The 45,045-nt window shown below is 62.7% G+C and carries 51 protein-coding genes (1 of these 51 running past the window's edge); 37 read left to right on the top strand and 14 right to left on the bottom strand.

Annotated features, from left to right (window positions below):
- Positions 1-649: 649 nt before the first annotated feature.
- From ACYVJ8_RS09270 to ACYVJ8_RS09255, 4 genes are all read left to right on the top strand, one after another.
- Positions 650-1,645 (top strand): hypothetical protein, encoded by a 996-nt coding sequence (locus ACYVJ8_RS09270; protein ID WP_460711609.1) that lies wholly within the window; start codon positions 650-652, stop codon positions 1,643-1,645.
- Positions 1,646-2,539: 894 nt separating this feature from the next.
- Positions 2,540-3,058 carry a hypothetical protein gene (locus ACYVJ8_RS09265; protein ID WP_460711607.1) on the top strand — a complete coding sequence of 173 codons (519 nt, stop codon included), beginning with the start codon at positions 2,540-2,542 and terminating at the stop codon, positions 3,056-3,058.
- Between the two features lie 3 nt (positions 3,059-3,061).
- The gene (locus tag ACYVJ8_RS09260; protein WP_460711605.1) at positions 3,062-3,700 is read left to right on the top strand and encodes a M48 family metalloprotease; all 639 of its coding nucleotides are present in this window, start codon (positions 3,062-3,064) and stop codon (positions 3,698-3,700) included.
- 220 nt (positions 3,701-3,920) lie between these two features.
- A complete protein-coding gene (locus ACYVJ8_RS09255; protein ID WP_460711603.1) occupies positions 3,921-4,109 on the top strand; it encodes a hypothetical protein in 189 nt (62 codons plus the stop codon).
- A gap of 24 nt (positions 4,110-4,133) precedes the next feature.
- On the opposite strand, the gene ACYVJ8_RS09250 is transcribed toward ACYVJ8_RS09255, so the two are convergent.
- A complete protein-coding gene (locus ACYVJ8_RS09250; protein WP_460711601.1) occupies positions 4,134-6,563 on the bottom strand; it encodes a hypothetical protein in 2,430 nt (809 codons plus the stop codon).
- A 109-nt stretch (positions 6,564-6,672) separates the two neighbouring features.
- Here ACYVJ8_RS09250 and ACYVJ8_RS09245 point away from each other — a divergent pair, with 109 nt between their 5' ends.
- The 9 genes from ACYVJ8_RS09245 to ACYVJ8_RS09205 all read left to right on the top strand — a co-directional run bounded on the left by ACYVJ8_RS09245 (position 6,673) and on the right by ACYVJ8_RS09205 (position 13,555).
- Entirely contained in the window at positions 6,673-7,590 is a 918-nt protein-coding gene (locus tag ACYVJ8_RS09245) for an NHL repeat-containing protein (protein WP_460711599.1), read from the top strand.
- Positions 7,591-7,944: 354 nt separating this feature from the next.
- A complete protein-coding gene (locus ACYVJ8_RS09240; RefSeq protein ID WP_460711597.1) occupies positions 7,945-8,250 on the top strand; it encodes a putative quinol monooxygenase in 306 nt (101 codons plus the stop codon).
- 146 nt (positions 8,251-8,396) lie between these two features.
- The gene (locus ACYVJ8_RS09235; RefSeq protein ID WP_460711595.1) at positions 8,397-8,714 is read left to right on the top strand and encodes a BufA1 family periplasmic bufferin-type metallophore; all 318 of its coding nucleotides are present in this window, start codon (positions 8,397-8,399) and stop codon (positions 8,712-8,714) included.
- A gap of 60 nt (positions 8,715-8,774) precedes the next feature.
- Positions 8,775-9,665, top strand: coding sequence for an MNIO family bufferin maturase (bufB, locus tag ACYVJ8_RS09230; protein WP_460711593.1), 891 nt, complete (start codon positions 8,775-8,777; stop codon positions 9,663-9,665).
- A gap of 39 nt (positions 9,666-9,704) precedes the next feature.
- Entirely contained in the window at positions 9,705-10,523 is an 819-nt protein-coding gene (locus ACYVJ8_RS09225; protein WP_460711591.1) for an HvfC/BufC N-terminal domain-containing protein, read from the top strand.
- Positions 10,523-11,026 (top strand): DoxX family protein, encoded by a 504-nt coding sequence (locus ACYVJ8_RS09220; protein WP_460711589.1) that lies wholly within the window; start codon positions 10,523-10,525, stop codon positions 11,024-11,026. Before ACYVJ8_RS09225 ends, ACYVJ8_RS09220 begins: the two co-directional genes overlap by 1 nt.
- The gene (locus ACYVJ8_RS09215; RefSeq protein ID WP_460711587.1) at positions 11,026-11,679 is read left to right on the top strand and encodes a sigma-70 family RNA polymerase sigma factor; all 654 of its coding nucleotides are present in this window, start codon (positions 11,026-11,028) and stop codon (positions 11,677-11,679) included. The genes ACYVJ8_RS09220 and ACYVJ8_RS09215 overlap by 1 nt, the downstream gene beginning before the upstream one ends.
- Positions 11,676-12,347 carry an NrsF family protein gene (locus tag ACYVJ8_RS09210; RefSeq protein WP_460711585.1) on the top strand — a complete coding sequence of 224 codons (672 nt, stop codon included), beginning with the start codon at positions 11,676-11,678 and terminating at the stop codon, positions 12,345-12,347. Before ACYVJ8_RS09215 ends, ACYVJ8_RS09210 begins: the two co-directional genes overlap by 4 nt.
- Positions 12,348-12,685: 338 nt before the next feature.
- Entirely contained in the window at positions 12,686-13,555 is an 870-nt protein-coding gene (locus tag ACYVJ8_RS09205) for a WD40 repeat domain-containing protein (protein WP_460711583.1), read from the top strand.
- A 116-nt stretch (positions 13,556-13,671) separates the two neighbouring features.
- Here ACYVJ8_RS09205 and ACYVJ8_RS09200 read toward each other — a convergent pair whose 3' ends face one another.
- Both ACYVJ8_RS09200 and ACYVJ8_RS09195 read right to left on the bottom strand, forming a co-directional pair.
- Positions 13,672-13,998: a nucleotide pyrophosphohydrolase gene (locus tag ACYVJ8_RS09200; RefSeq protein WP_460711581.1), complete on the bottom strand. Its 327-nt coding sequence runs from the start codon at positions 13,996-13,998 to the stop codon at positions 13,672-13,674.
- A 61-nt stretch (positions 13,999-14,059) separates the two neighbouring features.
- The gene (locus ACYVJ8_RS09195; protein ID WP_460711579.1) at positions 14,060-14,599 is read right to left on the bottom strand and encodes a hypothetical protein; all 540 of its coding nucleotides are present in this window, start codon (positions 14,597-14,599) and stop codon (positions 14,060-14,062) included.
- Between the two features lie 180 nt (positions 14,600-14,779).
- Here ACYVJ8_RS09195 and ACYVJ8_RS09190 point away from each other — a divergent pair, with 180 nt between their 5' ends.
- Positions 14,780-16,864, top strand: coding sequence for an alkaline phosphatase D family protein (locus ACYVJ8_RS09190; RefSeq protein WP_460711577.1), 2,085 nt, complete (start codon positions 14,780-14,782; stop codon positions 16,862-16,864).
- A 45-nt stretch (positions 16,865-16,909) separates the two neighbouring features.
- The gene (locus tag ACYVJ8_RS09185) at positions 16,910-17,338 is read left to right on the top strand and encodes a hypothetical protein (protein WP_460711575.1); all 429 of its coding nucleotides are present in this window, start codon (positions 16,910-16,912) and stop codon (positions 17,336-17,338) included.
- 16 nt (positions 17,339-17,354) lie between these two features.
- Here the strand turns inward: ACYVJ8_RS09185 and ACYVJ8_RS09180 are convergent, their stop codons facing one another.
- Positions 17,355-17,852 carry a YgjP-like metallopeptidase domain-containing protein gene (locus ACYVJ8_RS09180; RefSeq protein ID WP_460711573.1) on the bottom strand — a complete coding sequence of 166 codons (498 nt, stop codon included), beginning with the start codon at positions 17,850-17,852 and terminating at the stop codon, positions 17,355-17,357.
- A 72-nt stretch (positions 17,853-17,924) separates the two neighbouring features.
- Here ACYVJ8_RS09180 and ACYVJ8_RS09175 point away from each other — a divergent pair, with 72 nt between their 5' ends.
- Positions 17,925-18,479: a DUF2058 domain-containing protein gene (locus ACYVJ8_RS09175; RefSeq protein ID WP_460711571.1), complete on the top strand. Its 555-nt coding sequence runs from the start codon at positions 17,925-17,927 to the stop codon at positions 18,477-18,479.
- Positions 18,480-18,559: 80 nt separating this feature from the next.
- On the opposite strand, the gene ACYVJ8_RS09170 is transcribed toward ACYVJ8_RS09175, so the two are convergent.
- Positions 18,560-18,745 carry a hypothetical protein gene (locus ACYVJ8_RS09170; RefSeq protein WP_460711569.1) on the bottom strand — a complete coding sequence of 62 codons (186 nt, stop codon included), beginning with the start codon at positions 18,743-18,745 and terminating at the stop codon, positions 18,560-18,562.
- A 276-nt stretch (positions 18,746-19,021) separates the two neighbouring features.
- Between ACYVJ8_RS09170 and ACYVJ8_RS09165 the strand changes: the two genes are divergently transcribed.
- From ACYVJ8_RS09165 to ACYVJ8_RS09150, 4 genes are all read left to right on the top strand, one after another.
- Positions 19,022-19,255 carry a hypothetical protein gene (locus tag ACYVJ8_RS09165; protein ID WP_460711567.1) on the top strand — a complete coding sequence of 78 codons (234 nt, stop codon included), beginning with the start codon at positions 19,022-19,024 and terminating at the stop codon, positions 19,253-19,255.
- A 238-nt stretch (positions 19,256-19,493) separates the two neighbouring features.
- On the top strand, positions 19,494-20,474 hold the full coding sequence (locus ACYVJ8_RS09160; protein ID WP_460711565.1) for an RDD family protein: 981 nt from the start codon (positions 19,494-19,496) through the stop codon (positions 20,472-20,474).
- A gap of 30 nt (positions 20,475-20,504) precedes the next feature.
- Positions 20,505-20,870 carry a hypothetical protein gene (locus ACYVJ8_RS09155; RefSeq protein WP_460711563.1) on the top strand — a complete coding sequence of 122 codons (366 nt, stop codon included), beginning with the start codon at positions 20,505-20,507 and terminating at the stop codon, positions 20,868-20,870.
- Between the two features lie 213 nt (positions 20,871-21,083).
- Positions 21,084-22,298 carry an RCC1 domain-containing protein gene (locus tag ACYVJ8_RS09150; RefSeq protein WP_460711561.1) on the top strand — a complete coding sequence of 405 codons (1,215 nt, stop codon included), beginning with the start codon at positions 21,084-21,086 and terminating at the stop codon, positions 22,296-22,298.
- Between the two features lie 72 nt (positions 22,299-22,370).
- Here the strand turns inward: ACYVJ8_RS09150 and ACYVJ8_RS09145 are convergent, their stop codons facing one another.
- Positions 22,371-23,786: a tetratricopeptide repeat protein gene (locus ACYVJ8_RS09145; RefSeq protein WP_460711559.1), complete on the bottom strand. Its 1,416-nt coding sequence runs from the start codon at positions 23,784-23,786 to the stop codon at positions 22,371-22,373.
- A 450-nt stretch (positions 23,787-24,236) separates the two neighbouring features.
- Here ACYVJ8_RS09145 and ACYVJ8_RS09140 point away from each other — a divergent pair, with 450 nt between their 5' ends.
- Positions 24,237-24,707: a hypothetical protein gene (locus tag ACYVJ8_RS09140; RefSeq protein ID WP_460711557.1), complete on the top strand. Its 471-nt coding sequence runs from the start codon at positions 24,237-24,239 to the stop codon at positions 24,705-24,707.
- A gap of 100 nt (positions 24,708-24,807) precedes the next feature.
- On the opposite strand, the gene ACYVJ8_RS09135 is transcribed toward ACYVJ8_RS09140, so the two are convergent.
- Positions 24,808-25,164 (bottom strand): helix-turn-helix domain-containing protein, encoded by a 357-nt coding sequence (locus tag ACYVJ8_RS09135; RefSeq protein ID WP_460711555.1) that lies wholly within the window; start codon positions 25,162-25,164, stop codon positions 24,808-24,810.
- Between the two features lie 114 nt (positions 25,165-25,278).
- On the opposite strand from ACYVJ8_RS09135, the gene ACYVJ8_RS09130 reads away from it, so the two are divergent.
- The 9 genes from ACYVJ8_RS09130 (at position 25,279) to ACYVJ8_RS09090 (ending at position 30,541) form a co-directional block, all read left to right on the top strand.
- On the top strand, positions 25,279-25,539 hold the full coding sequence (locus tag ACYVJ8_RS09130; RefSeq protein WP_460711553.1) for a hypothetical protein: 261 nt from the start codon (positions 25,279-25,281) through the stop codon (positions 25,537-25,539).
- Between the two features lie 228 nt (positions 25,540-25,767).
- Positions 25,768-26,205 (top strand): hypothetical protein, encoded by a 438-nt coding sequence (locus tag ACYVJ8_RS09125; protein ID WP_460711551.1) that lies wholly within the window; start codon positions 25,768-25,770, stop codon positions 26,203-26,205.
- A gap of 370 nt (positions 26,206-26,575) precedes the next feature.
- Positions 26,576-27,121, top strand: coding sequence for a hypothetical protein (locus tag ACYVJ8_RS09120; protein ID WP_460711549.1), 546 nt, complete (start codon positions 26,576-26,578; stop codon positions 27,119-27,121).
- Positions 27,122-27,193: 72 nt separating this feature from the next.
- Entirely contained in the window at positions 27,194-27,592 is a 399-nt protein-coding gene (locus tag ACYVJ8_RS09115) for a hypothetical protein (RefSeq protein WP_460711547.1), read from the top strand.
- A 31-nt stretch (positions 27,593-27,623) separates the two neighbouring features.
- Complete coding sequence (locus tag ACYVJ8_RS09110) at positions 27,624-28,007, top strand: YbjQ family protein (RefSeq protein ID WP_460711545.1); 384 nt, start codon at positions 27,624-27,626, stop codon at positions 28,005-28,007.
- An 83-nt stretch (positions 28,008-28,090) separates the two neighbouring features.
- Entirely contained in the window at positions 28,091-28,528 is a 438-nt protein-coding gene (locus ACYVJ8_RS09105; protein ID WP_460711543.1) for a GFA family protein, read from the top strand.
- A 683-nt stretch (positions 28,529-29,211) separates the two neighbouring features.
- A complete protein-coding gene (locus tag ACYVJ8_RS09100) occupies positions 29,212-29,616 on the top strand; it encodes an MmcQ/YjbR family DNA-binding protein (RefSeq protein ID WP_460711542.1) in 405 nt (134 codons plus the stop codon).
- A 46-nt stretch (positions 29,617-29,662) separates the two neighbouring features.
- The gene (locus ACYVJ8_RS09095; RefSeq protein WP_460711540.1) at positions 29,663-29,947 is read left to right on the top strand and encodes a hypothetical protein; all 285 of its coding nucleotides are present in this window, start codon (positions 29,663-29,665) and stop codon (positions 29,945-29,947) included.
- 78 nt (positions 29,948-30,025) lie between these two features.
- Entirely contained in the window at positions 30,026-30,541 is a 516-nt protein-coding gene (locus ACYVJ8_RS09090) for a hypothetical protein (RefSeq protein ID WP_460711538.1), read from the top strand.
- Positions 30,542-30,554: 13 nt separating this feature from the next.
- Here ACYVJ8_RS09090 and ACYVJ8_RS09085 read toward each other — a convergent pair whose 3' ends face one another.
- Entirely contained in the window at positions 30,555-31,247 is a 693-nt protein-coding gene (locus ACYVJ8_RS09085; RefSeq protein ID WP_460711536.1) for a VIT1/CCC1 transporter family protein, read from the bottom strand.
- A 298-nt stretch (positions 31,248-31,545) separates the two neighbouring features.
- Between ACYVJ8_RS09085 and ACYVJ8_RS09080 the strand changes: the two genes are divergently transcribed.
- Positions 31,546-32,931: a S8 family peptidase gene (locus ACYVJ8_RS09080; protein ID WP_460711534.1), complete on the top strand. Its 1,386-nt coding sequence runs from the start codon at positions 31,546-31,548 to the stop codon at positions 32,929-32,931.
- 91 nt (positions 32,932-33,022) lie between these two features.
- On the opposite strand, the gene ACYVJ8_RS09075 is transcribed toward ACYVJ8_RS09080, so the two are convergent.
- Both ACYVJ8_RS09075 and ACYVJ8_RS09070 read right to left on the bottom strand, forming a co-directional pair.
- Positions 33,023-33,502: a VOC family protein gene (locus tag ACYVJ8_RS09075; RefSeq protein WP_460711532.1), complete on the bottom strand. Its 480-nt coding sequence runs from the start codon at positions 33,500-33,502 to the stop codon at positions 33,023-33,025.
- Between the two features lie 76 nt (positions 33,503-33,578).
- Positions 33,579-35,546: a patatin-like phospholipase family protein gene (locus tag ACYVJ8_RS09070; protein WP_460711530.1), complete on the bottom strand. Its 1,968-nt coding sequence runs from the start codon at positions 35,544-35,546 to the stop codon at positions 33,579-33,581.
- Positions 35,547-35,737: 191 nt separating this feature from the next.
- Between ACYVJ8_RS09070 and ACYVJ8_RS09065 the strand changes: the two genes are divergently transcribed.
- Positions 35,738-36,580 carry a GDSL-type esterase/lipase family protein gene (locus ACYVJ8_RS09065; protein WP_460711528.1) on the top strand — a complete coding sequence of 281 codons (843 nt, stop codon included), beginning with the start codon at positions 35,738-35,740 and terminating at the stop codon, positions 36,578-36,580.
- Between the two features lie 23 nt (positions 36,581-36,603).
- On the opposite strand, the gene ACYVJ8_RS09060 is transcribed toward ACYVJ8_RS09065, so the two are convergent.
- The 4 genes from ACYVJ8_RS09060 to ACYVJ8_RS09045 form a co-directional block, all read right to left on the bottom strand.
- Positions 36,604-37,296 (bottom strand): alpha/beta fold hydrolase, encoded by a 693-nt coding sequence (locus ACYVJ8_RS09060; RefSeq protein WP_460711526.1) that lies wholly within the window; start codon positions 37,294-37,296, stop codon positions 36,604-36,606.
- A gap of 9 nt (positions 37,297-37,305) precedes the next feature.
- The gene (locus ACYVJ8_RS09055; RefSeq protein WP_460711524.1) at positions 37,306-38,466 is read right to left on the bottom strand and encodes a serine hydrolase domain-containing protein; all 1,161 of its coding nucleotides are present in this window, start codon (positions 38,464-38,466) and stop codon (positions 37,306-37,308) included.
- 94 nt (positions 38,467-38,560) lie between these two features.
- Positions 38,561-38,824 carry a hypothetical protein gene (locus ACYVJ8_RS09050; protein ID WP_460711522.1) on the bottom strand — a complete coding sequence of 88 codons (264 nt, stop codon included), beginning with the start codon at positions 38,822-38,824 and terminating at the stop codon, positions 38,561-38,563.
- A 213-nt stretch (positions 38,825-39,037) separates the two neighbouring features.
- Positions 39,038-39,652 carry a TetR/AcrR family transcriptional regulator gene (locus ACYVJ8_RS09045; protein WP_460711520.1) on the bottom strand — a complete coding sequence of 205 codons (615 nt, stop codon included), beginning with the start codon at positions 39,650-39,652 and terminating at the stop codon, positions 39,038-39,040.
- A 93-nt stretch (positions 39,653-39,745) separates the two neighbouring features.
- Here ACYVJ8_RS09045 and ACYVJ8_RS09040 point away from each other — a divergent pair, with 93 nt between their 5' ends.
- The 5 genes from ACYVJ8_RS09040 to ACYVJ8_RS09020 all read left to right on the top strand — a co-directional run.
- Positions 39,746-40,900, top strand: coding sequence for an MBL fold metallo-hydrolase (locus ACYVJ8_RS09040; protein ID WP_460711518.1), 1,155 nt, complete (start codon positions 39,746-39,748; stop codon positions 40,898-40,900).
- A complete protein-coding gene (locus ACYVJ8_RS09035) occupies positions 40,897-41,151 on the top strand; it encodes a hypothetical protein (protein ID WP_460711516.1) in 255 nt (84 codons plus the stop codon). Before ACYVJ8_RS09040 ends, ACYVJ8_RS09035 begins: the two co-directional genes overlap by 4 nt.
- Before the next feature lie 138 nt (positions 41,152-41,289).
- Positions 41,290-43,809 (top strand): hypothetical protein, encoded by a 2,520-nt coding sequence (locus ACYVJ8_RS09030; RefSeq protein WP_460711514.1) that lies wholly within the window; start codon positions 41,290-41,292, stop codon positions 43,807-43,809.
- A gap of 328 nt (positions 43,810-44,137) precedes the next feature.
- Positions 44,138-44,773: a hypothetical protein gene (locus ACYVJ8_RS09025; RefSeq protein ID WP_460711512.1), complete on the top strand. Its 636-nt coding sequence runs from the start codon at positions 44,138-44,140 to the stop codon at positions 44,771-44,773.
- Between the two features lie 10 nt (positions 44,774-44,783).
- A protein-coding gene (locus ACYVJ8_RS09020) for a helix-turn-helix transcriptional regulator (protein WP_460711510.1) crosses the window boundary here: on the top strand, positions 44,784-45,045 show its start. Its footprint extends 407 nt past the window's final position; the window shows 262 of its 669 coding nt (coding positions 1-262); it begins with the start codon at positions 44,784-44,786; its stop codon lies beyond the right edge, outside the window.

The following is a 45,045-nucleotide window of genomic DNA, read 5'->3' as shown; positions in this document are numbered from 1 at the left end:
CGACCCGCTCGCAGAAGCCATCCTGGGCTTCGGCCTGCTCACGAAGCGGCAGCAGCGCATCGTGGTGCGCGTGATCCAGCAACTGTTGTTTGCGCCGGGGCAGCAGAAGGGGCGGCGCTAAAGACTTCGCCCCAGTGTCGGATCAGTTCGACTAGACGTCCCTGGCCGCGTGGTATCGCGACCGTATGGCAACAGCTCCCCCGGTTGGGTAGTGCTGGCCGGCACAATTTGCCCACAACGTTGGGAGGAATGGGCAATCGCTGTCAGGGAGGACCGGGCCATGCGCATCCCAACGCATCGCGACCAATCGCCAGCGCATATGCGCATCGCGTACTCGCTGCACATCATTTCGTAGCGCGAGAATCCGGTTGAGACGGACCCTTGAGGGAATCGTTAGCAACCCAACGCATTGCTCAGAGACTTCGACCAAGTCGGCTACGGGGCCGGGTCTTTGCGGCTAGCGCAAGGAGGTGGCGGCCACGTGTCTACCTCAGCGGGAATCTAAAACGCGCCAGAACTGCCTGCACGCGGGCAATCAACGGCCACTGCATACGCCCTTGTCCTGCGGCCTCCGCAAAATGGGCAACGGTCCTGACTGCATGTGTGCCAGGCGCTGGCCCCCTATCGAAGAATCTCAAGGATTTCAGCCATGAAAGGCCAAGCCAGTTTCGTCCTTGGACTATGTCTCTTGTCTGTCGCCCCGATAGCAAACGCCCAAAATCTTCAGTGTCCAGACATTACGAAGACGCTGAAGCAGTTTTCGATAAATACAGGATCCTCGAGTTATCTCAACTCGGTATTTGACGAACACTGCGAACAGAATGGCTCATCAAAGAGCACATCAGGCGCCCTCGGGATCGATGCGGTAATAAAGACGATTCCGATAGAATTTACCGGTAGCTTCTCGACAAACAAGGAAGCAATAAACAATTTCTGCAAAAAATACGCGTCAAATACTTCACTTGATACGAGGACATACTCATATCTTGAGCGAATTTCCTCAAAAGCACTCGAAACCGTTTCAGAGTGCCTGAGGCTGCAAAGCCTGGGGGTGACTGTTACGCATGACATGCTGAGCCTGGAGAAGATGAACTTCTTCCTAAAGGCTGCGGTTGATCGTCAGATCGACGTATCCGGAGTGGATACAACTTCGAATGTCGCATGTAGGGGGCAGGTCGATGCGGCGCCAACCACACTAACGAACTCAACGCATATCGTCGTTAGCAAGAGTCAGTCCTTTGTGTGCACGAGGTCCCCGGATGCGGGGACAGCGCAAAACGTACACAAGTTCTCGGAAGGAGTCGTAACTGTTCAAACAAGCTTGGGCAACTACAGCGTGTTATGGCCGAGCGAGGAAGTTCTCCTGGATGGACTGGCTAGCAGCATTGACAAGCGCCTGGATCTGCTTCAAGCGAAGCTTTCCGACGCTAACGCGCGCATGGATGCTTCCTTCAACAATATTCAGTTCAAAAAGATCTGCGCGGCGCGCGACGCGAACAATGGGAAACCTTGGGAACTACCCCTCGCGTGCCCCAATGGATGGGTCAAGACGGATCTTCTTGTGAACAACTGGTGGCCGGGAGGGCCATACGGCCAAGGCGACACCTGTCGGGTTTGCTATCAAGTGGGAGCGTCTAGTCCATAGACATCTCCAGGGTCAATGGTGATGTTGGCGACGCGCCGCTCCGCTCGCAGAAGCCATCCTGGGCTTCGACCTGCTCACGAAGCGGCAGCAGCGCATCGTGGTGCGCGTGATCCAGCAGCTGTTGTTTGCGCCGGGGCAGCAGAAGGGGCGGCGCTAAAGACTTCGCCCCAGTGTCGGATCAGTTCGACTAGACGTCCCTGACCGCGTGGTATCGCGACCGTGCTGCACAGAGGATCATCCGTTCCCTTAGACACAACACCCTGTTCGCGCAGAGGTGCTCGACAAGGTGCATTGGCCTCAACATGCTGGCGTCCGCCTTGGGCCAGTTGTCTGGCGACCCTAGCGCCAGTGACAGGGGAGAAGGGCCGCCTAGTGCGGCCTCTTCTTTTTGGGAATGAAAAGCTATGGGCTTCAGTAAGATCGGCCTAGTGTTCTTTCTTGTGTTTTTCGGCTCGTCGTTAGCGCAGAAAGTGTTTGAAGGCATCAAGCTTTCGCCAGGAGTTCTCTCCGCGACGCTATTGACGGGAGCGATTGCCACCTTGGTATTCGTGATCGTCCTTCGCTTCATCGGGAAATAAAAGAAGGCGGCCACGGCTGGTGTTCACACCGGAACGGCAGAGGCAGCGATCGCTGATCGGGCACGTGCCTACCGCGCACCCTGCCAACCTCTCTAGGGCAGGGAGCGCCCCCTAACGGAGCGAAGCTAGGCGCCGAATTCATATCTCAGGGTAAGGCCCCCACATGGGGGTGCTTCTGCCTAGCAGCCGTCGGAAGTGGAAAGCGACGCCAAAGTGCCTGACCTCAGCTGCCGACGAACGGTAGGCCGCACCACTCCCACCCTCGCGTTCCCATGTTTGCCCGCTACTCCGCAAGCACGGGTCACGGAGGATCGTCATGCAAGACAAGATTGGGCTCGTAGCCAAAGGCTACTGCCGGGTTCCGCAAGAACGGTGCCAGGCGCGTCGAACGAAGTCCCCCAGACTCAATCTCTACCCGCTGGCACTACTTGGCTCATGCCTCGTAGCTTCAACCACCGCTGCCGCACAAAACATGACATGCGGAAACGCAGTGATGCAGCTTCAAGCGTACATCGCTCAGGTCAACCAGTATGCCGCGATGGAGCAACAACAAGGCATTCCGATGCGGTGCGGTTGGAATCAGCAGTGCTCCCAGTGGTGGTACGCCCAGCTGAATAACTGGTACTGGCAGCAGTCGCAGCTGGTCAACAATTGGTACAACCAGATCAGCATGACATGCGGCAACGGCCAGGAAATGCAGACCCAAAGAGGCGAAGAGATGGATGATGACGTTGTCGACGAGATAGAGGTCGATGACGAGGACAAGACGGTGGCCATCAAGATTCCATCGACCCCAAAGGGATACAACAGGAGAAGGAGCTACAGGGGGCAATAAGCCATGACGATAAGTGTCGGACGTCGCTGCCTATGTGGCGCTATCGCAGCGCTCCCCGTATTGCATTGCGTCGGTGCGGCCGGCGCAGTGATTCCGTTCTGCCAGTTCTCGAAAGAGAAGGGATGGAGCAATTCACGACCCAGGGAGTACATAACAAGGCGAGCGCGCAAGAAGGATCCGTCCGGGATCCCCGAAGTCATAGACAAGGTGCTTCGTTCCCTGGACATCTCGCCAGCCATTGATGTCTACATCTTGAAGGACGAGAACAACGCTTTCGCCACGGTGGCGTCAGGCAGAAAAATCGTGGCATTCGACGTGGACTTCCTGCAATGGGTCAACGCCCAGGCGGGGACGGAATGGGCGGCGATACAGATCGTCTCGCATGAGATCGGTCACCATATCGCCGGGTTCTCGAATGAATCGCACAGGTCTGAGCTCAACGCCGACTACTGGAGCGGCCAAGCGTTGCAGCGGCTAGGGTCTTCGAGAGAATCCGCTACCCAAGCCATCATGTCAGTTGGAACCACCACTGACACGCAGTCTCACCCCAACAAATTCAAGAGGGCCGGCATCATCGAACGCGGTTGGGACGACGCCGAGGGAGGGACAATCGATTATTCGTTCTGTCTCGCCTGTAAGTGAATATATGTGTGTGCGTCCGGCGCGACAAACCGATTGTGGGCGTACTTCTCCACGGTATCGCTGGCGCTTTTCAGCTATCGATTGGCAGCGACAGGCTGTCCAAGTCCTTCATCGAGACTGCAGTGGTGCTGGCGACATACCTGTCCGGCCGGGGGCGGCGATTGCGAGGCGTCGCTCGGCCGCATAGGATGCGTTCACCGATGCCACCAGGGGAACGCAATTGGCCAACAAGTTCCGCGCGATCGCTTTGAACACCCTCGATGTCGACCGTACTTTGGTCTACCACCCGAAGATCCGCACCGACAAGCCGACGGCCGAGAAGGATCTGCTCGAACTCAAGACCAAGTATCCGGACCGGAAGACCTTCATGGTCATCCAGCCGGGCGACCCGCTGTGGAAGGACGACTAGCAGTGCGCCGCGGATGGCGCGGCGTCACAGCTTGATGCTTGGTGCATAGCGGTCCCAGGCGCGTTTCACTTCGTTGCGAAGGTTCGTCACGAGCTTGCCGCCTTCATCCCAGAGCTTGTCGAGGAATTTCGTGATTTCGCGTTCGGCGTAGCCGGCGGCCTTCATCGCGTTCTTCAGCGTTTCCTTCTCGATTTGGAGGAAGGCTCCGCCGAGGATCGTGGCGGCCTCCGCCACAGGCGTCTTGGTGCCGATGAGAAATGCCGCGACTTCTTCCGCGGAGCGTCCAATCTGGCCTAGCGCCTCGGCGGCCTTCTTGATGTCCTTCGACAGGCCCATGACGACGCGCGCCAGCGGTTCGCCCACCAGCCCTCCGGTGCTGAGCAGGCCGCCGATTTCCCGCGCCAGGTATTCGGGCTTGGCCTGGTTGCACAATTTCGAAAGCCCGCCGACGATCTCGTCTACGGTGTAGGCGCCCGCCGCACCGAAGGTGCTCATCAGATCCTCGAGCGGGTTCTTCGCGAGCACCCACAGCGCTTGCTCCATCGCGTACCCCGCGTCCTTCAGTGCGCGCGCCGCGTCCTTGGCGCTGAGACCCTCGAAGCGGTGGCTAAGCTCATCGCCGATCTTCATCAGTCCGCGCTGGATCTCGCGGGTGCCGGACTTGAGCAGGCCTTCGAGTGCTACCCGCAGCCAATTCAACGCTTTGCCCAGTGCCTCGGCCACCTTGTTCTCGACTTCACCCTCGATCGCCTGCGGCAGCTTGGCAAGATCCGCGGCACTAATGGTGAGTGAGAGCGGCAGAGAGAGCGGGCCGAGCTGGATCGTCGCGCTGACGGTTGCGGTCGCGCCGGACTTGCCCGCATCGATCGAGATCGATCCCTGCACGCTAGCCAGCCGCGGGATGTGCACGCCGAAGTCGGAGATGCCCACCTCTATGTCGAGCCCGGTGGTCATGCGGACGCGCTCGTGTTCCAGCGCGCAGGCATACTCCCGGTTGCCGAGCGGCTGCGGAAGCGAGATGACATAGGCAAATTCGAGCCCGTGCTCGCCGAGCGTGGCCCGCTGGGTGACTACAGCCTGCTGCAGAAAGCGGATCTTGATGTCGCCCGCGGCCTGCTTCTTCTTGGTGTCCAGTTCCAGTCGGATTGCGCCTGGCTTGACCTTGGTTCCCTTGTACGTCGCGGGCGTCGCCTCACCGCTGCCGCCGATCTCGATGATCCCGAGGTTGATGGGGTTGAGGAGCAGTGCCAGCCGATACGAATCCTCGAATGCCTCCGCCGCGACGTAGCCGCGATAACCCAGAAGGACGATATCGCCATGCAGCGCGGCGCCGCGACGGCTGGGGACGCCGCTGAGCGTCGGACGCCCGTCGAAAGCGGCGTAGTACAGATAGACGCTTTCGAGCACGACGAGCCGATCCAGCGCATTGGGAAGCTGGATCGGAACGCCCGTCATCACCGTGAGTGCGTCGGAGGGCGTGATCCTCCCCGCGTCCAACTCGAACAGGTCCGGGAAGGGTGTGGTGTTTCCGGAAGAGTACTGCGCCTGGTATCTGCCGCCATCCGGACTGCCGGAAATCTTGAACTCGCCCGCGAGCCCCACCACGTAGGCGTCGAGGGTACCCGTGATGGTCGCGCGCGACTTCTGCAGCGTGAAAGCATGGAAGAAGACGTGATCGAGCATCTTCACGATGGGGTCCACGTCCGCACTGAAACCGATGCTGCGCGCCGATAGCGCCAGATCCCCAGCGCAGGCGAGCGTTGCGCCGAACAAGTGCAACGTAGCGGCGCCGGTGATCGTGAGTTGCTGAGCGTTCGCGAAGGTAAGGCCATCGAGCTGCAGATCGAGGAGCGGCTTGATCGAGATCTTCTTGTTCAGATTTACGTGGAAGACGGGCTGTTCGAGCCCGTCGGTAAGCGAAAGGACCACCTTTTCGAGCTGCGCCAATTCGAGCAGCCGTCCCTCGAAACGCATGAGGTAACCGCGGCCCTCCGCAATGACCGCGTCGGCGACCTCGTGTCCCTCAATGGCGATGCGCGCCGAGCGCCGTTCCACCGTGCTCAGTGTGATCCAGAAATCGGCGGGCTTGATGGGAAGCGCCTTGAGGATGAGCGCCAGATCGCCACCCACTGCGGTTAGCAGATTGCGCGTGGGTGCGATCGCCACGGTGCAATCGATCCCCGATCCCGCATAGGCGAAGCATGCTTCGACGCCGAACGTAGTTGAAGCGAGCTTCCAGGTCCCGCGGACACGGATCTCGGTGTCGCCGATCTCCGCCTTCAATGCGCCCAGCTGGATTTTTGCGAGGCTAAGCAGATTCTCGAGCTTGGGGGCGAGCTGCGGCGCGAGCATCGCCAGATCGAGGAGCAAGGCTCCGACGCGCACACCCTCTTTGACCTGCTGTTGCAACTCCGCGAATGAGGGAGGGGTATCCAGCAAGACGGGTGTGGTCATGGGCGGCCGGAGGTGGTGGTTCGCGAGCACCGCAGTGTGCCAGGATTGCGCACGGCCGCAACGGCCGACGGGTCGCGCGCGTATTTCGCATTTTGGAGAATTCATCGCGATGGCATTCGCTCTGAACTACAGCGTCGAGGAGCTGCGCGTAGAGCCCCGCGGGACAATCCAGCCCAAGCGTTACCCGGTGGCCGGTGCCGGAAAGCCGCTGCACATCGTCTGGAGCGGACAGCACCTGTGGTTCACAGGATCGGCGAACTGTATCGGTCGGCGTACCCAAGAGAGCGGGGATATCAAGCTATTCCAACGGCGGCGCGGCGTGTGCGCGACGCGCATCGCGGAGTGGCGCGAGCCCGGCGCGAACCGGTTGCTCTACATCGACCCCGAGGGCGGGATCGTCGGCAGTATCGGGATCGATGAGCAAATGGTCGAGCACGAGTTCCCAGGTGCGAAGCCACGGGCGCTCATGCAGGACGGGATCGATGTTTGGATCGGCTGCGGAAGCGCCCCCTTTCTGCTGCGCGCCGAGGCGAATGCGATCACGCCCGTACCGTATCAGACGCCTATCGATGCAGTGAGCCGTGGCCCCGAGAGCTGTCTGTGGTGTTTTTCCGCCGACACGCTAAAGGCAATGGATCTTGAGCGGAGAACGGCCCACACCTGGAAGCTGCCCGCTACATTCCATGTGCGCGACTTGTGCATCGACAGCGCCTCAGCGCATGCGTACTACTGCGACGAAGATCGCGACGTGATCGGCCGGATCACAGCCCTGGACACAGTCGTGGAGTACCAGCTTCCAAAGGGAACGGGCCCGCGACGTGTGCGCCGTGGACCCAAAGGCGCCCTTTGGTTCACCGGCCGCCAGGGACGGTCGCTCTTCTATATCGATGGGCGCGTTGTGAAAGAGTTTCCCTCCGCCCACTCGAACTCGGATCTGTTCGATTTCGATTGTGGCGCGGGCGAAACGCTTTGGTTCACCGAACCCGATGCGAACTGCCTTGCCTCGGTTTCCACGATAGGTCTCTAACCAGCGCGGCCGCAGCACGCAACCGCCGAAGGCGCGAAGGCTCGGCGCCGTCTTCCTGCTGGCGGCGCCCTTTCTCGGGTTGCTGCGACGATCGATTCGCTGCGCGGATAACGGATGGCCGCCGATCCGGAACTGCATCCGTCGCCCGTGATCGCGCATAAAGGTCTATGACAGGGGGCCCGAAGCCTTCCTCGACAACGGCCAACCGTAACCTTTCGTGCCATCGCAACGAACCTTTCAACGAGGCGCATGTCCTCGCCAGTTCTATCCGCTATCTCATCACGGCCATCAAGCCGTCGTCCATGGAGCCCACATCATGTCCAATCCCAAAATATCCACACTGGTCGCCGGCACATGAGTACTGTCGCAGGCGTCATCGTATTCAAGGCCCAACCGGGCCAGGGTGCAAAGGTGGCTCAGCGCATTTCCGCCGCGTTGCCTGCTGTGCAGGCGGAAAGCGGAACGCCCCTCTGGCTGGTGCTGCATTCCAACGCCGATCCCGACACTGTCTTCCTGGTGGATCTGTTCGCCGGCACCGAAAGCCGCAGCGCACACATGCAAGGCGACGCCGCCGCGCAGATCTTCGCCACTGTCCCGCCGCTGCTCGCCGCCGATCCGGAACTGCATCCGTCGGACGTGATCGCGCATAAAGGCCTCTGACGGCGCGCATTTCTCTAAGTCTCCCCGGATATCCGTCGACCGTAACCTTTCGCCTCATCGCAACGAACCTTTCAACGAGGCGCATGTCCTCGCCAGTTCCATCCTCTATCCAGGCCATCAGGCCTTCATCCCTGGAGTCAAACATCATGTCCAATACCAAAATGTCCGCACTGGTCGCCGGTGCCTTCATCGCCGCGCTCGGCGCCGTTTCGACCGCTTCGGCCGGCACCCCGCAGTTCACTGGGGCGCAGAAGAAGATCCAGGCCGAGAACACCGTCAAGGTGAAGTCCGGCAAGGTCGAACCTTGCTTCGGTGTCGCGCTGAAGGGCAAGAACGACTGCTTCGCCGGCGCGGGCACCACGTGCGCTGGCACCAGCACGCGCGATTACCAGGGCAACGCTTTCAAGCTGGTGCCGACGGGAACCTGCACCAGCATCTCCGGCAGCCTGTCGCCGAAGGCCTGATCCACTCCGGCCGGGCCCTCGGGCCCGGCCTTCTCCCACGTGGCGCATGCGAGGCCTCCCGTGCCCGACTTCCTCCCCCCTGTCGGCCCGTTGCGAAACCGGGCCGGTGTCGGCCTGAAGGCCGAGCACTACCGCGTCATCCTCGAACAACGGCCGGATGTCGGCTTCTTCGAGGTGCATGCGGAAAACTACATGGGCGCCGGTGGCCCGCCACACCTTTATCTGTCCGCGATCCGCGCGGACTATCCGTTGTCACTGCATGGCGTCGGTCTGTCGATCGGCGCCGGCGCTCCTCTTGATCCGCAGCACCTGCATCGACTGGCGGCGTTGATCGCCCGTTACCAACCGTTCCTGTTCTCCGAACACCTGGCCTGGTCGAGCCATGGAGGCGCCTTCCTCGACGACCTGTTGCCCTTGCCCTACACGCAGCGAACGCTCGCCTGGGTCGTCGAGCACATCGACCAGGTGCAGGACGTGCTTGGCAGGCCCATGCTGCTGGAAAATCCGTCCACCTACCTCGCGTTCGCCGAAAGCACCTATTCCGAAACCGACTTCATCGCGGAAGTCGTCCGCCGCACCGGCTGCGGGCTGCTGCTGGACGTCAACAACGTGCGCGTGTCGACGGTCAACCAGCAGTGGGATCCGTTCGCCTACCTCGCATCGTTTCCGCTGGCCCATGTGCAGCAGATCCATCTGGCCGGGCACACGCACGAATCCGACGAGCAAGGCCGGCCGCTGCTGATCGATACCCACGACCGCCCAGTGGACGACATCGTGTGGGCGCTGTACGGCTATGTCATCGAATGCATCGGTCCGGTTCCCACGCTAATCGAGTGGGACACACAGTTGCCGGAATGGCCGGTCCTGCATGGCGAGGCGCGGCGCGCCGAACAACGCATGCGCGCGCCGTCGATGCAGTCGTCATCCAATGTCGTTAGAGCAAGCGCTTGAAGAGGCGGCCCCATGAATAACGCGCTGCCTGTTACATCGATGCTGCTGCGTGCCGACGAAAGCCTGCGGGCGCGGCAAGACGCATTCTCGCGCGCGTTGCTGGACCCCGACCGCGACGTGCCCGCCGGACTCGTCGGTCCCGACGGAGCACCCAGCGCCAGGCGTTTCGCGGTGTATCGCAACAACGTGGTCCTCGGGCTCGTCGATGCGCTGAAGTCCGCGTTCCCAGCGACTTGTCGCATCGTCGGCGACGAATTCTTCGTCGCGATGGCGCGGGTTCACGCCACGCAGACGCCGCCGGATTCGCCGGTGATGCTGGATTACGGTCGGCACTTCGCCGATTTCCTCGCCGACTTCGCGCCGGTCGACGGCCTGCCTTATCTGCCGGACGTCGCACGACTGGAGCGGGCCTGGGTCGAGGCCTACCACGCGCCGGAAGCCGATCCCCTGCTGTTGGCACGGCTCGCCGAAATCGACCACGGACGACTGCCCCAAACCCGGCTGCACCTGCATCCATCGTTGCGCGTCGTCCGTTCCGAGTACCCGATCGTCACGATTTGGTGCATGAACATCGAAGACCAAGCCTCCGGTTCGGTGGACCTCGGTGCCGGTGGTCAGAATGCGCTGGTGGTCCGACCCGAGGCCTCAGTTGAGATCAGGACGGTGTCGCACAGCGGAGCCGTTTTCGTCGAAACCCTGCAACGCGGGGCGACGCTTGCGGAAGCCAGCGCCGCCGCGATCGAAGCCAATCGTGACATCGACTTGACCGAACTGTTCGCCGACCTGTTTTCCATCGGTGCCCTGATCGGGTTCGGGATCTCTTCGGTCGCGCCATTCGATGAGGAGCTGCAGCGGTGATGCGCATGATCAAATCGCAAGCGGACTCGCCTCCTCCCATGCCATTCATCCGCTGGATCCATCATGGATCGACCTGGCTCGGCGCATTCGGGCGCCTCCTGGCACCGGCCACAATGCGCGTCGCGCTGGCACTACCGTTCCTGCGCTCGGGCTTGACCCGCTGGGACGATTTCCCGTCGCTGTCGTATGGCACGGTCTACCTGTTCGAAGAGCAGTTCAAACTGCACGTATTCGGCCAGCTCTACGCCTTGCCGGCGCCGGATACGCTGGCGCTGTTGGTAGCTATCGCGGAGATCGTGTTACCGACCCTGTTGCTGTTGGGGCTGGCCACGCGCTTCGCATCGCTCGGCCTCTTACTGATGACCGGGGTGATCCAGTTGGTCGTGCCCGAGGGATGGGTTAGTTTCCATCTCTACTGGGCGGCATTGGCCTTGGGCATCCTCGCGTTGGGGCCGGGCTGCATATCGATCGATCATGTGTTCGCACGGCTTTGGCGGAAATGATGAAACGCGGCGACTCCGGCAGGCTGAAGGTGGTGGCGTCCGAGGGGACGGTCCGCCAGGAAGCCATGGACGCGTCGAGCGCGGATCCAGAGCGCGTGCTGGAGACGCACGAACTGGACTGGACCATCCTGATGGCGCGCGCGCAGGAAGGCGATGGCGAGGCCTACTCGCGGCTACTGCAGCAGATCACGCCGTATCTGCGCACGCTGGCGCGGCGCTGGCTGCGTGACGCGTGGGATATCGAGGACACAGTGCAGGACATCCTGCTTGCCCTGCATTCGGTCCGGCACACTTATGATCCCGCCCGTCCGTTCGGGCCCTGGCTTGCGGGAGTGGCGAACCGCCGCGCGATCGACAGGCTGCGCCGCCACGGTCGCTTGCAAGCACGCGAGTTGCCGTTGACGGCTATGCACGAGGAGCATCCCGCAGAGGATACTGATGCAGATGGGGCACTGGAGCGCGGGCCATTGGATGCGGCCATCGATCGGCTGCCATCGGCGCAGCGCAAGGCGATCCGGATGCTGAAGCTGGAGGAAAAATCCCTGAAGCAGGCGGCGCACGAGAGCGGGATGACTGTCGCCGCGCTCAAAGTCGCGACGCACCGCGCGATCGGCAGCCTGCGCAGGATGCTTAGCGGGGAGGACCGCACGTGATCGAAACGAACGCGCTCATCCAGTCCCTTTCCTCGAATCTGGCGCCGGTCAGGCGATTGCGGCCGCCGCTGGTGCGGGCCGCAATCTGGCTGACCTTGGCGGCCGTGCTGATATCGATGATGGCCATGCTGCACGGTGGTGTGCGTCCGCAGTTTGCCGAACGCCTGCGCGACTCTGCATACGCCATCGCCTTGTTCGCGTCGCTGGCGACCGGCGTGCTTGCGGCGGTTGGGGCGTTCCTGACCAGCTTGCCGGACCGGTCGCGCCACTGGTTGTGGCTGCCGGTGCCCGCATTGCTGGTCTGGCTGGCCAACATTGGTTATCAATGCTTCGCCGGCTGGGTGCCGGTGCCACCGGGCGCGGTGACCATCGGGGCGGCCTCCAGTTGCCTGACGACCCTGGCGCTGACCAGCCTGCCATTGTCGCTGGCTATGTCGTCGATGCTGCGCCATGCCGCGGTCCTCCGCGCGACGTCCGTGGTGTTGCTGGGCGGTCTAGCCGTGTCGGCGCTCGCGTCGTTCGCCTTGTCGCTGTTCCATCCGCTGGATGCGACCGCGATGATCCTGGTATGGAACCTGGGGACCTGCATCCTGTTCTTGATCCTGGCGTCGCTGTTGAACCGGCGGTGGTCGAGCCGCCGTAACCGGGCCGGGCACCGGCGCGGATAACGATAAAGGGGTCAGGTTCATTTACTCAATGCGGTAAATGGATCTGGCCCTTGGCTTCCAGATTGGGTCGAGTACCCCAAGATTCTGTAGACGACCGGGCGCGTAGTTTGAACCTCACGCGGCGGCCGCGGTATTCACGAATACGCTCCTCGCGGCAGTGCAGGTGGGCCATGACTTTGCAACGATCCGCTTTGGCGCTGGTCCTTGGCATATGCCTTGCGACAGGCGACCTCCACGCACAAACCGCTCCGCAAATCGTCTGGTCTATCCCCACGCCTAGCGGGCTAGCCAACTCCATCGTCGGGGTCGGTTGGTCGCCCGCCGGCGGGCGCATCGCCGTGGGGTCGACGGATCGGTGGGTCCGCGCGCGCGCAGCTTCGAACGGGACTCTCCAGTGGTCGACGCTGCAGGTTCCCATCGGCTCCGGTACCGCGGACCAGACGATCTTCTCCCTCGACAGCGCGATGGTCGCCGCACACAACTCGGGGCAGGGATGGACCTGGCGCGTGCATCGTGCGACGGATGGCGTGTTCATCGGCAAGCTCGTCGGGACGTTACAGCCGAACGGCGTCGTCACCTTTGCACCGGATGCGCAGTTGGTCGCGTCCACAGGCAATGCCGGCTTCACCAATTGGGGCCTGGCGAACTTCTCGACACTGCGCCTGGTCGGTACCGGCTACAGCAAGACTTCGACCAATTGGGTGTTCTCGCCGAACAACTTGCTACAGGCATCCGCGTCGCAGGGCACGATCACGATCCAGCGCCGCAGCGACGGTGCCGTTCTGCGGTTGATTACCGGTGGCAATGTGCGGGGCGCTACGCCCATGCAGTTCTCGCCCGACAGCGCGACGCTCGCGGCGTACACGCGTACGCCCAACGAGACGACTCTGTTCCGCGTCTCCGACGGCGCGTTGATGCGGCGGTTCACGAATCCGACGTCCAATGAAGGCGTGTCCTACGTGCGCTTCTCGCCAGACGGTACGCGGCTGGTCACGACGGGCTATCAGCCCTTCGAAACGCCGCAAGGCTTCGACCAGCGCGGCATGATCCGATTCTGGCGCGTGTCGGATGGTGCCTTACGTCATTCGTTCTCCGCCAGCACGGGGCTAGCCGTGACATCGCCGGTGGCATGGAATCCGGGGTTCACGCGCTTCACATTCGGCACCTATGACGGGAGTGCCGTGGTTGCGACCGTTCCGTCGCCATAACGGCACCGGACTCGCACAAGACGCGTCTCCCCGAGCGGAAAATCCGAGTGCCCGCTTCAGGCTGGAAGCGGATGTTAGCGCACGGCCATGCATCGGGAGCGCTGCGTAACCTCTTGTTATGTATCCAGCTCGCTAGATACATACTCGACTAGCTCTCTGGTGTTTCTGACGAACTCCGTCTCCAAATCAATGCCGCACTTATTTGCAAGAACAATGATCGACCATAAACAGTCCGACAATTCATGGCCGAGTTTCGCTTTGCAGTCATCAATAGTTCGGACACCAGCGTTTGCCTGGATCAGTTTTGCTAGATCGCCTACGTCCCCTACGAAACCGAGCGCAAGTTCTTCTGTGGTCCAGATGCGCCCATACCTCTTGATCTCAAGCTGTTCGTAGAGATCGTTTAGCTCTAGTGCTGACTTTTCAAGATCACTGAGTTTCATGTCGTGCCGCCTAACGCCTGAATTAAGCCGAGCCGCGAAGCGGCTCGGCTTGAATGAACTGTCAGCCCCTTGCCGCTGACGCTGACGAAGCTGCCGCTTTAGAGGAGCGAAAATTCCTATACATCTCCCTGACTTCTATCAACCAGAAGCTTAAAGCCAGCAGTGCTTGGGCCAGTGCCACTGAGTGATTCAAGCCAATCGATCTAGCTGCCTCACTTAAAGCACTCGATGCCATGAGGCCTATGGTTCCGGGTAAGGCGTTAACCACGACAATTAGAAGCGCGATGCCCGCCAGGAGCTGTTCAACGGGGCCAAACGAGAAAGGGACTGAACGCCCACGGATCTGGTCAATAAGCCGTCGCGCGGCCAGGGCAACCGCGGTCAAACTAAGGGCGATGAACAAAGCGCTGCCATGGCATATAGCGGGACAGACTGCTCCGCCCTCATCTACCCCGACGTCGCCGAGAAAGAGCGCAAGACGTATAGGAATCGATTGGACGAGCCATAACCAGACGCCAACAAGCATCTGTGTGTCGAGGGCCACGAGAAGAGTCGTGATCAGGACGACGACTTCTAAAGTGATAAAGGCAGTACGTTTCATAGGGGCCAACGCTCAGTAGATCCCAAATGCTGGAATATGCACCGGATGTTCACGCAGCAGAAGGCTGGCTCAGAGACCCTCGGTGTGCTGTGGCTTCACCACGGTACTTCCGGCACGTTCACCGCCCCATGTTAGAGGTCTAGCGTTGCGGCGCATCGACAACCGCAACGGTGGTCCGACATGCCGACGCTCAGCCGCCGCCATTTTCTGAAGCTCGCCTCCGCGCTGGGCGCGACCCTGGCCTGGGGTTGCGCGACGGTGCGGCCTTCCTCCAGTGGCTGGCGCGAGCGTCGTGACCTGTTTCCGCAAGGCGTCGCTTCGGGCGATCCCGATGCGCACAGCGTCCTGCTCTGGACGCGGCGCCCCTATGCCGATGGCCGCGAGCGCGCCACGCTGCTGGTTGAAGTGGCGGAAGATCCGGCATTCACGCGCGTCATCGCGACCACGGCGGCGCCGGTACTGGCCCAGGCCGACTGGACCTGTCGCGTGCTGGTCGGCGACCTGCCGCCGGCCGGCGAATACTGGTACCGCTTTGTCGACGAGGAGGGCAACGGCAGCCGGATCGGCCGGACGCTGACGGCGCCCGCGACCGACGATCCTCGCCAGGCGCGCTTCGCCTTCGTCAGTTGCCAGACCATTTGCGAGGGTGCCCAAAACGCCTATCGGCGAATGATCTGGGAAGACGAGCGCGCCGCGCCCGAGGAAAGGCTGGGCTTCGTGCTGCACCTGGGGGATTTCGTCTACGAGGTCGTGCAGTACCCGGACCAGGTCAAGAACGGCCATCGCTACGACCGCCTCATCAAGTTTCCGATCAAGTTTCCGAAGGGCAAGAAGGTCGCCAAGAACCGCTTCTGGGCGCCGGACTCGTTGGAGGACTATCGCGCCCTCTACCACGCCTATCTGCAGGATCCCGACATCCAGGATGCGCGCGCGCGCTGGCCGTTCGTGGCGATGTGGGACAACCACGAATTCTCCTGGCAGGGCTGGCAGTCGATCCAGGAGTTCCCTGGCGACGAGGGCTGGATCCCCGCGCAGACGCTCAAGGCCGCGGCGAACCAGGCGTGGTTCGAATACCAGCCGGCACGCGTTTTGCCGCCGGGGTCCAAGCTGGACACCTTCAACGCGCCGAACGTCGTCGACACGCTGGTCAAGAATTTCGACGACGACGGACTGGGCACCGAAGCCAACAACCTCGCCGCGATCAACAGCCTGATCGCGTATCGCGCGTTGCGCTGGGGCCGGCACATCGACCTGATCATCACCGACCAACGCAGCTTCCGCTCGCGCGATCCCGGTAATCACGACGAAATTAACCCGCTGTTCGCAGACGACACCCTGGGTTTCGTACCCGAGGAATTGATGCGCCAACTCGACGGCGGCCGCGACTACGCCAACGGCAATCCACCGGCGAAGCTGTCCTTCGGCGCCAAGAGCGTGGCCAATTACCGCGCCGGCGAAGCCGCGCAGACGATGCTGGGGGCGAAGCAGAAAGCCTGGTTCCTCGAGCGCCTGCGCAGCGCGAACGCCACCTGGAAGATCTGGGGCAATTCGCTGGGAACCCCCGACTGGCGCGTCGATCCGCAGAATCTCCCGACCGCGCTGGGCAAATATCCCGAGGACGCAGGCTTTGCCATCCTGTCCACCGGCGACTGGGGTTGCACCTACCACGAACGCGCCGAGATCTTCGACGCCGTGCGCGATGCCGGCATCACCGGTTTCGCCATCGTGTCCGGCGATCGCCACAGCTTCTGGGCGGGCTACGCGGCCAAAGCCTTGCCGCCTGCGGCGTTCGAACCGGTGGGCGTCACCTTCGTGACCGGCTCGATCTCTGCCCCGGGCATGGCCGAAGCCAACGAGCACAACCAGAAAAAGGAAAATCCGTTGCGCCCGCTGTACGTCGCCAACCCGGGTGACGGATCACCGCAGGCAACCGTCAACCTGACGTTGCACCACGGCGTGCGTTCGGCGTTGGAATACGCGCGCAGTGGCGACTTGGCGAAAGCGCACGCGGTCAGCAATCCGGATCTAGCCCCGCACCTGTCGTTCGTCGACATGGGCGGACACGGCTACACCACCGTGCGGGTCGACGCCAGCGCGATGGTGACCGACTTCATCTGCATCCCGCGGCCGATCGAACGCAGTCCTGGCGTGGACGGTGGGCCCCTGCGGTATCGCGTCCGCCACGAGGTGCCGCTCTGGCGGTCAGGCGAACGGCCGCAGATGCGGCAGACAGTCTTGGAAGGCGATGCAGGACTGTCGGTGTGATGCGCGTAGTGCGTTGACGATTCGATATCCGCTGAGAACTTTTCCATGACAGACGAGCTTGCCGCAGCCAATGTCAACCGGTCGTACCAGCTCGCGGCGTCGAGCATCGCGATCTTCACGTTCCTGTTGTTCTTTCTGTATCCGCAGTTCGCAGACGGCCGAGTCGATGCCTTTGCGTATCAAGCCACGTTGATCATGATGGGTGTGGCGACGTTTTCGTTCGCGTTCTCGTCCTTCTATTATTACGGCGCATCGCTAGGCGGCCGAATCGACGATGTCGAGCGCGCCCGGTACTCGCATCGGGGCGATGGCTTCTGGCTGCTCGGATGCGTCCTGCTGTTCCTGGCTCCGAGCCTGGTCCTCTTCACGGTCGGGCTTCTTGCCGTCGCGTCTGCATGGTTCGCACTCTGGCTGGTGTACCTGTTCTTCGTGATGCGCTACTTCCCTCGTGTCCAGACTGCGAGAAAGAACTGAGCTGGCGGGTGCAGCCTCAGTGCTGCCCCGCGTCAAGATGAGTCAGGTAGAGGCGTAAGTCGAATTCCAACTGGTGGTAGTCCGGCTCCATGTGCGTGCATAGCTGGTAGAAGGACTTGTTGTGCTCGGCTTCCTTCATGTGCGCCAGTTCATGCACCACGATCATCTTCAGGAACTCGGCGGGCGCGTCGCGGAACACGGTGGCGATGCGGATCTCCCGACTCGCTTTGAGTCTGTCGCCATGCACCCGGGAAATTGCGGTATGGGTGCCGAGCGCGTGCTTCATCACCTGTAGCTTGCTGTCGTAGACCACCTTGCCCAGCGGCACCGATCTGCGCAGGTGCCGCTCCTTGAGCGCCTGGACGTAGTCGTACAGCTGGCCGTCGCTGCGCACGGTGTGGGACTGGCCGTACTTATCGGCCAGCACCGTGCCCAGCCGTCCCTGCTCGATCAGCTCGTGCACCCGTGCCTGCACGTGTTGCGGGTAGCCGGCTAGGTACTTCAGAGGTTGCATCGGCGGAAGGGGTCAAGGCGGCGGCGGGGCGCGGGTATGATGGGGCGGAAACCCGGAACAAGAAACCGCGACATGGCGAAGGCAAATCCGCTCCAGGAACAACTGCTCAAGGCGGGCCTGGTCAAGAAGTCCAAAGTGGCCGAGGTTGCGCGTGAGCAGAACAAGGCCCGGCATGCCAAAGGGCCGTCCGAGCTCAACGAGATCCAGCGGGAAGCCGAGCGCGCGCGAGCCGAAAAGGCCGAGCGGGACCGCGCGCTTGCCGCCGAGCGTAAGGCCCAGGCGCACAAAGCCGAACTTCTTGCCCAGGCCCGGCAGATCATCGAAGACAAGAAGGTGCCGCGCGTGGGGGAGAGCGAGTATCGCTTCACCGCCGACGGTGCCATCCGCACCGTGCTCGTCAACGAAGACCTGCGCAGGAAGCTGTCTTCCGGCGCGCTGGTGATAGCCCGCCTGGGCGACCGCTACGAACTGCTTCCGCGTGCGGCCGGCGACAAGGTGCGCGAACGCGACGCCAGCATGATCGTGCTCGATCACGGCCAGGAGGCGGGCGCCGAGCCCTCCGCGGGAACCTCCGAAGACGATGCGTATTACGCGCAGTTCCAGGTGCCCGACGACCTGGTCTGGTAACCGTCAGCGAGAAAACAGGGGTCAGAGTACATTTTCGAAATGGTTCTCTGACCCATGACGGCAATGCAGCTCGCAAGCACTCAGCGGCACGGTCCCCGGTAGTCGCCATGGCTGAGATGGGCACTGATGGCATCACGCGGCAGTTCCAGCGTTTTCTTACCCTTGTGGCAGACCAGGTCCTTGTCGGCCGGGCGTACCAGGTCGACCGGCAACAGCTCACAGCCGGCCAGCGGCAGGACGAGCAGGAAGGCGAGCAAGCATTTCATTCGGGATGTCTCGTGACGGGATTGATGCGCACAGGGTAGTGGCGCGCGTTGCAGCGGAGCCGTGACGCGTGTCGTGGCTCGACGCCAAAGGTTGGAATGGTCGTCGCGAAGGGCTAAGGGATCAGGTTCATTTACGCGACGCGTTTCGTCGCCGTATTCACGGCTTGGTCGGGTGCCCGGGCGGGTTCGTCGCAGGTCGGTTGCCCCGGGATTCCGAAGATCGCAACGTGTGGCGGTCCAACCCCGTGCGGCTCGCCCAGCCGCGGAGAACCCGTGATGAAGACGCTGATCGCGATCGTTGCCTGGTGCCTTCTCTTCGTCCTGTGCTGGCCGCTCGCCTTGTTGGTCCTGGTGCTATGGCCCGTGATATGGCTGCTTGCCCTGCCGTTTCGCCTGGTCGGCATCACGTTTTCGGCACTGTTCGCGTTCCTGCAGGCCCTGCTGTTGCTTCCTGCCCGCCTTCTGAGCGGACGTCCCGGATCGCAGCACGCGAGCCGCGCGGCGGCATGACTGTCCTGAATTTCCGATCAGTCCGCGTAGCCCGAGTGAGCGAAGCGCACCCGGGGCCAAGAATGGTTCAGCGCTTCAGTGCTTAAAAACGACTCATGCCGATGGACTGGTGCCGGCCGACACGAAAGAAGTGCGCGCATGCGAGCGCGTATCGAAGCGATGGCTTGCATGCCGGCGGTCGGTCCGTTCGGGGGCCGTGGCATCATGGTCGGCGGGGAAACACCACAACGGGGAATTCATGGAAGTCAGCACTGAGGAAACGCCGGTTGCAGCACCTTGCGCGGCCGGTTTCTGGCGGCGGTCGATCGCGTTCATCGTCGATGCGCTGGTGTTGGGCATCGTCGGTGCGTTGGCGGGCTGGGCGCTGTTCGACGAGTTCGCGCGGATGGGGGGCTACGGGCGGGCGCTCGGCTTCGTCGTCGCGCTGGCGTTCTTCGGCGTGATGAACAGTGCACTGTGCGGGGGGCAGACGCTGGGCAAGCGCCTGCTGGGCGTGCGGGTGGTCGGCAAAGGCGGCTCACTGCTGTCGTTGCCGCAATCGCTGCTGCGTTACACGGTGCTGGGTGTTCCGTTTTTCCTCAACGGGGCGCCGCTCGATACGACGGTGTTGCTATCGCCTATGGGCTATGTTCTGTCGCTCGTGATCTTCGGCGGGATGCTCTCAATCCTCTACTTGTACGTGTTCAACCGCCACGGCCGCCGTTCACTGCACGACCTGGTAGTCGGCAGTTCGGTGGTTACGGCGCTGACGCCGGTCGCTACGGTCAGGCCGGCGAAGGTCTGGGGCGTGCATCTGGTGGTGGTAGGTTTGCTCCTCGCCGCAGCGACGGCGGTGCCTGCGTTCACCGGACGCCTGGCGCGGAGCGAGTATTTCAAGGATCTGTTGGTGGCCTATGAAGCCGTAAATGCCGAGCCCGGCGTCAAGTACGCGCAGGTCAGCCACAACACGGCATTCCGCAGCGGGAGCCCGAATGTCCAGTCGGTGGTCGTGCAGGTGAACTTGGCCGAGCGGCGTGTCGACGATCGCCCGTTCGCAAAGCACATCGCTGAGGTTATCCTCGCGAACGACAAAAAGGCGGCAGCCATGTCGGCCATCCACGTCACGCTGGTCTACGGGTACGACCTGGGCATCTCCTCTTCTTGGCGCGCGAAGAGCTATCAATTCGCGCCGGAGGCACTAGCCGCTGGCCGCGCGGCGGCGTCGGGGAGTGCTGAGTAGGTTGCGTAACGACTCAATAGGGAAACACTCGTGACGGCACTCTTGCTTCTTGCGTTTCAACTCGCCACCGCGGCGCCCTTGTCGTACGACCAGGCAAAGGCGCTCGCCGACGCTTACGAGGCGTCCCTCACTGAGACCGCGAAGAGCCGCTTGGTCAAGGCGCAAGCCGATGCCATCGATCCCGCATTCGCAAAATGCGCCGACAAGGCGGAGTCGCCGATCAAGCCGTTTACCGTGGTGGCTCACGTCAATGAGCTCGGCGCCACCGATCAGACATGGCTGCAGGGCAGCACCGATCTCGCACGGTGCATCCAGGTGGAGCTATCGAAGGCCAAGTTGCCGTCCAGTGGCGGGCGGGCCTTCCACACCTCGTATGAGTTCAGCTTCGATCCCTAGCGATGGCGATGGCGATGGCGATGGCTAAGGTCGTCGTGCTCCGATCGCTCTTCTTCCCAATTCAGCAATCTCCCCGTCACCGGTGTGTCCGGTGCCTCCAGAGTTCTGCGTAATGAGTGGCATCGCTCGTGTAGTCGCGAGGGATCAGGCAGCGGATCGACAGCATCCGGAGCAGGGAATGCCGGCCACCATCAACTCATTGGAGGAGCCATCATGTCGACGTATGCCAACTCGACTCTCACGATCACCGCCGCCGCCGTTGCGGGCGGCCCGCGCCGCACGCGCCTGCGAGCTGGGAGCGGGCTTCTGGCGGTTTGCCTGCTGCTGTGCTCCTCCGCGGCGTTCGCGGCCAGGACGCACGTAGTCGCGTGGGGCGGTGACGTAGGCAACAAGACGCTCGATATCCCGTATTCGCTGGACGACGCAGTCGCCGTAGCGGTGCCCTATGTGCTGCGGGGCAATGGCGATGTGCTCGAGATCGGCACCATGCCGCCGGTGGTGCGGGCAGGAAACGCCAAGGCCATCGATGCGGACGGGAATTGTCTGCTGGTGCTGCGCCGCAATGGCACGGTGGCCAGCCTGGGCGACTCTTCCTGCCCCACTGCGGTGCCTGCGGGGCTTTCAGGCGTTGTGGCGGTCGCCGCGGGTGGCAGTTTCGCTCTGGCGCTCACTTCCGACGGGAACGTGGTGGCCTGGGGTTATAACGGTTCCGGACAGACCGATGTGCCGGTGGGATTGAACAATGTCATCGCCATCGCGGCCGGCCGCAGTCATGCACTCGCGCTGCGATCCGACGGTCATGTCGTCGCATGGGGCGGCAACTTCGACGGTGAACTCGACATTCCTGCCGGGTTGATGGACGTAGTCGCCATCGACGCCGGCGGCGCCTACAACCAGGCGTTGCAATCCGACGGCACGATAGTGGCGTGGGGCGACGCCTACGATTACCCGCGCCCCGTGCCGCTGGACCTGCCGCCGGCGCGTGCATTGGGTGCCGGCAAATGGCGCCAGGCCGCCGCCGTACTGCGCGACGGCACCATTCGCGAGTGGGGATTCCAGGAAGGCAAGGCCCTGCCGCCCGGATTGCACAACGTGCAGAACCTGTCGATGGGCTATCTCGTGAACTTCGCACTGGTGGCGGGCGCGATTACGCCGGGAGACGCGATTGCCGACATGCGCGTCGACCTGAACTCGCTGATAGCGATCGAAGACGCAGACCGCAGCGCAATGAATTCGTACTTGGACTTGGCGGCGTCGGGCGTGCTGGCCAATGACGCCCCGCTGGCGTGCGAGGGGGTGCGTTCTTTTGCCGCGCGGGTCGCTGTGCCCGACGTGTTTGCGTTCTACCCGGATCGCAGGACGTACTTCCTCTCGCAGTCGCGCGACGTCATGCGTCTCATGGGGTGCCCGCGATGGCGGGATGTGTGATTCTGTTCTGCGCTGTTTGATCCGCACAAAAGATCGATAAAGCCGTATGAATTCAGCTTCGATCCCTAGCTACTAAATACCGCCGTAGTCAAACACCTCATGCACCCCCATCCGCCCCACTTGCGCCACCGCGGCTTTGACATCGTCGCGTGCCAGCAGCTCGTCGCGATGGACGCTGAAGCTGTGGTCGCCGACGAGTTCCGGGGGCGTCTTGAATTCCTGTACGAAACGGAGCGCATCGTCGCGCTTGCTCGGATCCGCGAATTGGCGGATCAACCCCTGGGCGGCGTCGTCGACGCGGCCCTCGATCAGCAGCGCCTCCAGCACGATCGCTTCGGATTCCTTGCGGTGCGCGAGCAGGTAGTTCAGTGCTTCGCTCGCGGCGCGGCGATCGCCGGTCTGCAGTGCGGCATGGTGCTGCACGGCGCTCAGCACCATGCGGCCATAGCCGCTCATGCCGCTCTTGACGCGTTCCACTGCGCGAAGTGCATCCTTCGGGCGACCGGCGCTGCAGTAGAGCGAGGCTAGGTTCAGCACCTGGCTGACGTTCGGCGCGCCCGACTCGTCCACGCGGCTGGCGCTTTCCATTTCTGCCAGCGCTTCATCCAGCCGGCCGAGGCGGCGTAGGGCGCTCGCGCGGTCGTTCATTACCCAGTTCTTCTCATCGAGATTCGGGAAGGACGTAGGGTCCGCGGCAATGGTGGCCAGCGTGGTGTCGGCCAGAGCCAGGGCCTCTTCGCTACGACCGGCGACCAGCAGTTGCGTTCCAAGAGCGGAAATAAGATCGACGCGCTTGGGCGACACCGCTACCAGCCGGCGTAGCTCCGCTATGCGGCGCTCAGCTGCCTCTTGCGGTGTCGGCAGCTTGTCCAGGCTTGCCGCAACGGCGTCGAACCGCTTGTCGCTGCGCATGCGGATGATGATCAGCGGGTCGGTGATGCGTTCGACTACCTTGGCTCCCGCGGCGGGGTGGCTTTGATCGAGATACGCCAGCGCCAATTGGTGCCAGATGCTGTCGACGCCGTTGCCGCTATCGTCCCAACCCGCATCGAACAGGGCTTGTAGGAGATCCGTGCGCCATGGCGGGTTGCCCTCGACACGGTAGGCGTACACGTTGAGAAGTTGCCGGTCCAGGTTGTTGGCCCGATCGGGCCAACGGCGAACGAGCGCGGTCATGTATCGCGCGGAGCGTGGCATGTCGCCGAGGTGACGCTCCAGTATGGCGAGCCGGTACCAGTCGTGGGGCTCGTTGCCGTCGATCTTGGTGGCTTGCAGGTAGAGATCGCGCGCGCTTTCCGGCTTGCCCTCTTGCCACGTCGACCATGCCATGGCGGACATCAGCATCCGCTGCCCCTCCTTGGGGAGCATGCCGTAGAGAGGGTCGTCGATCACCGCGGACAAGGCAGCAGCTGCGGCAGATGCGTCTTCCTTCTTCGCCTGATCCGCCACTTGCAGCGCTGCATTGGCCTGGTCGATGTAACGCTGCATCGCGGTCGGCTGCCGGGCCTTGTTGAGCGGCGCCGGCGTGTTGACATGATCGACTGCGCTCATGGCGGAGCTGCAGCAGAGGAGCAGGGCGGCTCCAAACAACCATTTCACTGGCATTGACGGACACCCCCTTGTCCTCCGTAACGCCGCGACCTTACCACCGTACGGAGGGCTGGCGCGCGCCTACATCGGGATGGGATATTCCCACCTCGGACATCACGACGCTCTGGGGAGAGCACATGATCATCTGGGGATCGAAAGCCAAAAGGTCCGCTGGCCCTGGCACCCTGGAGCTGCGTGTCCTGCAATAACGTCAATGCCGCGGAGCGGGATAGCTGCGTGTCGTGCGGTGTAGGCCGAGAGCAGCCAGCCGAACTTGCTGCGTGAGCATCCATTCAAGCCGACGCCGCCTCGCGGCACGGCTTCTCAGGGTTAAGGGGCAGGGGAAAGATGTCGAATGATCACTATCCGTATGAAGCGCCTTCTGCGGACCTGATTCGGCCTTCGGAAGCCTCGGGGCGCGTCTATACCCCGAGGCAGGCCGCAATGGGCGCGTTCGTCGGCGGGCCCATCGGCACTATTTATTTCCTATGGGTCAACTTCAGGACGCTCCAGAAGCATACGGCCGCCATGTACACGCTATGGCTCGGGGCCATTGGCCTTGCGGCCATAGTCGCATCGGTCTTTCTGCTTCCCGACGACTTTCCGAGTGCCCCCTTCTCTATCGCGTACGTCGTGATAGCCGGTGGCGTCGCACGTCAATATCAGTTGTCGAAAGAGGCGATCGCCGCCTCGGACAGGTTCGTCTTCCATTCCAACTGGCGAGTTTTTGGTCTCGGCCTGCTGTGCCTTTTAGCTAGCGCGGTTGTCATGGTTGCAGTGGCCGGAGCTGGAATATGGCTCGGTCTTATCGATCTGTGAACGACTTCAGAACCAGCGCGCCCCCACCGTGAGCGAGATCGCCACGCAGTTCCGCTGCGACGTTCGCGCGCTGTAGGAATTTTCCTGCGGCGGTGTGGGACTACTCCTCCAGCAAGCCCAGCAACGCCGTCTGTTTCTTGGGTGGGAGGCGGCGGTAGCGGGCGAGTAGGGCTAGTTCGTCTTGGCTCTCAGCAGTCCTGGGCGATGGGGGCGTGGACTTGCGTGGCTTGCTGCCAGCCGCGCCCGACTTTCCGCCACCAATAAGCCAGTCCAGCGTTACGTTGTCCCGCGCGAAAATCCTCAGAAATGTCTCAAGGTTGTGGAGGCTCGGCTCGGAGCGACCTGTTTCCCACTTGGAAATAGTGGCGCCTGTGACATCGAGCTCGATGCCGAGCTTCTGTTGCGACCAGCCGCGCGCTTCTCGAACGGCGCGGAGCCTTGATGCGAAAGTGTCCATGAGGCAAGTCTGACCAAAATGGCCAGGTCTGTGCTATCCGCATCGTTGACATGAGACTATCTGCTTGGGATAGTGCGAGCGAGCACAGTTGTCCGCACGCCTCGGAGCAAAAGCATGGCCTCCCACTGGAGCGATGTTTCCCCAGAGATGCGCATCACCCGGTACCTGCAGCCGGGCGAATCATTCTCTTTGAAGACCGCCCAGCGCCTCGCTGAGCACTTGCAGGTACCGCTGCCATATCTGTTCACCGATACCGACCTGCTAGCCGAAGCGATCCTGGGTTTCGGCCTGCTCACGAAGCGGCAGCAGCGCATCGTGGTGCGGGTGATCCAGCAACTGCTGTTCGCGACACGGCAGCAGAACAAGAAGCGCTAATCACGAAGCAACTCAATCCGCCCGGCGTCTAGGGGAAGGCCGCAGCAGCGAATGCAGTTATCCTGCGAATCGTCAGATATGCACGGCAGCACTTCCACGACGTCGTGGATGAGGCCCATCCATACCGCGTTGATTTCCTTCACTGAGCCGCGCCTTGACGGTGTCCCGGGACTGCCTGAACATCGAACGCATATCCCCGTTTTTGGGGCCTACTAGGCGTTAGGTGCCATGAGAGTTCCAACCGACATTCATGAGCGAATCTTTGGCCTGACGACCGACATGCTCGGCACCTGGGAGCCGGACGATACGAGGGCCAGATGGCGCCTTTACGAAGAGCTACGCGACTACTGTGAGTCGGTGGCGACGGCCGGGCGCGACCATCCCTTTCTTTGGGAGACCTTGGCAGACTTTACGACCGACGACCGCGCGGCCATCGAGATTTATCTTCGGGCCTTACCACTGGCTACGGTATCGGGTGCCAAGGAGTATGAGGTCTCGATTTGCTTCGCTCTCGCCGAGCGACATTCAAACATTGGCGAGGCCTCAGTAGCATATAACTACGCTATTCAAGCCAATGAGCTCGCCATGCGCACGGATGATCTGGATCTCCGGAAAGAGATCAGTCAGTTCTTGCTCGATCATTCGGGTGCCCCAGCTGGCACCTAACAATTCATTCAAGCCGAAGCCGCTTCGCGGCTCGGCTTAATTCAGGCGTTAGGCCCAACGGAGAGATTCCATTTGGACAGGCAGGGAATTGCATGGTGGCTTTGGGCTGCTGGCACCGTAGTCATAGTACTGAGCTGGCTTGATGTAGTGAGCCCAACGGTCGGATGGTGCGGTTTCGCCATCGGCCTTGTAGGCAGCGTTCTCAGTTGGGGCATTCGTCCGCCGCGATCTCGATCGCCCGATTCGGATTCAAGCAAAAAGGAACTATGACAGTTCGCTTGGTCCTTGCTCGCTCGGGCCTAACAATTCATTCAAGCCGAAGCCGCTTCGCGGCTCGGCTTAATTCAGGCGTTAGACGTTGGGGGAAGAGATGGGAATAGTTGAAGTTCCTAAAGGCAGAGCTTCAGTGACAAATGAACCGGATGGTTTGCAAATTGTCATTCCATCCAGGAAGAATGTTTTTGCAATCATTTTTCTGCTCATTTGGCTTTGCTTTTGGTTTTTTGGAGAAAGCTCTGCGATCCGAGACCTCTCCAATCCAAAGTCAGAAAGCAGCGGATTTACTGCAATCTGGCTAGCTGCTTGGACTGCTGGCGGTTGCTTCGCGCTGCTCAGTTGGCTTTGGACCGTCGCGGGGAGAGAGGTTCTCAAGTTCGGCTCCGGCCGGTTCACGCATCGCCGAGCGATCGGCCCCGTAGGGTGGACAAAAACTTACGAGATTGCTCACGTCAAAGAAATGCGGGCAGTACCGGCGCCTGCGTTTGGCTCCAGGGGCAATGGATTTAATTCAATGGGCCTCACGGGTGGCCAGATCGCCTTTGACTACGGTTCGCGCACTATCAACATCGGCAATGGCATCGACGAGGCAGAAGCTAAGGCCTTAATCGAGCAGGTAAGGCGCCGGTACAGCGTCTAACAGTTCATTCAAGCCGAAGCCGCTTCGCGGCTCGGCTTGATCCAGGCGTTAGGACTCACAGGGGAGATCATCGTGACCGAACAAGAAGAGGAGTTCGACGTCGAGCAGTTCGTCTACGTCAAGATTCCCGCGCCCATCCAGCCATTGGATCGGGGAACCCTCTTTGAGGACCCCATCGACGACGCACTCCAACCCCAGGACCTTGGCTACGTCTCTGGGGGCGGGTCCCTGCTTGGTGACGCCCTTCCCGATGGCACACGGCCAATTGAGTTCTGCGGCATCGATATCGATACAACTGACCGGGCCGCCGTTCTTCAAATCCTTCGAGAGCTCCTTCCAACCCTAGGCATTCCGCTGGCGTCGGAGCTTCACTACACGGCCAATGGCCTCAAACTTCAGGACCGCTTCCTTGGCGCTAGTTGGGCTATTGGCGAGCCTCGTGAGTTCCTACATCCTGGGTTTGATATCTAACAAGCGCTGGGCGCCTGACCAAGGAAAACTAATGACTGATCCCTACAATTCTTCGGCAATCCGTTCGACGGCGTCGCCACTGAACGACTCGATGGTTACGACGGCACTAGAACTCCCAAATTTCCGTATTGCTCGCAACCTAGGCCTCGTGCGGGGCATTACAGTCAGGTCCCGTTCGATCGTAGGCAATTTTTTTGGTGGGCTGCAGAGCCTATTCGGCGGCAATATCACCATCTACACGGAGCTTTGCGAGCAGGCTCGTCAAGAGACTTACCGTGACATGGTGCAGCACGCCAGACAGCTTGGCGCTAACGCTATTATCGCCGTCCGGTATGACGCCACTGAGCTTATGCCGGGCCTCACAGAGGTGCTGTGTTATGGCACGGCAGTTGTTGTCGAGCCGCACGGCGCCTAACAATTCATTCAAGTCGAAACCACTTCGCGACTCGGCTTAATTCCGGCGTTAGGCCACTACCGATTTTCAACGCTAGTCAATTTATGGAGACCCTCATGACGGAACGCAGCGGTGGATGTTTGTGTGGAAAAGTTCGCTACAAGCTAGCCGCCGACCCGGTCATTTCGAGAATTTGTTGGTGCCGGACGTGCCAGCATTTCTCAGGAAACGGAACGGCGAACGCGATTTTCCCGACCCAAGGCATGGAGGTGTCCGGCGAGATGAGCGTGTTCACTAGTGAGAGTGACAGCGGAAATATCATCAATCGCAAATTTTGCCCGCATTGCGGATCGCATCTATTCGGGGACTCTGCGGCTCGCCCTGGATTGACAGTCGTCCGCCTTGGCACCTTGGACAATCCATCCTCGGTCAGTCCAACTGCAAATATCTGGGTTGCGAGCGCACCAGCTTGGGCATGCTTCGACTCGAACCTAGAGAAGTTCGAACGTCAACCACCCCCGCCTTCAAAGAGCGTGGCCTAACAATTCATTCGAGCCGAAGCCGCTTCGCGGCTCGGCCTAATTCAGCGTTAGGCGTTGGATGACTTTCAAGCGACTCAATTTCTATATGAGCCCCGCCGACGAGCGGGAGTTCTCGTCTCGCCTCGCCAGCTCGTTTCCGGACATTCGCTTCCGCGACGGTGATCGGTGGCGCGCTGGGGAGAACCCGTTGAGAGAGTCCATAGATCAATGCGCGTCTGGCACGGCGTATATCTGGAACCCGGAGTTGTTTCCCAGCGTTCCCACAATCGAGTCGGAAGGCTGGGTAGAGGGGGCAAAGACGCGCTACGTCATTCAACTCATGCGGAGCGATCGCCGGGCAGATCCGCATTGGTCAGATGGCAGCATCCTATGAGCCGTCGTCGACATCTGAGACTGCCTTTACCAAGAATGTCTTTCGCATTCTCAAAGGGATTAGCGCCTCAAAGCTTCAACGTATTGAGGTTTCATCTGGGCTTGCGCTGGGTCCCCCTAGTGGCGCCACAGTCGTAGGTCCTTCTTGCATAGCGCTCGTACAGGCCGGCACCGTTCTAAGCGCACCGTCTGGCGCTAGGATGGAATTGGTCGCACCCCGCGCAGTGGCTAACAATTCATTCAAGCTGAAGCCGCTTCGTGGCTCGGCCAAATTCAGGCGTTAGGGCTCATAGGCCGCTCAGGACCACCAAATGGATGTTGCAGCCGTCAAAGAGCATTGCAGCCGCTACCCCGGCGCGTCCTCAAAGTTGTACGGGCCGCCCAGCAACGTGCTTGTCTATTCTGTTGGTGGCAAACAGTTCGCTTACTTCAAGACCAGCGATCCAGAAAAATGGCGCTTTAGTATTTGCACGACCCCAGAACGCTTCCTGGAGTTGACGGGCGTGCCTGGTATCAAGCCCGCTCGCTATATGGCCAGGTTTCGCTGGGTCACTATCGTGGATGTCGGCACGGTTCCACCCGGCTACCTTCAGGAACTGATTGCATGGTCCTATACCAAGGCGCTCTCTAGCCTTTCAAAGCGGCGGCAATCCGCCATCGCGGGTGAGCGGCCTAACAATTCATCCAAGCCGAAGCCGCTTCGCGGCTCGGCTTAGTTCAGGCGTTAGGCCACTCATGAGCATTCATAGGCTATTGGGTCTAGTGATCGCCCTCACGGCGATCTCAAATGCTGCCGCTCGCGACCGCATGGTTGAAGGCTTCCCGGAATTGCCGCGCGACGCTGCAAAAGTGGCCGAGCGTAGCCTGGCATGCATTCACTTCGGCGGAGAACTCAGTGGAGCTGGCGACGAGCGCGATCGCTGGGTGACAGAACAGCTTCGTAAACTGCGCTGTGACCGCGTGGAGAAAGACTTGCAGCTGGTAAAGCACAAGTACCGCAACGAGCCGGAAATTCTTAAAGTCCTGGCTGAGGCCACCTATGACTGAGTGGTCTGACAATTCATTCAAGCCGAAGCCGCTTCGCGACTCGGCATAATTCGGCTGTTGGGGCTCGCTGGAGTAAGAATGATCTCTAAGCACCTACTGCGGATCGTTCTCACAAGTTTCGTCGCCACTTTCATGTTGGCGCGCATTCTTGTGCTTCTCATAATGGCGCGGAAGGTCCCGGATCTATACCTGCATCTGGGCGGAACTCACATACACCACCTGAACTACGGGATATTTCTACTTTCTTTCGTGGGAGGGGTGCTCCTATTCGCGCCGCCTCCTCCCGGCAAATGGCTGGACCTCGTCGCCATTCTTTACGGCATAGGCTTGGCTCTCACCTTTGATGAGTTCGGCATGTGGCTGCACTTGGGTGGCAGCTATTGGCAGCGCGCCAGCTTTGATGCGGTTACCGTCATCGGCGGGATTTTGGCGCTCGCCGCATACACGCCTCCAATCAAATATTGGACTCGGCGTAGACTTGCCGGAGCAGTGCTCATCCTTGGCCTTGCATGCATCTTCTTCTGGCGCCTGTCGACCTCGCTTTCATCTATAGCACCCAGATTAGAGCGCATTGAGATTCATGGCCCCAGCTAATGCTGCTGCCGCATCAAACCGCGGTGCCGAACAGGCGTCCCACGCCGGCAGTCAGCGCCATGGCCAACGCACCCCAGAACACGACGCGAGCGGCGCCCTTGAGAATCGGTGCGCCGCCGGCATACGCCGCAAGGCCGCCTAGGCCCATCAAGGCGACCAGGGTGGTCGATGTGATCCAGATCGACGTGTTCGCCTTGGCGGTCAGCGCCGTCGCGATCGGTAGCGCGGCGCCGATGGCGAACGACGCGGCGGATGCGATCGCCGCCTGCACCGGACGCGCGCGCAGGGTTTCGGTGATGCCCAACTCGTCGCGGACATGCGCGCCGAGTGCATCGTGCGCCATCAGCTGGACGGCGACCTGGGTGGCTAGGTCCTGGTCCAGGCCGCGCCTGCGGTAGATCGCGACGAGTTCGGCGCGCTCCAGGTCGGGCTGCGTCTCCAGTTCGTGTGTTTCGCGCGCGATGTCCGCGCGCTCGGTATCGGCCTGGGACTGAACCGACACGTATTCGCCGGCCGCCATCGACATCGCACCCGCCGCCAGACCGGCCACGCCGGCCGTCAGCATAGTCTCGGGCGTGGCGCCCGCCGCCGCGACACCAACCATCAGGCTGGCGGTCGAAATGACGCCATCGTTGGCGCCAAGCACGGCGGCGCGTAGCCATCCGATGCGCGAAGCCTTGTGCCATTCGGCGTGGAGATGCGGCATGCGGGGAGCCTGTGGGGGCGTGGTGATGCGGACGATACCGTGCCTGCGACAACTCTGGTTTGCGGAAGGGGGCGGAAGCCGATGAAGGCGCGCTATGCCGCGACGCAACAGTACGTGTGACGAATATCGCGGTTCCTTGCGCGATTTCTCGCTAGGTTCGAAACGGGCCGGCGTTCTGCCGGTCTTTACCCCGGTAAGAAGGGAGCGCGCGCCCGGATGGGCCACCGGAGTGCGCACCGGAGGAAGGCTTGGAGCCGAAGGCAATGCACAACCATCGTCCAATCAGAGGGAATACCTGATGTCGAAGTCGCACAAGTTGCACCAGCGCGCGTTGGCTACCGCCATGGCGGTCGCGCTGACGGCCGGTTTCGCCGCTTCCGCCGCTGCTGCCGGCCGGGTGGATACCGCCGGTCTGCATTCCAAGGATCAGACCAGCTTCGATCGCTTCATCGTCAAATACCGCGCCGGCACCAGCGCCGCTGCGCAAGAGCACAACCTGGACATCTCCGGCCGGAGCAGTGGCCTGGCTGTCGGCCGCCTGCGCACGCTGTCCGTCGGCGGTGAAGTCGTCCAGGCCAGCCGCGGCCTGGGCCAAGTCGATGCGGAGCGCCTGATGCGCAATATCGCCGCCGACCCGAACGTCGAGTACGTCGAGGTCGATCAGCTGATGAAGCCGCTGATGACGCCGAACGACACCCACTACGGCACCTATCTGTGGGGCCTGCAGAGTGGCACGCCGGGCATCAAGGCCGATCAGGCCTGGGACACCACCAACGGCAACGGCGTGGTCGTGGCGGTGCTCGATACCGGCTACACCGACCATAGCGATCTGGTCGGGAACGTCCTGCCGGGCTACGACTTCATCTCGAGCAAGACGGTCGCCGGCGACGGCAATGGCCGCGATGCGGACGCGCACGATCCTGGCGATTACTACCGCGCCAGCAACTCCAGCTGGCATGGCACTCACACCGCCGGCACGATCGCCGCGGTGGGCAACAACAACAAGGGCGTGATCGGCGTCGCGTACGGCGCCAAGGTGGTGCCGGTGCGCGTACTGGGTCGTGGCGGCGGCTACACCTCCGACATCGTCGATGGCATCACCTGGGCGTCGGGCGGCACCGTCTCCGGCGCGCCGGCCAACGCCAACCCGGCCGAAGTCATCAACATGTCGCTGGGCGGCGCCGGTACGTGCTCGAGCACTTACCAGACCGCCATCGACGCTGCCGTCGCCCGTGGCACCACCGTGGTGGTGGCCGCCGGCAACGACAATGCCGACGCTTCGGGTTTCACTCCGGCCAGCTGCAACAACACCATCACCGTGGCCGCGACCAACAAGAGCGGCACGCGTGCCAGCTACTCCAACTACGGCGCCAAGATCGACGTGGCCGCACCGGGTGGCGACAGCCCGGACTGCACCACGCTGATCGTGTCCACCGGCAACGCCGGCACCAGCGGCCCGACCACCGAGAACTACCTGTGCATGGCGGGCACCTCGATGGCGGCGCCGCACGTGGCGGGTACGGTCGCACTGATGCAGGCCGTGCGCACCACGCCGCTGACCCCGGCGCAGGTGGAGAGCATCCTGAAGAGCACGTTGCGCGCCTTCCCGGGCAGCAACGACAAGCCGATCGGCAACGGCATCATCGATGCGGCAGCGGCGGTGTCGGCGGCTGCGACGTACTGATCAGGTTCGGCAACGTAGTGCAACGAGAACCCCGGCTTCGGCCGGGGTTCTTCTTTGCGGGCGCCGGATTGGGCAGGCTGCGGGTTTGTCGTCATCCGCGCCGTGCCGCCTCGATCGCCGCGATATCGATCTTGCCCATCTCCATCATCGCGTCGAAGGCGCGCTTGGCCGCCGCCGGATCCGGATCGGTGATCGCATCGGTCAGGGCGCGTGGCGTGATCTGCCACGAGAGGCCCCATTTGTCCTTGCACCAGCCGCATGCGCTTTCCTGGCCGCCGTTGCCTACGATCGCGTTCCACAGGCGGTCGGTTTCGGCCTGGTCGTCGGTCGCCACCTGGAACGAAAACGCCTCGTTGTGCGTGAACGTCGGCCCGCCGTTCAAGCCCAGGCAGGGGATGCCCATCACCGTGAACTCGACCGTCAGGATGTCGCCCTGCTTGCCGGAGGGATAGTCGCCCGGCGCACGATGCACCGCACCCACGGCGCTGTCCGGGAACGTGTCGGCGTAGAACTTCGCCGCATCCAAAGCGGTGCCGTCGTACCAGAGGCAGATCGTGTTCTTGCTGACCATCATGGTTCTCCTCGAGCCGCCCGATCGGAACTGCATCGGAACATATCCCTTCAGGCGTGCAAAGCGCGTAAGTTGCTTAAATCCTGGGCCGCGTCTTCAACTCCGGCGTCGGTCGCGGCGCCCCAATGTCCAGGCGCGAATCGGGGTAGGCCGTGTTGGTCGCTTCGATCAGCTGCGCCAGCTCACGCAGGCGCTTGAACACTTCATTCGCCAGCCCGGCCTGCGTGTAGTAATGGCCTTGTGCGTTGCGGCCGAGGTTGTTCAGCCCCTTGAAGCGGTAGCTGTACGGACCCTGGTTCGGGTTGAAGAAGCGCGCGTAGTTCGCATTCGTCGTAGCGAGAGTGGAGCATGAATGCTCGAGCGTGCCCAGCAGCTCGGCCATGCCGGCCAGCAGCAAGCGAAGGCGAATGATCTGGTGATTTCCCCAGTCCATGTCGGACGGAACAGTAGCGCTCGTCCAGAACTTGGGGTCGCCAAAGCGTTCGACGAAGGTGACGCCTGCGATTCGCCCGTAGTCCGTCAGGGTCTTGATGAGGGGCGCATCCATCGACAGGTTCAGCCCGCCTTCCTTGCTGGTCAGCTGGATCAGGCCGATGCGGTCGCGGAAGCCGGGCAGGTGCGACAAGGCCTCGTGATTCCAGTCCTTCGCCACGTGGAAGACGGCGCTGAGGAATCCGGCTAGTGGGCCGAAGTCGTAATCACCGAACCTGCGCCACCAAGTGAGTCGGGCGTCGCGGTTGCTCTCGGGGAAACGCACGCGCTCCTTCTGGTTTTCCTGTGCCCGGCCCAGATCCAGGCCGAACGTAGGCCGGCACGGCAACGCCGCGTCGAAGAAGTGGATGGGAAAATTTGAGCCGACGCCGCCGTCGGTGAACCAGCACGGTTCGTACTCGGATGCTTGGTTCGATCCGCGGGCCGCTGTCCCGTCAGGCTTGCGAAGACGATTGAAGTCCACCGCATACAGCGGAATGGCGCTGAGCAAAAGCGGAAAGCTCAGGCTCATGCGTACGGCGACGACCACCGGCAGATCGTCCGGTGCGGGTAAGCGACGGAACCCGGTGGTGCCGGCGGAAGCGGAGTTCGACCGTGCCGACGGCGGACGCTCGTGTGCATGCATCCAAGCGGTCACGCGCTGCGGAAATAGCGCGGCGAAATCCACTTCCCTGTAGAGGAACTGCTTGTTATCGCGCACCTGCGGGTCGTCCCGGAAGGGCAGGCGGAACGGCCGGCCCAGCGTGAGACAGGTGGTCATCATCTGCAGGTCGATGCCGTACTTGCGCAGGTCGCCGAAGGTGAGCGGTTTGGCACGGTCCACCGCAGCGGCCGCGCCACCGTGCGCGTCGCGCTGACCGCATAGCGTGTCCAGGTAGTCTGTCAGCCAGACGGTGAGCGCTTCCTCGGGCGACGGGTCGTCGCTGGCGGGCATGCCCGAGCAGGCGCCGTAGTTGTTCTTGGGAAGCACGCGCAACAGCAAATACAACGCCTGGAACAGCGCCACCAACGCGCCGCCGGTCAACGCGGCCGCGAGCACCCACAGCCAGGCCAGCTTGGCGCCGCTTTGCGCCACGGCGAAGGCTAGAGGCGCACCACCGATCAACATGCCCAGCGCTATCGCCAGCCCGAAATGCCGAAACAGTGCCAGCGCGCCCGCCCATACTCGCGACCCGATGCCGCGTGCGCCCATGACGCCCAGGAACACATCGAACAACGGCCGCAGCGCGGGTGCCGGCTTGAACAATGCCTTGAGCTTGGTGCCGCGTCCGTCCGCGGGCGACTTCACCAGATAGGCCGGCAAGTCTTCCAGGGCCTTGAATCCCGCGGGGTCATCCTGCAGCGCCTGCTTCAGGAATCGTTGCCGGCCCAACTCCGCAGCGGCGGCGGCCGCGGCCGCGATGGCGCCCGCGCTCGTCCCGCCGATGCTGCGCAGGGTGAAGGCCTTGGCGATTTCCACGACGGCCAGCGGATAGACGATGCCGCTGGTGATGCCGCCTTTCATGATCAGGTCGCATTCGGTCGCATACACGCGTCCGGAGCCTGCGTTCATCCCTGTCTCGTCCGCCACGTGGACCTCCTTGTGGCCGTTGCCGTTTAGCACGGCAGGGGCATGGTGCGGGCCACTCTATGGACTACGCGGAACGACGGGCGTGAAGGTCAGTGTGTTCGCCGGCCGTTTGGCCGCCGGCACCCTCGACGAGCGTTGAGGGGGTATAGGTCGAGTCGACACGGAGGTTCGTCATGGCCGGCAGTGGTTACTACTTCCAGAAGTACGTCAACGACGCCCAGAGTTGGAACAACCGGAAGCGCGCCTGCGTCCTGTCCATCGGCGATTCGTGGTTCCAGTATCCACTCAAGCCGTTCCCGGATCTGCAGCGGCGCATCCAGCTGGATCTGCATGACAAGGTGCTGATGCTCGACAACAGCAAGCCCGGTCGAGACGCGAGAAATCTGGTCGACGAGGCGCTGTCCGAGACCACGTCGTGGACGGCCTACATGCAATCGATCAACCGTCCGTTCCGCGCGATTCTGGTTTCCCTGGGTGGCAACGACGTCATCGGCAGGGACTTCGCGGACCACTTGAAGAAATCCACTGATCCGGCGGACGTGAAGCCGTGGCCCTGGCAGCCCGTTCCTGCCGTCGCCCAGCAGCACATCAAGTTCACCTCGCTCAAACAGACCTTCGCGCAAGTGCGCGGTGCCTACGAGGCGGTGATCGGCCTGCGCGACGCCCACGCACCGGGGGCGCAGATCTTCTGTCACTCGTACGCCGACGTGACTCCCTGCAACGAGAAGTACGAGTTCTTCGGCTTCAAGTCCGGACCGTGGATGTGGAAGCCGATGCGCGACGTCGGCCTCAACAACAAGACCGATCAGCGCGTGCTCTCGCGCTGGCTACTGGCGTCCTTCGCCGCGCTGCTGCAGGACATCGCCCAGAACAATCCCGGCGTGAAGCTGCTCGACACCCGCCAGGAGCTGCCGGACTACGACGGTTGGTGGGACAACGAGATCCATCCGTCCAAGCGCGGGTTTGCCTACTTGTCCGACACGCACTGGGTGCCGGAGATAAAGCAGGCGATTTGAGGCGGCGCGGGCGCGCCGTCTCTTCACCTGCCGCTGGATGGACGGAAAAATTCAGACACGACGCGAGCGCATTCCACGGGTGCTGCTTGAAGCAACAGGTGCGGCCCGGTGATCTGAACGACTTCGCAGCCGGCGATGGCGGAGCGAATCCGTTCGCCAGCACTGGCGGGCAGTAGTCGATCGTCCGTAGCGCGTAAGCAAAGCGTAGGCACCGCGATGGTCCCCGCATTGGGAATCGAAGCACGTAGCGCGGTCTCGGCGCGAAAGTTAAGTACGTCCGGGGAGACAGATTGCAGGGCGCTTTGCAAGGACGCCTGGAGTTCACGTGTGGCCCAGCGGCCCAGCAGTAGCCAGGACAGCACTGCAAGCGGCACGGAGCGCACCGGCACCAAGCGCAACAACGGAGCCAGCGGCGCAAGAGGCCGGAAGGGACTGGCCACAAAGGTCGTGGAGAGAACGACGCCCACCAGATTGGCCGGCGGATTCGCGGCTATCGATAGCGCAATCGGCCCCGAGAATGATTCCCCAAGCAACACGAAGGGATCCGACGTCGGGAGCTCCGCGCGAACCAGCACTTCCAGCTCGCGATACCCCAGCGGCCGATGCGTGGGGTAGGGGATCGCCACTGCGGATTCGAATGCATCGCAGGCAGAAAGAAACTCAGCGTGCAGGGTTGCGGTGCCGTCAAGACCAGGCAGGACGATGAGTGCGGTCATGACTTCGTACTACTTCCCCGGGGTCTGCAGCGCGATTTCCAGGATCTGCCTGGCCTTGGCTTCTGCGTTGCCCGTGGGCATGTTCGATAGGCAGATGACGGTGAGCTGCTCTTCGGGTAGCCGCGCCATATACGTCGAGCCGTCGAAGTCGGCGCCGGAGAACCAGATCAGCGGCCGGCCCTGGAACGAACCGTGGACCAGGCCGAAGGCGTCGTTGTCCTTGTCGTGCGCGAACTTCTCGCGACGCAGCATCAATTGCGTGAACGCCGGACCTGCCAGGCGATGGTCGTAGAAATCCGCATCCCACTTCGCCAGGTCTTCGACGCTGCTGAACACACCGCTGCCGCCGTAGTGCGGCGACACGCGCGGCAGCCGCACGTAACCGTCGCCATCGCGCACGTCGATGCCCACCGAGCGCAGAGCGCGCACGATCTCGGGATTGCTGCGGTCGGCGTAGCCCGTGGCGCGGTTGGGAATGACGGTGGTCGCATCGTCGTTGAGCAGCGAGGCGCGCATGTCCAGCGGCGCGAACACGCGCTGCTGCAGAAAGTCCGCGAACTTCATGCCGCTGACGCGTTCGACGATCCGCGTGAGCAGCATGTAATTCGTATTCGAATACTCCCATCGCGTCCCCGGTGCGAATTTCGGCTCCGCCTGGAGCACCGTCGCGATCGCTTCGTCGGTGGTGAAGTAGTAGAAGGAGAACCAGGGCAGCCCGTTCTTGCGCGGGAGCGAAAAATATTCGGGCAGGCCGCTGGTGAAGTAGATGAGATGGCGGATCTGCAGCGCATCGCCGTACTTCTTCGCTTCCGGCAGGACGCTCGCGACGGGCGTATCCAGCGAGAGCTTCCCGTCGAGGACGAGCAGGGCTACCGCGGCCGCCGTGAACTGCTTGGACAGCGAGGCCAGATGGAACGACGTGCGCGGTGTGATCGCGACGTTGTTCTCCAGATCCGCGCGTCCATAGCCGCGCGCGTAGACCAGTTGTCCCTTGCGCGCGACGCCGATGGCATAGCCCGGCGATCCGTCGTGATCGACGGCCGCGAACAGTGCATCGATCTTTGCGGTCTGCTCGCGGCTCAAAGGCTGCGCGGCGACAGCCGAACAGGTGAGCAACAGGCAGAAGGCAATCAGGAAGCGGGCGATGCCCGCGAGGCGTGGCGATGTCATGTCGGGTCGGGGCATCCTGGCCTGGCTCGAGTGTCGCCGGGCCAGCATAACCGGATCGCCCCGCACCATCAGCGCGGTGGCACGCGCTCGCTCGTCAGTAGGCGCCCGCCGTCTCCGCGTCGGCACACCAGCCGCCGTCGAGAAAATCGGCCAGGTCGTCCCAGCGATACGGCACGCGGCCCAGGAATGCTTCCAGCCTTTCGCCCACCCACCGTCGGTTGTCGTCGTTCAGATCGAACTGGCGCAGACGCAGGTATTCGTCGATGAAAAAGTCGACGTCGTGTATTTCGCGCAGCGACACGTACACGCGGTCGATCGGTCCTTGATAGTGCCTGCTGGCACCGCTGTTCGAACTCATTGGGCTTGCCTCGGACGAGGAACTGACAGCGGCTGCGCACGCTACTACCGCCGCGCCGCAGCGGCTGCAGATAAGCCTGTGGATAAGCGGTGTACAGGCGCGCGGCGGCGGAAAATCCCGGGGAAATCCGCACTCAATCGTTGCTGCGTCACCCGATTGGGTGGCTGTGGCGATGGCAGCTCGAGGTGGCAGACGCCGCGGTGCAGCAACCGTCTAGCCGTAGTACGCCAGGAACATGTCCACGGCGGTTTCCGCGACCTGCTCGCGCAGCGCAGCGCTCAGTGGCGGTTGGCCCAAGGTGATCTGCGGCCAGAACGCGAAACCCTTCACCAGTCCCTGCAACTGCATCGAGGCGAACAGCGGGTCCTTCGTCTTCAGCCGGCCGTCCGCGCACGCGGCGCGAATCCACACGGTAAGGCCTTCTTCGCGATCGCCCATGCGCGCCACCATCTCCTGCGCACGTTCGGGCGAGTGGATGGCGGCGGCGATCGCGACGCGCGCCAGGTCGACGAAGTTGGTGTCGTTGAGCAGCTGCAGCTTCTGATTCACCAGCTCCAGCAGCTGCTCGCGCAGCGGGCGATCGCTGCGGTAGGCCAGGTCGAGACCTTCCACGCTGCGCTCCCACAGCGCCTGCAGGATCTGCGCGAACAGCGCTTCCTTGCTGGGGAAGTGGTTGTAGACCGTGCGCTTGGACACGCCGGCGCTGGCCGCGATGCGATCCATGCTGGTCAGGTCGTATCCGGACTGGCGGAACTCGGCGACGGCCGCGTCGAGGATGGCCGCGCGCTTGCGGTCGGTCAGGCGGGCGGGGGCGGGCTGGCTGGACATGCGAAAAAGTTTACACCGGGTGGTTTACTTTTCACATGAACCGAAACTACACTGTGTGGTGTACCGTCCTGACGCCCCAAAACCCGCCTCCCCATGAGTCGACGCCCCCGTTTCCCCCGCCTGCGTCGTCTCGCCGCACTGTCTGGAGCCCTCATCGTGACTGCCTGCCTGCTGTCCGCCGCCAAGACCAATCTCCCCGTAGCCACCTATGAGGGCTCGGCCCAGTACGGCGACGGCGTCTTCCGCAACCCCGTGCCCAAGCCCGCCGACGGCCTGGGCAAGACCCTCGGGATCATCTGGAACGTCCTGCTCAACAAGCCCAAGGACGCCGTGCCCCGGACCGCGCCGCCGGTGCTCGCGCTGACCCGCGGGCAGTTGGAAGCGGCACCGGACCGCAGCCTGTTCCGGCTCGGGCACTCCACCATGCTGATCAAATTGCGCGGCGGCTTCTGGATCACCGACCCGGTGTTCGCCGAGCGCGCTTCGCCCGTGCAATGGATGGGACCCAAGCGCTTCCATGCGCCGCCGATCGCGCTGGAAGACTTGCCGCCGCTGCGTGGCGTGATCCTCTCCCACGATCACTACGATCATCTGGACCGCGACACCGTCGTGCAGCTGGCGAAGAGCACGGACGTGTTCCTCACTCCGCTCGGTGTGGGCGATCGCCTGATCGCCTGGGGCGTGGATCCGAACAAGGTGCATCAGTTCGACTGGTGGCAGGGCACGACCATCGACGGCGTGCAGTTCACCGCGACGCCGGCGCAGCACTTCTCCGGACGCGGTCTGTTCGATGGCAACAAGACGCTGTGGGCGTCGTGGGTGATCGTCGACGACGCGTTGCGGGTGTTCTTCAGCGGCGACACCGGCTACTTCGATGGCTTCGAGAAGATCGGCCGCCGCTTCGGGCCGTTCGATGTCGCCATGCTCGAAACCGGTGCCTACGACCCGCAATGGCCCTACGTGCACATGCAACCCGAGGAGACGGTGCAGGCGCATCAGGATCTGCGCGCGCATTGGCTGTTGCCGGTGCACAACGGCACCTTCGATCTGGCGATGCACGGCTGGACGGAACCGTTCGAACGCGTGTCCGCGCTGAGCGCCGCGCGCGGCATCGCACTGACCACGCCGCGCATGGGCGAACGCCTGGATCTGTCCGCACCGCATGCGGCCACGCCCTGGTGGCGCGAGGAGGACAAGGCAACGCAGACCGAGGCGACGCTGACGCTGGAAGAGGAGGTTGGACTGTGAAATTGCGCTTGAATGAAATTCGCGATCGCAACAGCGTCCGCGACATCACCAACGCCTTGCTGAAGGTCGATATCGGCGCACGCATCAACTTCGACCTGCCGGCGCACCTGGTGCGCATCGAAGGACGCTTGAGCCTGGACGACGCGACCGCGGCCATCGCGCGCGTCGGTTGCCAGGTGGCATCGATAGTCGACGGCACCGTCGTCGACACCGTGTTCCCGCGCGCGCACAACAGAGTCGCCGCGTTCTGAAAATGCATCGGTCTGCTTGAAACCGTTTCCAGATCCCCTTTGTCCTGAGACTGCAGGAATTACCGTATAGAACCACCGTGCCGTGCAATGCGATTGCATGTACGAGCCGACACCACAGGACGGGAAAGGGGAGACAACATGGGGATTCGAAACGACTGGCGCGTGCGCTGCGTCGCAACGCTTGCGGCTGCGCTCGCGCTTGCGCCCGCGGCCATGGCGCAACAGCGCACTGCGCCGCAGCCGGTATTCCGCCAGATACGGCCGGTAGCCACGCAGGCGGCGCCGCAAGCGGCTGTCATCGAGCCGCCGCCCGGCCTTGCCGCGCAAGTGCCGGCGTCGGCGGTGGTACTGCGTCCGGGCAATAGCGCCACCACATTGCAATCGCTGCGGATCACGCGCCAGCACGGACTGGCGCAATTGCGCGCACAGCCCATGGTCACCGTGCAGGCGGGCAAGGTCGACTTCAAGCCGGTGCTGTCCAATCCGCAGGCGCTGTTCAATGTCGCGCAGCGTCTGCGCGCAGAACCGCAACTGGCCGAAGTGACCGCGGACGAGACGCAGGTGCTGGAGGTCGAGCAAGGCCTGGTCGTGCGCAGCTTCCTCGGCTATCGGCTGCGCATGGGCGCTTGTTTGGATCGTGCGCGGCGCGCGCAGCTGGCGAACACCGCGGTGCGTTGCTTTACCCAGATGACCCCGCAGGCACGCGCGGCCGCGTTCGCCAATCCCAGCGATCCGCACTACGTCGCCGATCCGGGGCAACGCGCAATCGCGCTGCACAAAGCCGAAGAGAAGGCGGCGGAGGTGCGTGCGGAGGTCTCCAGCGACATCGCCAGCCTCCGCACGATGCTGGCCGACCCGGCGCAGCGCACCGCGATCGAAGCGGAGATCGGCGCCGGCGAAGCCGCGCGTCTGGCCTCACTGGGCGACGCGCAGCTCGAGGCCGAAGTGGTCAACGCTGGCGAGACGCGTATCGAACAGGTGATGTTCGTGCCCACCCGCGGCAGCGTCGACCGCACGCGCTTCTCCAAGGTCATCGATCTGGGTGGCGCGCAGGCCAGTGCCGACGGCAGCGAGCCGCTGCCGGGCTGGATGACCCGGATGAAGGTGCAGGAGGGGCCGGCGCTGCCGCCCATCGCCGTGATCCAGACCGAGAAGTCGGAGCGGCCGATCGAGCCGCGCGTCTTCCTGACCGGCTTCACCCTGGGCCGCGAGTACGAATGGCGCCAGCGCGTGGAGACCACGATCAAGTGGTGCCTGGTTGGCTGCAAGAAGACCTACTACGTCGAGCTCTACGCCGGCTTCAACTACGGCTTCGGTCTGCGCTTCCCGCTGACCATGGGCGGCACCTATCGCTATCAGAAGACCGGTACGAGCGAGAAGGCGTGGTTGGTTACCGACTTCCGCACCATCGACGGTTCGCCCGCCGATTACGCCGCCGCCGGCCTGCCGGGCTCGCAAATGTTCTCGGGCAAGGAACTGGTCGCGCAGTTCGGTGCTTACGCAGGTGCTGCCTACAAGGTGCCGATCTTCGGCAGCGGCAATGCGCGCGCCGATCTGGGCAAGGACTTCACCGAGGGCCTGCCGGCACCGTTCACCAACGGCCAGTTCCGCGCGCCGATGCCGGGCGAAGGCATGGAGCCGCTGGAGAAGATCTTCACCGACTTCGACCTGATCGGTGGCCGCGCCAACTTCGGCGTCGTCGGCGGGCAGGTCTTCCCCGCGCTGAAAGCGCAACTGCATTCGGATGCGTTGCGTTTCACCCTGCACGACAACATCGCCGGCACCGACGTGCCAGTCACGACGACGGGGCAAGAGGTGCCGTTGGCCGTCAACGCCGGGACCAGCGACTTCACCATCGGCAATCCGGTCTACAACCTTGGCTTCCTGCTGACGCCAGGCATCGATGCGCGCCTGTTCATCGATATCGAGGTGTGGTCGGACCATTGGGATTGGCCGATCTGGTTCCCGCAGCTCGCGGTGGAGCTGCCGCCGGGCGGCGTCGACTTCGCCTGCCATTCCGACACCGTGTGCACGCGCAACTACCGTATGTCGTCCACGGGTTCGATCGAAACCACGGGCGCGGGCGGGAAATTCATCGCCGACCTCGATGGGTGGACGAAGAACTTCGAAACGGTATGGGCGCCGGATTGCGCGGACGACATCTGCCGGACCGGCATCAAGCTGGTGCGTCTGGATACCTTCCTGCGCGGCAAGCAGATCGTCGAAGCGGCCACCGAGGCGAAGCAGGATCCGCCGCCGTACGACGCGACGATGAAGCCGATCTACGAAAAAGCCGACGCGACCGCGAAAGGCCTGATCCACGACAGCCAGATCCGGCTGACGCAGAAGGCAGGCAAGGGCTGGGCGATCCTGGCGCAGGAAGTGTGGTCGAAGCGCTGCTCGGACGTGCCGTGCATGACCAACGTCGCCGCGCTCGCCGACCAGATGGTGCAGGCGGCGGTCGAGCGGCAACAGGCGCAGCCGGACGCGTCGTCGCTGGCGGTGCAGGGCGAGATCGGTCGCGAGTTCGGCGCGAAGTTCCAGGCCGAGATCAACGCCTCCAAGACGCGCTCCGCCACCCAGGCGGTGCTGCTGAAGATGCAGCCGGTGCAGACGATGCAAATGCAGACGCTGCCGACGATGAGGCGGGTGCCTTGAGGCAACAAGGGACGGAGAGTTCGTATCGATGAGCTCTGCGCCACGTCCCCTCACCCTGCGTCGCTTGCGCGACGCTGTCCCTCTCCCCGCAAGCGGGGCGAGGGAGTAAGGCTCGCAAGCGGGCGATCCCTTCTCCCCGCTTGCGGGGAGAAGGTGGCGCGTAGCGCCGGATGAGGGGCCGCTTTTGCTTTTGCACTTCGCGCATCCGCCCTCAAACATGTTCATCTAGAATCGGCCACAAGGCCTTTACACATATCAAGCTTGTGCGTAATTTCAAGCCCTGTCGGAATGCCCCTGTCGCGGTGTGCGACCGAACAGGAGCCAACCCATGAAGTACCTGACCTTTCTCTTGATCTCCGGCCTGCTGGTGCCGCCGGCCGTGCAGGCGCACGACGGCGGGCATGCCGCGCCGCCTGCCGCTGCGGCGCCTGCGCCGAAACTGCAGGCGACGCTGCGTTCGCTGTGGCATGGCCATGTCGAAAAGACGCGCGAGTACGCGCTCGCCGTCAAGGCCGGCAATGCCAAACGCAGCGAAGCGGCGGCGAATGCGGTAGTCGCGAATGCGAAGCAGCTGTCCGATGCCGTCGCGAGTTTCTACGGCAAGCCTGCCGGCGAACGCATGCTCGCTCTGCTCGCCGGTCATTGGGGCGCGGTGAAGGCCATGACCGACGCCGAGCACGCCAACAACCGCGATGCCGTCAATGCGGCGATGACCACGCTCACGCAGAACGCAGGCGAGATCGCGGTGTTCCTGTCCGGCGCCAATCCCTACCTGCCGCAGGATGCGGTGCGCGGACTGCTGCTCGCGCACGGTGCGCACCACGCCGCGCAGATCAGCGAGGTCATGCGCGGCGACAAGGCGGGCGAGGCCAAGACCTGGGCCGCCATGCAGAAGCACATGGACGTGATCGCCGATGCGATGGCCGGTGCCCTGGCGAAGCAGTTTCCGAAGAAGGTGAGTTGAGCGAGGACGAATGGCCGAACTGCGCCACTTGGGAGCCACGCAACAGGCGCTGCTGCGCCACATGCTGCAGCAGCCCGACGGCATCGCCGTGGAGGCGCTGTGCGAGCGCCTGCGCATCACCCACAACGCGGTGCGGCAGCATCTCACGGCGTTGATCGCGAAGGGCTGGGTGGAGCGCATCGCACCGCGTCCCACCGGTGGTCGTCCTGAAGCACGCTTCCGCCTCACCGCGGAAGCGCATGCTTTGTTCCCGCGCAACTACGCGCAGATCG

This window comes from Lysobacter terrae, from assembly GCF_054782215.1.
The sequence above is the reverse complement of the archived record's forward strand: the minus strand, read 5'-3'. Positions and strand labels throughout refer to the sequence as shown.

What these genes read in the sequence shown, in the direction of transcription:
- ACYVJ8_RS09050 (WP_460711522.1), bottom strand. Translation starts at nt 38,824, where the DNA reads ATGAGTTCGAACAGCGGTGCCAGCAGGCACTATCAAGGACCGATCGAC.
- ACYVJ8_RS09105 (WP_460711543.1), top strand. Translation starts at nt 28,091, where the DNA reads ATGGAGACCCTCATGACGGAACGCAGCGGTGGATGTTTGTGTGGAAAA.
- ACYVJ8_RS09110 (WP_460711545.1), top strand. Translation starts at nt 27,624, where the DNA reads ATGACTGATCCCTACAATTCTTCGGCAATCCGTTCGACGGCGTCGCCA.
- ACYVJ8_RS09190 (WP_460711577.1), top strand. Translation starts at nt 14,780, where the DNA reads ATGCCGACGCTCAGCCGCCGCCATTTTCTGAAGCTCGCCTCCGCGCTG.
- ACYVJ8_RS09225 (WP_460711591.1), top strand. Translation starts at nt 9,705, where the DNA reads ATGCTGCTGCGTGCCGACGAAAGCCTGCGGGCGCGGCAAGACGCATTC.
- ACYVJ8_RS09175 (WP_460711571.1), top strand. Translation starts at nt 17,925, where the DNA reads ATGGCGAAGGCAAATCCGCTCCAGGAACAACTGCTCAAGGCGGGCCTG.
- ACYVJ8_RS09120 (WP_460711549.1), top strand. Translation starts at nt 26,576, where the DNA reads ATGGGAATAGTTGAAGTTCCTAAAGGCAGAGCTTCAGTGACAAATGAA.
- ACYVJ8_RS09130 (WP_460711553.1), top strand. Translation starts at nt 25,279, where the DNA reads ATGGCCTCCCACTGGAGCGATGTTTCCCCAGAGATGCGCATCACCCGG.
- ACYVJ8_RS09030 (WP_460711514.1), top strand. Translation starts at nt 41,290, where the DNA reads ATGGGGATTCGAAACGACTGGCGCGTGCGCTGCGTCGCAACGCTTGCG.
- ACYVJ8_RS09170 (WP_460711569.1), bottom strand. Translation starts at nt 18,745, where the DNA reads ATGAAATGCTTGCTCGCCTTCCTGCTCGTCCTGCCGCTGGCCGGCTGT.
- ACYVJ8_RS09200 (WP_460711581.1), bottom strand. Translation starts at nt 13,998, where the DNA reads ATGAAACTCAGTGATCTTGAAAAGTCAGCACTAGAGCTAAACGATCTC.
- ACYVJ8_RS09235 (WP_460711595.1), top strand. Translation starts at nt 8,397, where the DNA reads ATGTCCAATACCAAAATGTCCGCACTGGTCGCCGGTGCCTTCATCGCC.
- ACYVJ8_RS09150 (WP_460711561.1), top strand. Translation starts at nt 21,084, where the DNA reads ATGTCGACGTATGCCAACTCGACTCTCACGATCACCGCCGCCGCCGTT.
- ACYVJ8_RS09075 (WP_460711532.1), bottom strand. Translation starts at nt 33,502, where the DNA reads ATGGTCAGCAAGAACACGATCTGCCTCTGGTACGACGGCACCGCTTTG.
- ACYVJ8_RS09195 (WP_460711579.1), bottom strand. Translation starts at nt 14,599, where the DNA reads ATGAAACGTACTGCCTTTATCACTTTAGAAGTCGTCGTCCTGATCACG.
- ACYVJ8_RS09240 (WP_460711597.1), top strand. Translation starts at nt 7,945, where the DNA reads ATGAGTACTGTCGCAGGCGTCATCGTATTCAAGGCCCAACCGGGCCAG.
- ACYVJ8_RS09260 (WP_460711605.1), top strand. Translation starts at nt 3,062, where the DNA reads ATGACGATAAGTGTCGGACGTCGCTGCCTATGTGGCGCTATCGCAGCG.
- ACYVJ8_RS09080 (WP_460711534.1), top strand. Translation starts at nt 31,546, where the DNA reads ATGTCGAAGTCGCACAAGTTGCACCAGCGCGCGTTGGCTACCGCCATG.
- ACYVJ8_RS09125 (WP_460711551.1), top strand. Translation starts at nt 25,768, where the DNA reads ATGAGAGTTCCAACCGACATTCATGAGCGAATCTTTGGCCTGACGACC.
- ACYVJ8_RS09040 (WP_460711518.1), top strand. Translation starts at nt 39,746, where the DNA reads ATGAGTCGACGCCCCCGTTTCCCCCGCCTGCGTCGTCTCGCCGCACTG.
- ACYVJ8_RS09090 (WP_460711538.1), top strand. Translation starts at nt 30,026, where the DNA reads ATGATCTCTAAGCACCTACTGCGGATCGTTCTCACAAGTTTCGTCGCC.
- ACYVJ8_RS09065 (WP_460711528.1), top strand. Translation starts at nt 35,738, where the DNA reads ATGGCCGGCAGTGGTTACTACTTCCAGAAGTACGTCAACGACGCCCAG.
- ACYVJ8_RS09100 (WP_460711542.1), top strand. Translation starts at nt 29,212, where the DNA reads ATGGATGTTGCAGCCGTCAAAGAGCATTGCAGCCGCTACCCCGGCGCG.
- ACYVJ8_RS09165 (WP_460711567.1), top strand. Translation starts at nt 19,022, where the DNA reads ATGAAGACGCTGATCGCGATCGTTGCCTGGTGCCTTCTCTTCGTCCTG.
- ACYVJ8_RS09025 (WP_460711512.1), top strand. Translation starts at nt 44,138, where the DNA reads ATGAAGTACCTGACCTTTCTCTTGATCTCCGGCCTGCTGGTGCCGCCG.
- ACYVJ8_RS09085 (WP_460711536.1), bottom strand. Translation starts at nt 31,247, where the DNA reads ATGCCGCATCTCCACGCCGAATGGCACAAGGCTTCGCGCATCGGATGG.
- ACYVJ8_RS09245 (WP_460711599.1), top strand. Translation starts at nt 6,673, where the DNA reads ATGGCATTCGCTCTGAACTACAGCGTCGAGGAGCTGCGCGTAGAGCCC.
- ACYVJ8_RS09185 (WP_460711575.1), top strand. Translation starts at nt 16,910, where the DNA reads ATGACAGACGAGCTTGCCGCAGCCAATGTCAACCGGTCGTACCAGCTC.
- ACYVJ8_RS09180 (WP_460711573.1), bottom strand. Translation starts at nt 17,852, where the DNA reads ATGCAACCTCTGAAGTACCTAGCCGGCTACCCGCAACACGTGCAGGCA.
- ACYVJ8_RS09060 (WP_460711526.1), bottom strand. Translation starts at nt 37,296, where the DNA reads ATGACCGCACTCATCGTCCTGCCTGGTCTTGACGGCACCGCAACCCTG.
- ACYVJ8_RS09045 (WP_460711520.1), bottom strand. Translation starts at nt 39,652, where the DNA reads ATGTCCAGCCAGCCCGCCCCCGCCCGCCTGACCGACCGCAAGCGCGCG.
- ACYVJ8_RS09140 (WP_460711557.1), top strand. Translation starts at nt 24,237, where the DNA reads ATGTCGAATGATCACTATCCGTATGAAGCGCCTTCTGCGGACCTGATT.
- ACYVJ8_RS09250 (WP_460711601.1), bottom strand. Translation starts at nt 6,563, where the DNA reads ATGACCACACCCGTCTTGCTGGATACCCCTCCCTCATTCGCGGAGTTG.
- ACYVJ8_RS09215 (WP_460711587.1), top strand. Translation starts at nt 11,026, where the DNA reads ATGAAACGCGGCGACTCCGGCAGGCTGAAGGTGGTGGCGTCCGAGGGG.
- ACYVJ8_RS09135 (WP_460711555.1), bottom strand. Translation starts at nt 25,164, where the DNA reads ATGGACACTTTCGCATCAAGGCTCCGCGCCGTTCGAGAAGCGCGCGGC.
- ACYVJ8_RS09270 (WP_460711609.1), top strand. Translation starts at nt 650, where the DNA reads ATGAAAGGCCAAGCCAGTTTCGTCCTTGGACTATGTCTCTTGTCTGTC.
- ACYVJ8_RS09265 (WP_460711607.1), top strand. Translation starts at nt 2,540, where the DNA reads ATGCAAGACAAGATTGGGCTCGTAGCCAAAGGCTACTGCCGGGTTCCG.
- ACYVJ8_RS09220 (WP_460711589.1), top strand. Translation starts at nt 10,523, where the DNA reads ATGCGCATGATCAAATCGCAAGCGGACTCGCCTCCTCCCATGCCATTC.
- ACYVJ8_RS09145 (WP_460711559.1), bottom strand. Translation starts at nt 23,786, where the DNA reads ATGCAGCGTTACATCGACCAGGCCAATGCAGCGCTGCAAGTGGCGGAT.
- ACYVJ8_RS09055 (WP_460711524.1), bottom strand. Translation starts at nt 38,466, where the DNA reads ATGACATCGCCACGCCTCGCGGGCATCGCCCGCTTCCTGATTGCCTTC.
- ACYVJ8_RS09160 (WP_460711565.1), top strand. Translation starts at nt 19,494, where the DNA reads ATGGAAGTCAGCACTGAGGAAACGCCGGTTGCAGCACCTTGCGCGGCC.
- ACYVJ8_RS09070 (WP_460711530.1), bottom strand. Translation starts at nt 35,546, where the DNA reads ATGAACGCAGGCTCCGGACGCGTGTATGCGACCGAATGCGACCTGATC.